Here is a 56,643-nt window from a genome sequence, read left to right on the forward strand (position 1 = left end):
TCGATGATCCGCGGGTCCTCACCATCAGCCTGCACGAGAGCCCTCGCACGCTCTTCCCCGGCACGGGTTTCCCGCACGAGACCGGCGCCGAGGGCACTGCGGTCAATGTGGCACTCCCGCCGGGCACGGGCGACGGCGGCTGGCTGAGGGCCTTCCACGCGGTCGTGCCGCCGCTGCTGCGGGCCTTCGAGCCCGAGATCCTGGTCACCCAGCACGGCTGCGACAGCCATGCGCTGGACCCGCTCGCCCACCTGTCCCTGACCGTCGACGGCCAGCGCATGGCCTACGAGGCGCTGCACGGCCTGGCGCACGAGGTCGCCGGCGGGCGATGGGTGCTCACCGGCGGCGGCGGATACGAGCTCGTCCACGTGGTGCCGCGGGCGTGGACGCACCTGCTCGCCGAGGCCGCAGGCCGGCCGATCGACCCGGCCACTCCGACACCGGACTCCTGGCGCGAGTTCGTACGGCGGCGCACGGGTCAGACCGCGCCCCGGCGGATGACCGACCGGCCCGCCGGTGAGGAGGCGACGGAGACGGAGATCAAGACCTGGGCCGACGGCTACGACCCCGCGAGCCCGCTCGACCAGGCCGTCCTGGCCACCAGGCGCGCCGTCTTCCCCGAACACGGCCTGGACCCCCTGACCGCACCCTAGATCCCCCGAATTCCCAAGATCGTCAGTGTCCGACCGTGAGGTCCGCCCAGGCGAATCCGGATGCACCTAACCGATGAGATATCTGCGAAGGGCGCCACGCTGTCTGGACTGAGGAGCGAGCGAGCGCGAGGAACGAGCGCTCGTGAGCGACGAGGGAAGACAGCGTGTCAAAGCGCCCTGAGCCGCCGAGCGGAGCGAGGCCATGAAAAGAGCACAACTACGGGATCATCTGGTCCGCACGATGATCGCGGGCGAGGTGGCGACGCCCCGGCAGAACAACCTTTCGCACTACCGCAAGATGAGCGATCGCAACCCCTACTACCTGTTCGGGCTGGAGCTCGAGAAGCCGTGGAGCTTCGACGAGGTGCTCGCGATGATGGCCGAGAGGTGCGGGGTCAACCCAGATCCCGCGCACTTCTACGGCGACGACACCATCGATCCGGAACTGACGATCGACGCGCTCGACAGGATGGCGGCGCGCTTCCGGCTGGCCGCCGAGCGCCGGGAGCGGGTCCTGCTGGCCACCGGTCATCCGACCGGCGTGCTGCCGATCTATCTCGCGGTGGGCCGCGCGCTGAGGGCCCATGGCTGTGAGGTCCTCACGCCCGCCGCAGGCTGGTCGTACGAGATCGACACGCCCGACGGGCGGCGGTCGCGGCATATCCGGTACGTCGAGGACGTGGCGATGCTGAGCAGCGCCGGAGCTCTCCATCACACCCACGACGCCGCGCCGATGGAGGCGATGTTGGCCGAGCTCGCAGCCGAATCGACGGATTGGCCGGATCTGGCCATGGCCGACCACGGGTGGGCCGGAGCGGCCGGACAGGCCGGGATCGACACCGTTGGATTCGCGGACTGTAACGATCCGGCCCTGTTCGCAGGGGAGGCGGAAGGGAAAATTGCCGTCGTTGTGCCCCTGGACGACAACGTGCCGCCCCAGCACTACAGCGTGCTGTCTGCTTACCTTCTGGCCCGCTCTGAACTGATTGCCTGAACTCCCCTCTTGCGACTCGCGATACACGATTTACGCTGGAGGAAGTACACGTGCGTGATCAAAGTCACCCAAGAGCTGGTGTGCAGCACGTGTGGAAGAGGGCGTCCGATGAGCTCAGGCGAGCGACCTCTCAGTGAGGTCAGGTTCCTGACTGTGGCCGAAGTGGCGGCGGTGATGCGGGTGTCCAAGATGACCGTTTACCGCCTGGTGCACTCTGGTGAGCTGCCCGCCATCCGTGTGGGTCGCTCATTCCGGGTCCCCGAACAGGCTGTCCACGACTACCTGCGCGACGCGTACATCGAAGCCGGATAACCGGGCGTCGCCGGGATCGCTGTGGTCGGTTCGACCACGGGCGGTCGACGACGTGCTCGGTCGCCGGCCGCGCAGCCGGCGGCAGGGGGCTGACAAGGCCGGCGGCCTACGGGCCGCCGGTCCAGCGGTACTCTTGGTCTTTGAGCTGCCCACCCACAGGGGTGAGGTCGGCCAATCCGGTACTTACCACCCCGTACGTCGAGTGAGGTTTCGTGGGTTCTGTCATCAAGAAGCGTCGCAAGCGGATGGCCAAGAAGAAGCACCGTAAGCTGCTGAAGAAGACGCGCGTGCAGCGTCGTAACAAGAAGTAAACGGATCGGCCAAGCAGTTGTAAGGGGTGGGGCGCACGATCTCTGCCATGGGCGCCTCCGACGCGGGGTCGGGGCGACACGTCTCCGGCTCGACGGCGCGTGTCGTCCTGGTGACTGGTGTGTCCCGGTTTCTGGGAGCCCGGGTCGCCAACGCGCTCCAGGCGGATCCCGCCATCGAGCGCGTGATCGGCGTGGACACGGTCCCACCCACGACGCCTCTTGGCCGCACCGAATTCGTACGCGTCGACATACGCACACCGAGCATCGCCAAAGTCATCTCCTCGGCCGATGTGGACACCGTCGTCCATCTCAACCTGGTGACCGCACCGGCCGGTCCGCGGCCGAAGATGAAGGAACTCAACGTCATCGGCACCATGCAGCTGCTGGCGGCATGCCAGCGGTCGCCGGACATGCGCAAGCTCGTGGTGCGCTCGTCGGCCGCGGTGTACGGCGCGTCGCCGCGCGATCATGCGGTCTTCACCGAGGCGGACGAACCGGTGGAGGCGCCGTCCTCCGGCTATGCCAAGGACGCGGTCGAGGTCGAGGGCTACGTGCGCGGCTTGCAGCGGCGCCGCTCGGACCTGACGGTCTCGGTGCTGCGCTTCGCCAACTTCCTCGGGCCGGGGGTCGACTCCCCGCTGACCCGGTATCTCCGCATGCCGGTCGTACCGACCGTGCTGGGCTTCGATCCGCGGCTGCAGTTCGTCCACGAGGACGACGGCATCGAGGTGCTGCGGCGGATGATCGTCGAGGACCACCCGGGCACGTACAACGTCGCCGGTGACGGCGTGCTCCTCCTCTCCCAGGCTCTCCGCCGGGCCGGCCGGACGAGCCTGCCGATGCCCGCGTCCACGCTCGCCGCACTCGGTGACGCGGGCCGGCGATTCGCCGGTCTTTCTGGATTCTCTCCCGAATTGCTCCGCTGGCTGACGTACGGCCGGGTGGTCGACACGGCCACGTTGGTCAGGGAACTCGCGTGGCGGCCGAAGTACGGTTCAGAGGCGGCGTTCGCAGAGTTCGCGCAGGCCAGGGGGCTTACCTCGCGGATTCCGCTCGAGCTGTTCGACCGGTTGACCGGTGGGCTGGGCTCGCGATGAGCGGCCGGGACGTCGTCGGCCCCGGCGGTCGCCGAACCCGCCGAGGAGCGACAGATACGGGAGGCACGATGAACGCGGAGGGTTCATTCGCTTCGGCAGACCTCGACAAGGGCGCGGACGTCATCCCCATCGGCGCGGGCCGGCACCTCGTGGAGCCCGAGCCCGAGCCTGATCCCGAGCCGGCGCCGGAGCCCAACGACCTGGAGCGCAAGATCGCCTCGGGGCTGGCCTTCCTGCGCCGCCGGCTGTCCGGCGAGTACGAGGTCGACGAGTTCGGCTTCGACCCCGAGTTCAACAGCGCCTTCGTGCTGCCGTTCGCCCGGGCGCTGTACGAGCACTGGTTCCGGGTGGAGGTGCACGGCCTCGAGAACGTGCCCGCCGACGGTGGCGCGCTCATCGTCGCCAACCACTCGGGCACGCTGCCTCTCGACGGCCTCATGCTCCAGGTGGGCGTGCACGACAAGGTCGGCCGCGATCTGCGGCTGCTGGGCGCGGACCTGATCTACCAGGTCCCGATGCTCGGCCACCTGTCCCGCAAGAGCGGCCACACCCTCGCCTGCCAGGCCGACGCCGCCAGGTTGCTGGACAAGGGCGAACTGGTCGGGGTCTTCCCCGAGGGCTTCAAGGGCGTCGGAAAACCCTTCAACGACCGCTACAAGCTCCAGCGCTTCGGCCGGGGCGGCTTCGTGGGCACCGCGCTGAGGACCAGGACCCCCGTCATCCCGTGTGCGATCGTGGGAGCCGAGGAGATCTATCCCAAGATCGCCGACCTGCGCCCGCTCGCCCGGCTCCTCGGCTTTCCGTACTTCCCGATCACGCCGACGTTCCCTCTGTTCGGCCTGTTCGGGCTCATCCCGCTGCCGTCGAAGTGGATCATCCAGTTCGGCGAGCCGGTCCCGATGGGCGACTACGACGCGGCCGCCGCCGACGACCCCATCACGCTGTTCGACCTCACCGACCACGTCCGCGAGGTCATCCAGCAGATGCTGTACGACGCCCTTCTCAAGCGGGGCCCCGCGTTCTTCTAGCCGGGTTGTCCTGCCTCGCTTCGCTCGGCCTCTCGCGGAGGCGGGTCAGAGGCCGCGGTAGTGCCTGCGCAGGGCGATGCCCGCGGCGACGCCGCCGGCGAGGGCACCCGCACCCGCGGCGGCCGGCAGCGCCACCATGGTGACCTTGCGGCCGGTGCGGAAGTCGTGGATCGGCCAGCCCTGAGTCTTGGCGTGATCGCGCAGGTCGGAGTCGGGGTTGACGGCTCGGGGCAGGCCCACGGCGGACAGCATGGGCAGATCGTTGATGGAGTCGCTGTAGGCCGCGCAGCGCAGCAGGTCGAGCCCCTCGCGCTCGGCGAGCGCCTGCACCGCCGCCGCCTTGGCCGGGCCGTGCAGCAGGTTGCCGACGAGGCGGCCGGTGTAGACGCCGTCCTCGGTCTCCGCCACCGTGCCGAGCGCCCCGGTGAGGCCGAGCCGGTGAGCGATGACCCGGGCGAGCTCGACCGGGGTGGCGGTGACGAGCCAGACCTGCTGGCCGGCGTCGAGGTGCTGCAGGGCGAGCGCGCGGGTGCCGTGCCAGACCCGGTCGGCGAGCATCTCGTCGTAGATCTCTTCGCAGAGCCGGGTGAGGTCGCTGACCTTCTGTCCGGCGACGAATGCCAGCGCGGCCTCGCGCGCGGTGCTGATGTGCTCGGCGTTCTCGGATCCGCGGATGCGGAAGGCGGCCTGCCCCCAGGCGAACATGGCGAGATCCCGCACCGTGAACAGTTTGCGGGACGCCAGACCCCGGGCGAAGTAGTAGATCGACGCGCCGCGCATCATCGTGTTGTCGACGTCGAAGAACGCGGCGGCGGCCGGATCGGCCACCGGGCGGATCTGGTCGGGTTCCGCCGCGGCCGCGGCGGCGGCGCCCGCTCGCACGGGATCCCCGTCGTCACGCCATCGCCAGATTCGCCGCATGGACATGAGCATGAGCAGAGCCTAATCACCCCCCGCCCCGGATCGGTCATCGGCTTGGAAATGTGACGGTACCCAGCCGGGCCGTGCTCGGCCAAGCAGCGGCGCGGCACGGCCGGGCACGGGTGCCCCGCGGTCGGGCACGGTGCCGGACGGCCGGGCCCGGCCACGCCTGGGCACGGCGCTAGCCGCGCAGGTCCTGAGGGAGCATCCTTGCGAGCGACCGCATGGCGCGGTGCTGCAGCGCCTTCACCGCACCGGACTTCTTTCGCATGATCTCCGCCGTCTCGGCGACCGACAGGCCGTACAGGAAGCGCAGGACGACGCACTGGCGCTGCTCGGTGCCGAGCAGGCGGATCGCGGCCAGCAGCGTGCGGCTGGTCATCTGATCCAGGATGACCCGTTCCGGGCTCTCCTCGTGCCCGCCGACGTCGGGCAGTTCGGCGGTGCAGATCTCGAAGCGGTAGCGGCTGGACTTGAAGTGGTCGGCGACCAGGTTGCGGGCGATCGTCACGAGCCACGCGCCGAAGTCGCGGCCCTGCCAGTTGAAGTCGCCGATCCGGCGCAGCGCGCGAAGGAAGGTGTCGCTGGTGAGGTCCTCGGCCAGCGCGTGGATGCCCACCCGGCCGTAGACGTACCGGTAGACCTGGCCGAAGTAGTGGTCGTACAGCGCTCCGAACGCCTCTGTCTCACCGTCGCGGGCGCGCAGCACGAGGTTCTTGATCTCTTCCGTGGCATGGCGTGGGGCGGCGCTGCGCGCGCCCCACGGTCGCATGAACGCGCCGACCCGCGGGCCCCGCCAGGCGATCAAAGAGACCTGGGAGTCGAGGGCCGGGCTGCCCATGCGGTCCTCCTCGGGTCTCCTCGGGACCGGCCACTGTGAGGGATGGGCGCGACCTCTGGCGTGGTACGCAATGCTAGATACCGGTGAGTAGTGTGGCAATGGCCTCGTCTTGGTAAATCTTCGTACGTACGCCCATCACCTTCGTACGTCTGCCGGTGAGTCGGAGGTCGTGGCCTCAATACCGGGCACGGTTACACGTACCCGGCATCTTTCGGGCACCATGGGGCGCGATGCTCAACGTCGTCTTCGCGCTCGTGGCAACCGTCGCCGCATTAATAGGCACCGGGTTGCTGGTTTCGCGCACCTACAATCAGCGGCTGCCGTACATGGTGGCCTGGTCCTTGACCCTGTTCGGACTCTGCGTCGCCCTCGGCGCGATGACGATCGGGTTCCTCGCCGGCTTCGGGCCCACGCTTCTGCGGGCGATCGAGCTGGGCGGTGCGCTCATCGCGCCGGTCTGGCTCGTGCTCGGCGTCGTCGAGCTGATCGCCTACCACGTGCAGGTGCGGTTCGCCGCGTGGCTGTTCGCGGTGTCGTACTCGATCGTGGCATCGGTCATCGTGCTGTTCGACCCGATCGAGGGGAAGTTCAGCAAGTCGCTGCCCAAGCCCGACGACTACTACGCCTGGCTGCCGCTCACGCTGATCAGCCTGGCCCACATGGTCGTGGTCATCGCGCTCGTCGCGTGCGCCCTGGTCACCGCCATGCGGGCGACCCGCAAGGCCGACCCGGAGGCGTACGCCGTACTGGTGCCGGTCGCGCTGGTCACGCTCGCGGGCGTGCTCGTCGTCAGCGGCACCCGGGGACTGCTCCCCGGGGTCCTGGCGGTGCTCGCGCTCGGAGGCGCGGCGGGATTGATCTGGTTCGGCGCCGTCCGCACCTTTCCAGCGAATGAGGAGGTGGACGACGTCGAGAACGAGATGTACACCGGTTACGCGGAGGAGCAGCCGCGCCACTCCGGGCGACGGGCCGATCGGGCCGACCGGATGGATCGGGTCGAGCGGCCGGTCATGGCCGCTCCGACCATGGCGCCCGCGGAGCCGATGAACATGCCGCACGGTGCGCCCACCGGCATGGGCTATCGCACCGCCGAAGCCATGCCGCCGCAGCCGCCGCCCCCGTTGTACGGGCAGATCACCGTCTACACGCTCCTGGACGGCAGGGAGGCGGCCTTCGACCGGCTCGCCGCCGACGCCGTACGCGCCGCGCGTGACGCCGAGCCGGACACGCTGATGTACATCTGCCACGAGGTGGTGAACTCGCCGACGCAGCGGATCTTCTATCAGTTGTTCCGCGACCACACGGCCTTCCAGGAGCACCAGCACCTGCCGCAGGTGAAGCGGTTCGCGGCCGAGAGCCGTACGCATGTGCTCGCCACGAACGTGGTGGAGCTCAAGCTCAACGGTGCCAAGGTGCTCCCGCTGCCGTCGCTGACCACTCCGGATCACCTCTGATGAGCCATCTGATCACCCTGCTCGGCAAGCCCGGGTGTCATCTGTGCGATGACGCCCGGGAGGTGATCGCCCGGGTCGCCGCGGACGTCGGGGCGGCCTGGGAGGAACGCGACATCACCCTGTCCGAGGAGGACACCCGGCTCTACTGGGACCAGATCCCGGTCACCCTCATCGACGGCGTCCAGCACGACTTCTGGCGGGTCGACGAGCGACGTCTGCGGGCCGCTCTCCAGGGCTGAATATGTATCGTGCGTCACACCGGGGCGTATTGCTTGCGCCTCCTCCCGTGTTCCCTTAAAGCGAGATTTCCCCGATGGCCTGGGGGATCGGCGGCCCGGCTCGGGGCTCGATGGCGCGGCGACCACGCTGGGCGACTTTGTGCGCGTGTTCACAAAGGCTTAACCTTGGAGAAAGTCCAAGAGCGGCCGGGCCGGTGGGCTTCCGATGTGCCGGTCCGCGTCGAGCCCCCCGAAGAAGCAGGCCGTGACCCCACGACAGATCCGTACCCGTGAACGCGCCGAGCGAGGCATCCCGGAGGCCACCGTGGCCCGGTTGCCCGTCTACTTGCGCGCCCTCCACAGCCTGCAGGACCGGGGCATCGCCACAGTCTCGTCGGAGGAGCTCGCCGCCGCCGCGGGTGTGAACTCCGCGAAGCTCCGCAAGGATCTCTCCCACCTCGGCTCGTACGGCACCAGGGGTGTCGGCTACGAGGTCGAGTACCTCGTCTACCAGATCTCCCGTGAACTGGGCCTCACCCAGGATTGGGTCGTCGCCATCATCGGAGTCGGTAACCTGGGCCGCGCGCTGGCCGGCTATGGCGGGTTCGCCTCCCGGGGTTTTCGGGTCGCGGGGCTGCTCGACGCCGACGCGGAGGTCGTCGGGGCCCACATCTGCGGGCTCACGGTCGAGCACATCGACGAACTGGAGACGGTGATCATGGACCGGGGTGTGTCCATCGCCGTGATCGCCACGCCGGCAGGCGCGGCTCAGGTGGTGTGCGACCGGGTGGTGGCGGCCGGAGTGACGAGCGTGCTCAACTTCGCACCCGTCGTTCTGTCGGTTCCAGACGGCGTCGATGTGCGTAAGGTCGACTTGTCCATTGAACTCCAGATTCTTGCGTTCCACGAGCAGCGGAAGGCCGGCGGGCCGATGGGTGAACATGCGCAGCCCGAGTACGAGGCGTTCAAGGGAGACGGACCTCCCGACGGCGCCCAGTACAAAGAGGCGGTAGACGCGTGAGCATGTTGGTGGTCGGGCTGAGCCACCGGAGCGCCCCGGTGGCCGTACTGGAACGTGCCGCGGTGACCGGCGACGATCTGGTCAAGCTGCTGCACGAGGTGCATCAGTCCGCGAACGTTGCCGAGGCGATGATCGTCTCGACGTGCAACCGCGTGGAGGTCTACGCCGAGGTCGACAAGTTCCACGGTGGTGTCTCCGCGGTCTCCGAGCTGCTCTCCCGCTACTCCGCGGTGCCGCTGGACGATCTTTCCCGGCACCTGTACGTGCATTACGAGGACCGGGCCGTCCAGCATGTGTTCGCGGTCGCCTGCGGGCTCGAGTCGATGGTCATCGGCGAGGGACAGATCCTCGGCCAGATCCGCCAGGCGTTCCGGCTCGCGCAGACCGAGGACACCGTCGGGCGCGTTCTGCATGAGGTGATCCAGCACGCCCTGCGGGTCGGCAAGCGGGCGCACACGCAGACCGGCATCGACAAGGCCGGGGCGTCGCTGGTGAGCGTGGGCCTCGACGACGCTGCCGAGCACCTCGGGCCGCTCGCGGGCAAGCGGGCGCTGGTCGTCGGCGCCGGCTCCATGAGCGCTCTCGCCGTCGCCACCCTCGGCCGCGCGGGCGTGGCCGAGATCGTGGTCGCCAACCGCACACAGGCGCGCGCGGCGCGGCTGGCCGAGGCCGCCGAGGTGCCCGCCCGGCCGATCGAGCTGACCGCCCTCGCCGACGCGCTGGCGGACGCCGACCTGATCGTCTCTTGTACGGGGGCCACCGGGCTGGTGATCACCGCCGACGTGCTCGAGGGGCGGCCCGCGGCGGGGCGCAGGTTCTTCCTCGATCTCGCGCTGCCGCACGACGTCGATCCGGCCGTACGCGAACTGCCCGGCGTGGCCCTGGCCGGCCTGGACGAGCTGCGCAGGTCCGCCGAGGCCCGTGGGGCGATCGGCCCCGAGGCCGTCGAGGCGGTGCGCCGGATCGTGGCCGACGAGGTCGCGGCCTTCCTCGGCGCCGCCAGGGCCGCCGCGGTCGCGCCCACCGTGGTCGCGCTCCGCAGCAAGGCCGCCCAGGTCGTCGAGGCCGAGATGGCCAGGCTGACCGGCCGGCTGCCCGAACTCGACGACAAGGTCCACGGCGAGATCGCCCAGACCGTGCGGCGAGTGGTGGACAAGCTCCTGCACGCGCCGACCGTACGGGTCAAGGAGTTCGCGGCCGCGGCCGGCGGTGATGCCTACGCCACCGCGCTCCGGGAACTCTTCGATCTCGACCCGAAGGCGCCGGAGGCCGTGACCCGCCCGGACCTCGACGCGTCCGCCGACCAGAGTGAGGTGAGCCGGCCATGAGCGCTCCGTTGCGGCTCGGGACGCGCAAGAGCCTCATGGCGATGACGCAGTCGCAGCAGGTCGCGGACATGCTGACCCGGCGTACCGGGCATGCGGTCGAACTCGCCGGGGTAACGACCGAAGGTGACGTCTCCAAGGCGCTGCTCGCGCAGATCGGCGGCACCGGGGTCTTCGTCAGCGGTTTGCGAGACCGGCTCCTTTCCGGCGAGGTGGACTTCGCGGTGCATTCGCTGAAGGACCTCCCCACGGCCCCGCCCGAGGGCATCGCGCTCGCCGCGATCCCGCCGCGCGACGACCCGCGAGACTGCCTCTGCGGGGTGCCCGGCTTCACGGCCAAGCTCGCCGATCTGCCGAAGGCGGCCCGGATCGGCACCGGTTCGCCGCGCCGCATGGCCCAGCTCCGGGCGCTGCGCGGCGATCTCGACGTGGTGGCGATCCGCGGCAACGCCGACACCCGGCTGCGCAAGGTCGAGGACGGCGAACTCGACGCCGTGGTGCTGGCCTACGCGGGCCTGGGCCGGATCGGCCGGATCGAGTCCGTGGCCGAGGTCCTGGACCCCGACCGGATGCTGCCGGCCCCCGGCCAGGGAGCCCTGGCGATCGAATGCAGGGCCGACCGGGAGGATCTCGTCGCCCTGCTCGGCACGCTCGACGATCTTGAGACCCGCGCCGCCGTCACCGCCGAGCGCGCCGTGCTGGCGGCACTCGAGGCGGGTTGCTCAGCGCCCGTGGGCGCATACGCTGCAGAGACAGATGAAAAGCTCTATCTGACCGCCGCCGTCATCGGGTTCGACGGCAGCCGCCAGGTAAGGCTGTCCGCAAGCGGCCACCCATCCGAGGCAGAGCGATTGGGCCGCGATCTCGCGGCTCGCCTGTTCGCCGAGGGGGCCGACCAGTTGATGGGGGAGCACGCACATTGAGCCCCGCTCGCAAGAATCCCGCAGGGACCGTCGCCTTCATCGGCACCGGGCCGGGAGACCCCGGTCTGCTGACCCTGCGGGCCGCAACGCTGCTCGGCCGCGCCGACACCGTTGTCGCGAACCTCACGGGCCTGGACGAGGAGTTCCTCTCGCACTGCCGGGCCGACGCCGAGATCCTCGACACCGCCGACGCGGACCCGATCAAGCTCGTGGTCAAGGCCGCGACCGCCGGCCGGGACGTCGTCCGGCTGTTCCAGGGTGATCCCGGCACGGCCTGCAACCTCGCCAAGGAGGGCGCCTCGTGCGCCGGGGCGGGTATCGCCTTCGAGGTCGTCCCGGGCATCTCGGCCGTCACGGCCGTCCCCGGATACGCCGGGATCCCGCTGACCGACCACAAGGTCCGCGAAGTCCGGATCATCGACGCCGCCGGCGGCGGAGTCGACTGGGAGTCGTTCGCGGCGCCCGACGTGACGCTGGTGATCCTCGGTGCCGAAGGGGCGGTCAGCGACGTCGCCAAGGGCCTGATCGCCGCCGGCCGTCCCGAGACCACGCCGGCCGCGATGACCAGCCTGGGCACCACGACCGAGCAGGAGACCGTGGTGTCGACCCTGCAGCGGCTCGCGCCCGACACCAAGGGCATGGAGTCGCCCGCGCTGATCATCGTCGGCGACGTCGTGAGCTGGCGGGACAAGCTCTCCTGGTTCGAGACCAAGGCGCTGTTCGGCTGGCGGATCCTGGTGCCCCGCACCAAGGAGCAGGCCGCGACCCTGTCCGACCAGCTGCGGTCCTACGGCGCCGTGCCCGAGGAGGTCCCCACCATCTCGGTGGAGCCGCCGCGCACCCCGCAGCAACTCGACCGTGCGATCAAGGGCCTGGTCACCGGGCGGTACGAGTGGGTGGTGTTCACCTCCACCAACGCGGTTCGCGCGGTACGGGAGAAGTTCACCGAGTACGGCCTCGACGCGCGCGCCTTCGCCGGGCTCAAGGTCGCGGCGGTCGGCGAGCAGACCGCGGCGGCGCTGGTGGAGTTCGGCGTCCATCCGGACCTGCTGCCCGCCGAGCAGCAGTCCGGTGACGGCCTGCTGGAGGTGTGGCCGCCCTACGATCCGGACCTGGATCCGATCAACCGGGTGCTGCTGCCGCGCGCCGACATCGCCACCGACGCGCTCATCGCCGGGCTCACCGAGCTGGGCTGGGAGTGCGACGACGTGACGGCCTACCGCACCGTACGGGCTGCGCCGCCGCCCGCGCCGATCCGCGAGGCGATCAAGGGCGGTGGCTTCGACGCGGTGATCTTCACGTCGAGCTCGACGGTCCGCAACCTCATCGGCATCGCGGGCAAGCCGCACAACGTCACCGTCATCGCCGTGATCGGCCCGCAGACCGCCAAGACCGCGGAGGAGTACGGCCTGAGGGTCGACGTCATGGCCGACAAACCGTCCGTACCGGCCCTCGCCGAGGCGCTGGCGGAGTACGGTGCCAGGCGGAGGGCCGCCCAGGTCGAGGCCGGTGAGCCGCTCCGCAAGCCGAGCCAGATGCGCCGCGGCGCCCGTCGTCGCAAATAGGTCGTCGCAAATAACCTGACGTAGTACCAGAATCCGTCGAGAAGGGTCCAGCACGATGTCTGCGCAGTTCCCCGTTGCGCGGCCGCGACGGCTGCGCCGTACGCCCGCCATGCGCCGGCTGGTGGCCGAGACGCGGCTCCATCCGGCCGATCTGGTGCTCCCCATGTTCGTCAAGGAGGGCATCACCGAGCCGCAGCCGATCACGTCGATGCCGGGCGTCGTGCAGCACACCCGCGACAGCCTGCGCAAGGCCGCGCACGAGGCGGTCGAGGCCGGCGTCGGCGGGCTCATCCTGTTCGGCATCCCGGCCGTCAAGGACGGCCGTGGTTCCGGTGCCGACGACCCGGCCGGCATCGTGCAGAAGGCGCTGCGCGACCTCTCCGGCGACCTCGGCGACAGCACCGTGATCATGTCGGACCTCTGCCTGGACGAGTTCACCGACCACGGGCACTGCGGCATCCTCACCCCCTCGGGCGAGGTGGACAACGACGCGACGCTGGAGCGTTACGCCTCCATCGCGGTGGCCCAGGCCGCCGCCGGAGCCGGCGTGGTGGCGCCCAGCGGCATGATGGACGGCCAGGTGCGGGCCATCCGCACCGCGCTCGACGACGCGGGGTACGGCGAGGTGGCGATCATGGCGTACGCCGTGAAGTACGCCTCGGCGTTCTACGGCCCGTTCCGCGAGGCCGCCGAGTGCGCCCCGCAGTTCGGGGACCGCTCCGCCTACCAGCAGGATCCGCCGAACGCCGACGAGTCGCTGCGCGAGGTGTTCCTCGACCTCGACGAGGGTGCGGACATGGTGATGGTCAAGCCCGCGCTGCCCTACCTCGACATCGTGCGCAGGGTCCGCGACGCCGTCGACGTGCCGGTCGCGGCCTACCACGTGAGCGGTGAGTACGCCATGGTCGAGGCCGCCGCCGCCAACGGCTGGGTGGACCGGGAGCGCACCATCATGGAGGCGCTGACCGGCGTCCGGCGGGCCGGCGCCGACATCGTGCTCACCTACTGGGCGGCGGAGGTCGCGGCCCGCCTCGCCTGATCCCGTTCGCATTGATCAAGGACGGCCAGGGTTTCCGTCCGGAGTTGGTCATGTCCCCGGTGTCGCTACGTCCGCGTGCGGCCCGGCACTACCGAGAATTCGAAGTGCCGGCACGCGCGTGGGGCGATACGGGAGGGACCCGCTGTGAGGCTCAGGTCGTATTTCGGTGCCATCGGCGCGCTCGTCATCGCGGCGGGCTGCTCATCGCACAGCACGCCGGGCAGCGGGCAGCCGGTGCTCTCGAGCACTCCGACGCCCACGGCCTACGGCATGGTCGGGTCCCCGCTGGAGCCGTACATGCTGAGCAACGAGCAGGAGCAGACGCTGCTCAAGGCCCAGGATCTGCTCGCCCGCGAGTGCCTGCGCCGTTTCGGGGTCTCGACCACGCGGCCGGTGCTCCCGCTCGTGGGCATGAACGGCGCGATCCGTGAGCGCAACAAGCGCACCTTCGTGGAGCTCGAGGACGCGCGGCGGTTCGGTTACCACCGGTCCGCGGCGTTCCCGCAGGCCGGCAGGCTGCCGGAGCAGGCCAGGCGCAGGCCCGAGCTGCCGGCCGGCGCCGAAATCCTGATCAACGGCTGGCGCCAGCAGAACGGATCCACGGCGCAGACCTTTCAGGGCAGGCAGGTCCCGGAGTACGGCTGCCGGGGCGAGGCGAAGGCCAAGCTGACCCACGGGCTGTCGCTGCCCGAACAGGTGAAGACGGCCGACTCGGCGGGTGTGCGCGGCTCGCAGAGCCTGGTCGCGGGTCTGCGCAGACAGGCGATCGACCAGTTGCTTAAAGACGATCGCTACCACGACGTCATCAAGCGCTGGAGCGCCTGCATGAAGCAGTCGGGGCACGCCTACGCCAATCCCGGCGCCGCGATGCGCGACAAGCGGTGGAAGACCCCCGAGCCCACCAGGGCCGAGATCGACACCGCGGTGGCCGACACCACCTGCCGGCTGAAGCTGAACTATCTCGGGATCATCGGCGCGCTGCGGACCGCCTACGAGCAGCGGCAGGTGGATCGCAACCGGCCGGTGCTGCAGAGCGTCCGGACCTATCTCGACCGGGTGCTCGGCAACGCGGACAAGGCGCTCCACGGCCAGTTGCCGGAGTGAGGGGCGGGTCCGCCACTTCCGTGGCCGAGGTGATTTTCTCACCGGAAGTCATGGACACCTAGTCACTTAGAACCGTATACGGGGGTTGGTGCGTCTCGCTCTGACGCCGCAGGTCATTATCGGTAAGAGGTGGCAGATGATGGTGGGTGTCGCCTGACAGGTGTCTTCGATGCATACGGCGACGCGCCGGGGGAACGCACGGACACCGTGGTCGCTCGGCGCCCGCCGGTGGGGGAGAGCGATGATGCTGGCAGTCTCGGGAAGCAGGCGGCAGCGGGCCCGTAACCGCATGGTTGCGGCCGTGCGCGGCTACGCCGCGTTGGGCTGGGCCTGTACTCCCGGAGCACATCCGGTGACGGGGGGCGACCGGGCGTGCTCGTGCGACCGGGTCGGCTGCCCCGATCCCGGCGCGCACCCGGTATCGGCCACCTGGGGACTTCAGACCGGGGCCGACCCGGACGCGCTCGCACGCCGATGGAGCGAGTGGCCCCAGGCCAACATCATCCTGCCGACCGGCCGGGTCTTCGACGTCTTCGACATCCCCGCCGCCGCCGGCGTCATCGCGCTCGACCGGATCGACCGTGAGGACGTGCCGATCGGCCCGGTGGCCGACTCGGGCGGTCAGCGCCACCTGTTCTTCGTCGCCACCAGGGGCGCGCCCGACGATGAGCAGGAGTGGTGGTCCTGTCACCTCGACTGCTCCCCGGAGAACGTGGCCGAGACCCCGGGGATGCGGTGGCACTGCCGCGACAGCTACGTCGTCGCACCGCCCTCGGTGCTGCCGTACGGCCGTGAGGTCAGCTGGATCCGCCCGCCCGTCGGAGCCGCCCTGCCCGACCCCCTGCGGCTGCTCGAAGTTCTCGCCGACAGCTGCGAACAGATCTGAGGCGCCGCCCCGCCTCTCACTGCCGCCAGAGCACCGTCCGAGCGCTATCTCGGCGCGTTGATCGAGACTTTGCGGCCCCAGTTCGAATAGTTCGTACGGAAGACCTGAACGCGGGCCCGGCCGCCGAGGCGCGGGGTGACCGTCACCTGCAGACTGCGGGGCAGGAGGTCGGCGCCGACCCGCACCGTGAAGGCGACCCGGGCGCCCCCGGCCGACCCGGCGAACGGCGCGTACAGCCGGCCGACGGAGCCGTCGCGGACCAGGGTTGCCAGCGGCGCGGTGCCGGTGTACGACAGCCCCGACCGCTTGATCGCCCCGCTCGACCTGAGCAGCGCGAGGATGTTCTGCACGGACGCGCTCCAGCGGGCCTGAGCGGCCATGGAGGCGTACGCGTGGGTGGCATCGGACCGGGCGGCGTGCCGTACAGCGGGCAGCGGATGCCAGCCGCGGAGGGCGACGTAGGCGGTGTCGCCGACCAGCACGGTGCGGACCCTGCGGGCGTGGGGATCGCGCCGGACCGGTGACCAGACCGTCATGTCCGAGGCCGTGGGCCCGCCGGAGGTCAGCGACAGGGCCCCGAGGGCGGCGATGGCGTTGCCGCAGCAGGCGTCCCGGCGGTGGGCGAAGGAGGCCGCCCGCTTCTCCGCCGCCGCGTTGCCGATCGCGTCGGCCAGCGCGGCCGGAGTCTGGGGGAGCGGTGTGCCCTCCGGCGATGGCATGCCCGACGCGGCCGGCGCCCGTGACGGCACCGGGACACTGCTCCGCACCGGCGTCGCCCGGTCGTCGGAGCGCATGCGCAGGCCCACCACGGAGGCGATGGCGACGATGAGCACGGCGGCCAGCGCGACCGCGCCGAGCACCGGCCAGCGCCGGCGCGTAGTGCGGGGACGCGCGGCCGAACCGCTGCTGCGGGCCGGCGGCGCCGGGTTGTACGGCGCCGCGGCGGCGTCGGCCGCCAGCTTGGACAGCCGGTCGCGGCCCTGGGCCTCCCAGGCCGGCCCGTACGCCGCGACGGCGGCCTCGTCCAGGGTGGTGAGCAGGTCGGCCGCCGACCTGGGACGGTCGCCGGGCGCCTTGGCCAGCCCGGCGGCCACCAGGCCGCGCAGGGGCTCGGGCAACGCCTGTACGGGCACCTGGTCGCCGCGGTGCGCCTTCGCCAGCGCCCCGAGGTTCTTCGTGGCGAAGGGCGGCAGGCCGGTGAGGCACTCGACGAACACGGCGGTCGCGGCATAGAGGTCGCCGGCCGCCCCGGGCGGTGCGCCGTCCCAGAGCTCGGGGGCGCGGTAGGCGGCCCCCCTGGCGTCGGAGCCGTCGCCCGCGGTGACGGCGACATCGGTGAGCTTGGCGGCCCCGGATCGGTCGATGAGGACGTTCGAGGGGCTGTAGGCGCCGTGTGCGATCCCCGCCTCGTGCAGCGCCGCGAGGGCCATCAGCGATCCGCCGAAGATCACCAGCGCGGCCAGCGGACCGGTCGGCCCCTGGGTGTCCAGCAGCCGGGCGAGGCTGACCCCGTCGACCATCTCCATGATCACCGCGGCGCCCTGCGGGGACTCCACGTACTCATAGACCTGGACCAGTCCTGGGTCCTCCAGCCGCGAGAGCAGCCTGGCTTCGCTGCTGAAACCGCGCTGGAACCGCTCGTCCCGGCGCAGCCGTTCATCGAGGTACTTCACCGCCACGGGTGTCTGGGTGAGGTCGTCCACCGCCTGGACGACCCGGCCCGAGTGGCCGGCGCCCAGCTCCCGCACATGCGTGAAGCCCGGAACCGTCCAGTTCTCAGTCACGTTGTACCCCTCCGAGTCAATAGCCCCTTTGGTGGGATATCGGCTGGTGGACGGCGCGGTCAAGGGGCTTGACCGGATCGGAATCCAGGGCTGAGAGACTGGCGCCGTGACTTCGAGCAACCGATCTCAGCAACTGTTCGAACGGGCCACCGCCGTCGTGCCCGGCGGCGTGAACTCGCCGGTGCGGGCCTTCCGTGCAGTGGGGGGCACGCCCCCCTTCATGGTGTCGGGGCACGGCCCCTATCTGACCGACGCCGACGGCAACGAATACGTCGATCTGATCTGCTCATGGGGGCCGATGATACTTGGTCACGCCCACCCCGCCGTCGTCTCGGCGGTACAGGGGGCGGCGGCGCGCGGCACGTCCTACGGCGCGCCCACACCGGGCGAGGTGGAACTCGCCGAGGAGATCGTCGCGCGGACCCCGGTGGACAAGGTCCGCCTGGTCAACTCGGGCACCGAGGCGACCATGTCGGCGATCCGGCTGGCCCGCGGATTCACCGGCCGGTCCAAGGTCGTGAAGTTCGCCGGGTGCTACCACGGCCATGTCGACTCGCTGCTGGCGGCCGCGGGAAGCGGCGTGGCGACGCTCGCGCTGCCCGACACGCCCGGAGTGACCGGGGCCACGACGGCCGACACGATCGTGCTGCCCTACAACAGCGTGACCGCCGTCGAGGCGGCGTTCGACGAGTTCGGGCACGAGATCGCCTGTGTCATCAGCGAGGCGTGCCCGGCGAACATGGGCGTTGTGCCACCTCTCGAGGACTTCAATGCGCTTCTGAAGTCGCTGTGCGAACGCCAGGGCGCACTGCTGATCATGGACGAGGTGCTCACGGGCTTCCGGGTGTCCGCCTCGGGCTGGTACGGCAGGGAGGGCGTCGCCGGTGATCTCATGACCTTCGGCAAGGTCATGGGCGGCGGGCTCCCCGCGGCGGCGTTCGGCGGCCGCGCCGACGTCATGGACCAACTCGCCCCCTCGGGCCCCGTCTACCAGGCGGGCACGCTGTCGGGGAACCCGCTCGCCACCGCCGCGGGCCTCGCCACGCTCCGCAACGCCACCGACGAGGTCTACGCCAAGCTCGACCGGGCGGCCTCGCTCGTGGCCGCCTGGGCCACGGAGGCGCTGGCCGAGGAGGGCGTGCCGCACCGGCTGCAGACCGCGGGCAACCTGTTTTCGATCTTCTTCGGCGACGGTGAGGTGCGCGACTTCGAGGCGGCGCGCAAGCAGAGCACCGAGGCCTACGCCGCCTTCTTCCACGCCGCCCTCGCACGCGGGGTCTACCTGCCGCCGTCGTCGTTCGAGGCGTGGTTCCTGTCCGCTGCCCACGACGACGCCGCGCTGGACCGCATCGCCGAGGCACTCCCGCACGCCGCACGCGCCGCGGCCGCGGCATAGGGACGTTCCGTCAATGGTGTGTTCGGTGGCCCTCATCGGGGCCACCGAACACACCCGTGACGTTCGTGAGGCGCTCTCTCGCCGGCGTCGGCGGTCTTCTGGCGCGGAGGCCGCCCACCGCCACCCCGCCGAGGATGAGGACGGCCGCGAGCAGCCGCGGTGCGCTGAAGCGCTCGTCGAGCAGGAGCGCCGCGGAGGCGAGGCCGAACGGGGGTACGAGCAGCGAGTACATGGCCACGACTCCGGCGTCGTAGCGCCGCATCAGCCGGCCCCACAGCCCGAAGCCGACCAGCGTGGACATGTAGGCGATGTAGGCCAGCGCGCCCAGGCCCATGAGAGAGAGCCCGCTGAGCGCCTCCAGACCCGCACGAGGCCCTTCGAACACCAGTGAGAGGGCCAGCAGCGGCAGCGGTGGCACGAGCGACATCCAGACCATGAAGGCGAACGCGTCGGGCTTCGGGTCGTGGGACTGGTTCATGCGTCGCATGCCGATGTTGGCGAGGCCCCACATCGCCGCGCCCGCGACGCACAGCGCGAAGGCCGCCGGCGGGCTCGACTGCTCCAGGTCGGCGCCGATGAGAGCCACGCCACCGAAGGCGACGATCATGCCGGACGCCTGCATCGGGTGCAGTCGCTCACCGAGCAGTACCCCCGCGAACAGGACGGTGAACAGCGCCTGGGTCTGCAGCACCAGTGAGGACAGACCCGCCGGCATGCCGAGGTGCATGGCGACGAACAGCAGGCCGAACTGCCCGACCCCGAGCGGCAGGCCGATCAGCGCGAACCATCGCCATGGCAGGTCCGGACGGCGTACGACGAGCACGGCAGGGAAGGCGGCTGCCATAAACCGCAGCGCCGCGAAGAGCAGCGGCGGAAAACTGTCCAGGCCGACCTGGATCACGACGAAGTTGAAGCCCCAGACGGCAGCGATGAAGACGGCGAGCGAGATGTGGCGGGGGGTCATGGGTGGATCATCACCGAGTTCCACACTTAAGAACAAGGTAGTATTTCTCCGGAGATGGGTTTAGTATCGCTTCATGCTGGACTTGGATCGGCTCCGTGCCCTCCACGCGATCGCCTCTCACGGCTCGGTCAGCGCCGCCGCCGACGTACTGCACGTCACCACCTCGGCCGTCTCGCAGCAGGTCGCCAAGCTGGAACGGGAGACCGGCCAGAAGCTGCTCGAACGCAACGGCCGAGGGGTACGGCTGACCGACGCCGCCGAACTGCTCGTGGGGCACGCCGACCGCATCCTGTCCCTCGTGGAGGTCGCGCAGGCCGACCTCGAGGCGCACCGCGGCGCCGTCGTGGGCGAACTGGCCCTCGGCGCCTTCCCCACCTCCGCACGCGGGCTCGTGCCACCGGCGATCATCCGGCTCCGGTCAGAGCACCCCCAGCTGCGGGTGCTGCTGCAGGAGTACGACCCGCTGGAAAGCGTCGCCATGGTCACCCGCGGCGACCTGGATCTCGCGGTCGTACAGGACTGGAGCAACCAGCCGCTCGTCATCCCCGAGGGGCTCCGCAAGGGCGCGATCTGCGACGACATCGCCGATGTGGCACTGCCCGCCGACCACCCGCTGGCCGACCGGGAGTCGATCGAGCTGAAAGAGCTCGCCGGCGACCCGTGGATCAGTTCCACGGCCGGGACGGTCTGCTCGGGCTGGCTGACCCACACGCTCCGGGCCATCGACAGCGAGCCGCGCATCGAGCACATGGCCTACGAGTACGCCACCCAGCTCGCGCTCGTCGGAGCCGGGCTGGGCGCCTCGATGCTGCCCCGGATGGGCCGCTGCGACGTACCTCCCGGCGTACGGGTGCTGTCCCTGCGGCCCCTGCTCACCCGCCGCGTCTACGCGATCTGGCGCGAGGAGGCGGCCCGCCGCCCCGGCATCCGCGCCGTCATCGACGCCCTGCGCGCCGTGGCCCCGCCCCCGCCCCCGGAGCTCACCGCCGAGGACTGAGGCCCGGCGCCATGCGGGGCCCGCGGGTCAGCGGCCGTGCCGGGCGAGGGCGCGGGTAGTCTTGTCGCGCCATGAGTGAGAAGACCATCGTCCACCTGCTGCGTCACGGTGAGGTGCACAATCCCGAGGGCGTCCTCTACGGGCGGTTGCCCGGCTACCACCTCAGCGAGGACGGCGTGCTCATGGCGAAGGCCGCCGCCAAGTGGTTCGCCGGGCGCGACGTGGCGGCGCTGTTCTCCTCACCGATGGAGCGGGCCCGCGAGACCAGCGAGCCGCTCGCCGAGACCTTCGGCTTGCGGGTGACCACCGACGATCGGCTGATCGAGGCGGCCAACCGCTTCGAGGGCATGACCTTCGGGGTCGGTGACGGATCTCTGCGCCGTCCGGCCAACTGGCCGTCCCTGTACAACCCCTTCCGCCCCTCGTGGGGGGAACCGTACGACGAGATCGCCTCGCGCATGCTCGAGGCCGCCGCCGACGCGCGGGACGCGGCGCCGGGTCGCGAGGCCATCTGCGTGAGCCACCAGTTGCCGATCTGGATCGCCCGGCGCCGGGCCGAGCGGCGAAAGCTGTGGCACCACCCGACCCGGCGGCAGTGCCAGCTGGCCAGCGTCACGAGCTTCGTGTACGAGGGCGGCCGCCTCGTGTCGGTCTCGTACGCGGAACCGGCCGCCGCGCTGATTCGTCGACCCAGTGTGCCGGGTGCCTGACAGGGCCTGCACAATAGAGCCGAAGTACTACGTCTCGTAGTGGAGAGTGCGTTGGACGCCCGACCCCTGCCCACCCATGCCCTGGCCGGCATCCTCGCGGCCGTCGCGCTGCTCTCGGGCTGCACCGCCACCCAGGCGTCCGGGCCGGCCGGCAGCGACTCCCGCTACGTGGCCGGTAACGGTGACTCGCAGGTGATCAAGCCCGCCGCCCGCAAGGCGGGGCCACGGGCCGAGGGCGCCACGCTCGACGACAAGCCGTTCAAGCTCGCCGACCTCGAGGGCAAGGTCGTCGTGATCAACTTCTGGGCCTCCTGGTGCGCGCCCTGCCGGGCCGAGGCGCCCGCGCTCGAGAAGGTCTACACCGACAACAAGGCCCGCGGCGTCGAGTTCGTCGGCGTCGACATCAAGGACGGCAAGACGCCGGCCAAGGCGTTCATCCGGAGCTTCAAGGTCGGCTATCCGAGCGTCTTCGATCCGGACGGCCGGTTCACGCTGGCCTTCCGCGACATCCCGCCCAACGCCGTGCCGAGCACGCTGGTGCTCGACCGCCGAGGCCGGGTGGCCGTGCGGATCGTGGGCTCCACGACCTACTCCAAGCTGACCCCCCTGGTGACCCAGGTCGCCGCGGAGAAGTAGTGCCGATGCGAGGGAAGCCACCGCCTCCAGGGCGCCCCGAGCCGCCGAGCGGAGCGAGGCCATGAGCGCGGCCATGGGGGTCGCGGACACCGTCACCAGCGGATCGCTGCTGGTGGCGCTGCCGGTCGCCGTGCTCGCCGGGCTCGTGTCGTTCGTCTCCCCCTGCGTGCTCCCGCTGGTGCCGGGCTATCTCTCGTACGTCACCGGCATGTCCGGCGCCGACCTGGCCCGGCAGCGGCGCGGCCGCCTGCTCGCCGGTTCGGTGCTGTTCATCGCCGGCTTCACGGTGGTCTTCGTGAGCGCGGGGCTGGCCTTCGGCGGTCTGGGCCGCTGGCTGCTGGCGTACGCCGACCCGATCACCCGGGTGCTCGGCGTGATCACCATCCTGTTCGGGCTGGCGTTCATGGGCTTCGTCCCCGGGCTCCAGCGGACGTTCAAGTCGAGCCGGCTGCCCACTGCGGGCCTGGTCGGGGCGCCACTGCTCGGAGTGCTGTTCGGCCTCGGCTGGACGCCCTGCATCGGGCCGACGCTGGCCGCGGTGCAGTCACTGGCGTTCACCGAGGCGAGTGCCGGGCGCGGCGCGGTGCTGTCACTGGCCTATTCGCTCGGGCTCGGGCTGCCGTTCGTCGCCACGGCAGTGGCCTATCGCAGGGCGCTCGGCGCCTTCGGCGTGATCAAGCGGAACTACCAGGTCGTCATGCGCGTGGGCGGTGGGATGCTCGTCGCGATCGGCCTGCTCCTGGTCACCGGTCTGTGGGGCGAGGTGATGATCTCGCTCAAGGGCTGGATCGGCGGATTCGAGACGGTGATCTGATGGGATTCCTCGGCTGGCTGCGCTGGGGCTGGCGCCAGCTCACGTCCATGCGCACCGCGCTCATCCTGCTGTTCCTGATCGCGGTGGCGGCCGTCCCGGGTTCGGTGCTGCCGCAGCGCGGCGTGCATCCCGAGAACGTCGCCCTGTACTTCCAGGACCACAAGACCCTCGCGCCCTGGCTCGACCGGTTCTCGATGTTCGACGTCTTCGCCGCGCCGTGGTTCGCCGCGATCTACATCCTGCTCTTCGTCTCGCTCTCCGGGTGCGTGATCCCGCGGCTGTGGAGGCACTACCGGGCCATGCGGGCCCGGCCGCCGAAGGCGCCGCGCAATCTCGCCCGGCTGCCGCAGTCGGCGACGTACGAGACCGACGCCGCCCCGGCCGAGGTCCTCGACCAGGCCCGCGAACTGCTGCGCGCGCGCCGGTTCCGGGTCGACTCCGGTGACGGGTCGGTCGCGGCCGAGAAGGGCTTTCTCGGTGAGACCGGCAACCTGATCTTCCACCTGGCCCTGCTCGTCCTGCTGTTCGCGATCGGGATGGGCTCGGCCTTCGGCTACCGCGGCAACGTCCTGCTCACCGAGGGCACCGGCTTCTCCAACACGCTCACAAGCTACGACGCGTTCAAGCCGGGCAGCCGGTTCAGCCCCTCGCGGCTCGCGCCGTTCTCCATGTCGCTGGACGACTTCCAGGCCAGCTACGTCGCCCAGGGCTCCCAGCGCGGCCAGGCCGTCGAGTTCCTCGGCAAGGTGCGCTACAAGGCCACCCCATCGTCGCCGGAGCGGCCCTACGACCTGCGGGTCAACCACCCGCTCGACGTCGGCGGCGCCAAGATCTACCTGCTGGGCCACGGTTATTCGCCGACGTTCACGGTGCGGGACGGCAAGGGCCAGATCGCCTTCGAGGGAGCGGTGCCGTTCCTGGCGATGGAGCAGCGGACGCTCACGTCCGAGGGCGTCATCAAGGTGCCCGACGCGCGGCCCGCGCAGCTCGGCTTCATCGGGGTCTTCTGGCCGACGGCGGTGGCCGACGCGCAGGGCAAGGCGGTGTCGGCCTTCCCTGGCGCGGCCAACCCGATGGTCGCGCTCCAGGCCTTCGCCGGAGACCTCGGCCTCGACTCAGGCACGCCGCAGTCGGTCTACAAGCTCGAAGGCATCCCCGACCGGCTCAAGCCGGTCAAGACGGCGGTGAAGCCGCTCAGGGTCGGAGAGACGCTGACCCTGCCGGACGGCGCCGGCGCGGTGACCTTCACCGGCTACAAGGAATGGATCAGCCTCGCCATCAACGACGACCCGGGGCGGCTGCCCGCGCTCGGCGCGGCCGCGATCGCGATCCTCGGTATCGCCACCTCCTTCCTGGTCCGGCGCCGCAGGGTATGGGTCCGTGCGCGCACCGCGGACGGTGGGCATACGGTGGTCGAGGTCGGTGGCCTGACACTCGGGAACCCGACGGCCGAGTTCGAGGAGATCGTCGAGCGGCTCCGTGAGGACGAGGCCGCCCGGTCACGATCCTCGGGCGGGGAGGCCGTCCCCGCAGGCACGGCCCCAGACAAGACAGAGGAGTGACGAGCGTGGTCGACACTGAACTCGCGAACCTGAGCAACCAGCTCATGCTGGGCACCGTGCTCATGTACGTCGTCGCAATGTTCGGTTATGCGGCCGACCTCGCCTTCGGGCACCGCCGGAAGGCCGCCGAAGAGGCGGTGGCCGAGGAGAAGGTCCTCGTCGGCGCGGGCGGCCCCGAGACCGGTACGGCGACGCCCGCCGGCGCCACGGCGACGGAGATCACCGACGGAGATGACGCCGACGAGGACGACACCCCCTACAAGCGCGAGGTCGACTGGGGCCGGTTCGCCGTCCTGTTCAGCGTCCTCGGCTGGGGCCTGCACCTCGGCGCGCTCGTCGCCCGTGGGATGGCGGTGGAGCGCTGGCCCTGGGGCAACATGTACGAGTTCGTGGGGGCCATCACGTTCGCCGCCGTGACCGCGTTCCTCGTGCTGCTCGTCCGGCAGCAGGTCAGGTTCCTCGGCGCCTTCGTGATGCTCTTCGCCGTCGTCGCGCTCGGCATCGCGACGCTCTGGCTCTACACCGACGCCGGCCCGCTGGTGCCCGCGCTGAAGTCGTACTGGATCGCCATCCACGTGACCGCCGCGATCACCGCGACCGGAGCCTTCACCGTCGCGGGACTCTCCACCGTGCTCTATCTCGCCGCCTCACGCGGCATGGCCGGAACCGGCCGCCTGCCCGGGCCCGAGGCACTGGACCGCCTCGCCTACCGCGTCACCATGTTCGCGTTCCCGATCTGGACGTTCGCCATCATCGCCGGCGCGATCTGGGCCGACGCGGCATGGGGCCGCTACTGGGGCTGGGACCCCAAGGAGATCTGGTCGTTCGTCACCTGGGTCGTCTACGCGGGCTACCTGCACGCACGCGCCACCGCCGGCTGGAAGGGACGCAAGGCCGCGATCGTCTCGCTCGTCGCCTACGGCTGCCTGCTGTTCAACTTCTTCGGCGTCAACTACATGTTCTCGGGCCTGCATTCGTACGCGTAGCTGTGTTCATGGCCGCGCTGTGTTCATGGCCGCGCCTCCGGCGCGGCGGCGAGTAGGCGCTTTGACGCGGCGTCTTCCCTCGTCGCTTAGTCGCTCGTTCCTCGCTCCTGCGCTCCTCAGTCCAGACGCCGCGCGCCTGCTCGCAGAGCAACCTCTTCGGCACCGCCGACCCGGAGGGCCTCACTTACGCGCATTGACTGGAGGGTCTGCTCGGGGCGCGGCGCTGTCTGGACTGAGGAGCGAGCGAGTGCGAGGAACGAGCGCTCGTGAGCGACGAGGGAAGACAGCGCCTCAAAGCGCCCCGAGCCGCCGCGCCGGAGGCGCGGCCGACTACTCGTCGCCGCGGATGCGGCGCTCCAGGTTGCGGAGGAACTCGGGGTCGTCGTCCGGGCCGCGGGGGAGCTCCCGCTGCTCGGGGTCGGGGGAGGTGGTGCCGGACCAGACCTGGGCGGCCGGCTGCCGGGGACGTCCGAAGCCCATCCAGACAAGGGCGCCGATCCAGAACCCGAGCAGAACGATCAAGAACCAACCGAACTTGGGCAGGTACCGCACGGCCGCCTCATCCGTGGTCAGCACGTCGAACAGGCAGAAGAGCCAGACACCGAGTGCGATCAGGGCGAGGAGGACATAGAACATGCCCGCAGCGTAACCCGTTCTACGTGGGGATGACGTCAAGTCAGGTTCGGCCTTACCCTGCCAGAAGCGACAGCGAGGACAGGCCCGGCGAGTCCTGTCCGGGTTGCCGCGGAGACCCGGTGAGGGGAGCGCGATGCGATATTGGGGCACACACCGCAAGTCCCGAGATGCACGAGATGCGGCATATGCCTCGTCACCCACCGATCACAAGCCCGAGCACAAGGCCACGAGGCCACGGCGCACCCAGCCCCGCGACGCGCTCGGCCGCTTTCGGAAAGCGGGCCGCGATGACAGGTACGCGGTCGAGACGGTGGAGCGCCGCCCGACCTGGCGCGACTTCGAACTGCGCGACGAGCCGCCGCGCACCCGCTCGCATCCGCCCGACGCCCCGATCCGGCCGGACGGTCGTCGGCACTGTGGCTCGCTGGAGAGCATCATCTATCGGCAGTGGGACGCACGGGAGGGCCTGCCGCCGCCCGACGTGGTCAGGGCCATCGACAGCCTGGCGTCACTGCCCGAGCCGCTGAAGGAGAAGCTGGCCGAGGGGGTCGACGGGATCTACATCGGTCCGGGCGGGGTGCCCGATCTCGACGACATGTCCCATCTCAAGGGGCGGCCGTTGCCGTCCGGAAAGGCGACCTGGGACATCTGCGCCGGGGCTTACGGCGATCGCAAGATCATCGTGGGTGATCAGCCGTCACCGACCCCGGACGTCATGATGCACGAGGTGGGGCACGCTCTCGACGACATCGACGGGGGCGACGGCGGCTGGCAGTCGGACACTCCCGAGTTCCGTGCCCTGTACGCCGAATGCCTCCCGCATCTGGCGAGTGACTTCCACCTTCAGCCGAACGATCTTGGCCGCCGGGAGTTCTTCGCGGACGCCTTCGCGGCGATCGGCGCGCGGCAGCGCCCGGCTCTGGTGGACATGCTGGGCGGCAACATCCGGACGGCGCTCAACGTGATGCTCTTCTTCAATCGCCGGTACGGAATGTAGGTGACCGAAGATGTACGTGATAAGACTCACCAACGGGAACCTGCGGGTGCCCCATAGCGCCGTTCTGGAACGCGGGGCGGGTGAGGAGGGCGGCCAGGTCATCGGCCAGGCGTACGTGGAAATCGGTCCTGAGGACCCGGACTACGAACGACTCGCCGGGCAGGCGCTCACTCTGGAGGAACTGGAGCGGAAACGGCGTCAGTGGCAGGATGGCGACGAGGCACTGCTCCGACAGTTCGAGGAGTGGAAGGCCCAGCAGAATGACGACTGATGTCGTCTGGTCCGTGAGTGCTACGCAAGGGGGGTTCTGCGCGACACGGACCCAGACGACTCAGCGACTGACGTGCTCCGCGACGGGCTCTTCGCCGCGCAGTAGTGCATGCACTTCGGATTCCCGAAAACGCCGGTGTCCGCCCGGAGTCCGGATGCTGCTGATCCGGCCTGCGGCGGCCCATCGGGTCACGGTCTTAGGGTCGACCCGGAAGAGCGCAGCCACCTCTCCGGGGGTCAGCAGGCGCTCGCTCGTGCTTTCCACGTTTCTCTCCCCCTTTGTCCCGCTCTCGGTGCGGGTGGACTGTTTCTAAGTGTGCCGGGTCAAGACCGATTTCTCCCTTGTTTTCGGAAAACATCACGGTGTGTAGTTGCGTGACCAGGAGAAATAACTCGAAGTAAATATGATATATCGCTCAGCCGTCACGATGATCTTTGTATACCCGCCGTGTAACCCTTAGGACAACCAGTTACCGGCGAGTTGTGGACAACCGCTTAGGCTTCGACCCATGTCTGAGCTAGTGACCGTAGCGGAGATTGCGCAAGCGGCACGCCGATTGCGCGGGCTCGCTGAGCGAGCACCGCTCGCCGCGTCGAACTCCGGCCGTTCCCCGGGGCGGGTGCCGTCTCGGTCCGCGCCCGGCATAACCTGAAGGTGCCATGCGATCCGTACTCGCCTATTCCGCCGCCCGGGTGCTGCTGTTCTTCTCGACCGCCGGGGTGCTCTTCCTGCTGGGCGCCCGCGGCCTGCTCCTGCTGGCGCTCGCCGTGCTGATCAGCGGGCTGATCAGCTTCGTGCTGCTGGCCCGGCAGCGCGACGCCATGTCGGCGGTCGTGTCCGAGAACGTCCGCGACAAGCGCCGCAGATTCGAAGCGGCGAGGTCGCGTGAGGACGGGCCTGATGATCCTGGGACGTCGCCGCCCGCCTAGGCTGGCGCCATGACCCGCGCTTCCCTCGACAAGCAACCGGCCGACGTCGCGGCGATGTTCGACCGCACCGCCGAGCGCTATGACCTGCTCAACGGCCTCATGACGGTCGGGCAGGACCGCCGGTGGCGGGGGCTGGTCCGCAAGGCCGTCGACGCCCGTCCGGGCGAGCTCATCCTCGACCTGGCCGGCGGCACCGGCACCTCCTCGGTGCCCTTCGTGGCAGCGGGCGCACGCTGCGTCACCTGTGACTTCTCGCTCGGCATGCTGCGGGTCGGAGCACGCAGGAACAGCGCCGCCAGGTCCACCGGCCGGCTCGGCTTCGTCGCCGGCGACGCGCTGCGCCTTCCATTCGGCGACGGCGCCTTCGACGCCGTGACGATCTCTTTCGGGCTGCGCAACGTCGCCGACACCGGCCAGGCCCTGCGCGAGATGCTGCGGGTGACCCGCCCCGGAGGGCGGCTGGTGGTCTGCGAGGTCAGCCGTCCGCCGAACGCGGTCCTGGCGTTCGGCCACCGGCTGCACCTGAAGTACGGGCTTCCGCTACTGGCGAAGGCCAGTTCCAACCCCGACTCCTACACCTACCTGGCCGAGTCGACGCTGGCCTGGCCGGACCAGGCCGCGCTGGCCGCCAGGCTGGGGGACGCGGGCTGGGAGTCGGTGCGCTGGCGCAACCTCTCGCTCGGCGTCGTCGCACTGCATCATGGTCGGAAGCCGGCGTGATCGCCGCATCGCTGTGATGGTCTCGCAGCGGCCGGACAGGGTCGGGCCGGGACGGTCACGACAGGGTGATCGCATAGTAAGGACTCCCGTACCCCTCATACCCCAACCAGGAGTAGGCTCCATAACGAAGCATTTGTGAAGCCCTTCACAAGCGAACGAGCGGAACAAGAGGACGAAAGTGACGGACTCCGCCCGAGAAGCCGATGTCATCGTCGTGGGGGCCGGCCCTGCAGGGTCGACGACGGCCTATTACCTCGCCCAGGCGGGCCTGGACGTGCTGTTGCTCGAGAAGACCGAGTTCCCGCGGGAGAAGGTCTGCGGCGACGGTCTGACTCCGCGCGCCGTCAAAAGCCTCGTCGGTATGGGCGTCGACCTCGACGCGCCCGGCTGGGTGCGTAACAAGGGCCTGCGCATCTACGGCGGCGGGGTCCGCCTCGAGTTGCCGTGGCCGGAGCTCGCGAACTACCCCGACTTCGGGCTGGTGCGCACCCGTCTCGACTTCGACGAGATCCTCGCCGACCGGGCGGTCAAGGCCGGGGCCCGGCTGCACCAGCGCACCAACGTCACCGAGCCGATCGTCGACGAGCGCACCGGGCGGATCACCGGAGTGATCGCCAAGCAGAACGGCGAAGAGATCACGTTCTCCGCGCCGCTGGTGGTGGCCGCCGACGGCAACTCCTCCCGGCTCTCGCTCGCCATGGGCCTGCGCAAGCGCGAGGACCGCCCGATCGGCGTCGCGGTGCGCCGCTACTACGAGAGCCCGCGGCACGACGACGACTACCTCGAGTCCTGGCTGGAGCTGTGGGACCGGGACGAGAAGGGCGAGGCCCGGCTGCTACCCGGCTACGGCTGGGTCTTCGGCGTCGGCGACGGCACCTCGAACGTCGGCCTGGGCCTGTTGAACACCAGCAAGGGCTTCGGCAACACCGACTACCGGGCGATGCTCAAGCGCTGGGTCGCGAACATGCCCGAGGAGTGGGGCTTCGTCGAGGACAACGCCACCGGGCCGATCCGCGGGGCGGCGCTGCCGATGGGCTTCAACCGGCAGCCGCACTACACCAGAGGCCTGCTGCTGGTCGGCGACTCCGGCGGCATGATCAACCCGTTCAACGGCGAGGGCATCGCCTACGCCATGGAGTCCGGGGAGTACGCGGCGGACGTGATCGTCCAGGCGCTGGCACGACCCACCCCGGCGCAGCGAGAGCGCGCCCTGTACGACTATCCGAGGGTGCTCAAGGAGGCGTACGGCGGTTACTACACCGTCGGACGGGTGTTCGTGAAGGCCATCGGCGACCCGCGAGTGATGAAGTTCGCGACCACGCACGGCCTGCCGCACCCGACCCTGATGCGGTTCACTCTGAAGCTGCTCGCCAATCTGACGGATCCGCGAGGCGGCGACGCGATGGACCGGATCATCAACGCCATGTCCAAGCTCGCTCCGGCGGCATGACCCCCCGAGGAACGAAGGAATGATCAGCCTGCCTAGGATGGGAATCCCGGCCGTGACCTCGGACATGTCCTGGGCCGAGGCCGGTCGTCCATGCGTGGTGCACAGGGCCGTGCGTACCGAGAAGGGGGTGTAGGAACCCGTGGATCTCTATGTGCCGATCGTCGTGCTCGGTGTGCTCGCGTTCGGCTTCGCCGCCGTCTCGGTGGTCATGGGCTCGTTCACCGGTCCGAAGCGCTGGAACCGGGCCAAGCTCGACGCCTACGAGTGCGGCATCGAGCCGACGCCGCAGCCGGCGGGCGGCGGCCGGTTCCCGGTGAAGTACTACCTCACGGCGATGCTGTTCATCGTCTTCGACATCGAGATCATCTTCCTGTACCCGTGGGCGGTCGCCTTCGACAGTCTCGGAATGTTCGGTCTCGTGGAAATGGTGCTGTTCATTCTCACCGTCCTGGTCGCGTACGCCTATGTCTGGCGGCGTGGCGGTCTGGAGTGGGACTGATGGGTCACTGCGTGGAGGGAGGCCCGCAATGGGCCTAGAAGAGAAGCTCCCCAGCGGTTTCATGCTGAGCACGGTCGAGCAGGTCGTCGGGTGGGCGCGTAAGAGCTCGGTGTGGCCGGCGACCTTCGGGCTCGCCTGCTGTGCCATCGAGATGATGGCCACCGGCGACCCCCGGCACGACTTCTCCCGGTGGGGAATGGAACGTGCCTCCGGTTCGCCCCGGCAGGCCGACCTGATGATCGTCGCGGGCCGGGTCAGCCAGAAGATGGCCCCGGTGCTCCGGCAGATCTACGACCAGATGGCCGAGCCCAAGTGGGTCATCGCGATGGGCGTCTGCGCCTCCAGCGGAGGCATGTTCAACAACTACGCCATCGTCCAGGGCGTCGACCACATCGTTCCGGTCGACATCTACCTGCCGGGCTGCCCGCCGCGGCCGGAGATGCTGCTCGACGCGATCCTCAAGCTGCACGACAAGATCCAGAACACCAAGCTCGGCGCGCACCGCCGCGAAGAGATCAAGGTGCTGGAGGAGTCGCGGCTGAAGTCCCTCCCGCTGCTCGGCCAGTCGGGAGTGGGGGCGGTATGAGCGACGAGAACAAGCCCCAGGACCCGGCGCCCCAGGACAAGCAGATGCTGGGCAAGGCGGCGCAGGACAAGCAGGCGCAGGACAAGCTGCCCCAGGACAAGCCGGCCCAGGACAAGCCGGCGCAGGACAAGGCGCCCCAGGACAAGCCGGCGCAGGACAAGGCGCCCCAGGACAAGCCGGTGGAGGGCAAGGCGGTGCAGCAGCCTCCGGCGCAGATGGCCGACCAGGCCGCCGACCAGCTGCCCGCGCAGAAGCCGGCCGACCGCCGCGAGCAGCCGGTGGCGCGTACCGGCATGTTCGGGGCCCAGACCACTGGCGACACCTCCGGGTATGGCCGGCTGGTCATCCGGCAGAGCCCGAAGGTCTCCAGCCCGCGGCCGTTCGGCGGCTACTTCGACGAGGTGGCGGGCGAGCTGGAGCGCCAGTTCCCCGGTTTCGCCGACGCGATCGAGCGGATCGTGGTCGACCGCGGCGAGATGACGCTGTACGTCAGGCGCGCGCATCTGCTCGAGGTCGCCCGTACCCTCCGCGACAGCCCGGAGCTCCGCTTCGAGCTCTGCACCGGGGTGTCGGGAGTGCACTACCCGAAGGACACCGGCGCCGAGCTGCACGCGGTCTACCACCTGCTGTCGATGACGCACAACCGGCGTATCCGGCTCGAGGTGACCTGCCCCGACGAGGACCCGCACGTCCCCTCGGTCGTCTCGATCTACCCGACCAACGACTGGCACGAGCGCGAGACCTACGACTTCTTCGGGATCATCTTCGACGGGCACCCGGCCCTCACCCGGATCGAGATGCCCGACGACTGGGTGGGACACCCGCAGCGCAAGGACTACCCGCTCGGCGGCATCCCGGTCGAGTACCGAGGTGCCGAGATCCCTCCCCCCGATGAGCGGAGGTCGTACGTATGACGACGACGGGACACGACACGGGCACCGCGCGCGGACGCGCGGCCGCACGAGGACCGCAGGTGCGGCCGAGGAACGAGGCCGCGCCGAGGATCCGAGAACGGGCCGCATCCCGGCGTCCGCGAGCGGCGAGCGGAGCGAGCGAATGAGCACGGAGACCACCGAGGGCAAGGTCTTCAACGTCGCCGGCCAGGACTGGGACGACGTCGTCGAAGGCGTTGCCGACGGTGACGACGAGCGCCTCGTCATCAACATGGGGCCGCAGCACCCGTCGACGCACGGCGTGCTCCGGCTGGTGCTGACGCTCGACGGTGAGACGGTGAACGAGGCCCGGGTGGGCATCGGCTACCTGCACACCGGCATCGAGAAGAACATGGAGTTCCGGACGTGGACGCAGGGCACCACGTTCTGCACCCGGATGGACTACCTCGCGCCGATCTTCAATGAGACGGCGTACTGCCTCGGCGTCGAGAAGCTGCTCGGCATCACCGACCAGATTCCGGAGCGGGCCCAGATCATCCGGGTGATGATGATGGAGCTCAACCGGATCTCCTCGCACCTGGTGGCCATCGCCACCTTCGGCCTGGAGCTCGGTGCCACCACCGTCATGCTCAACGGGTTCATCGAGCGCGAGTACACCCTCGACATCTTCGAGCTGGTGACCGGTCTGCGGATGAACATGGCGTACGTCCGGCCGGGCGGCGTCGCGCAGGACCTGCCCCCTGGCGCGCTCGAGAAGATCCGCGAGTACCTGGAGCGGATGCCGAAGCGGATCAAGCAGATGCGCAAGCTGCTCGATGCCAACCCGGTCTATCTCGCCCGCACCAAGGACATCGCCTATCTGGACCTGACCGGGTGCATGGCGCTCGGCATCACGGGTCCGGTGCTGCGCGCCTCGGGCCTGCCCTGGGACCTGCGCAAGTCGCAGCCCTACTGCGGCTACGAGAGCTACGAGTTCGACGTCCCCACGCAGGACACCTGCGACGTGTACGGCCGCTATCTCGTGCGCATGCAGGAGATGGAGGAGTCGCTGAAGATCATCGAGCAGTGCGTGGACCGGCTCGGCTCGGTCAAGGGCCCGGTGATGGTCGAGGACAAGAAGGTCGGCTGGCCCGCCCAGCTGGCCATCGGGGCCGACGGCATGGGGAACTCGCCGGCGCACATCGCCCATATCATGGGCACCTCGATGGAGGCCCTGATCCACCACTTCAAGCTGGTGACCGAGGGCTTCCGGGTCCCGGCCGGCCAGGCCTACGCCGCGGTCGAGTCACCGCGCGGAGAGCTGGGCGTCCATGTGGTGAGCGACGGCGGCACCCGGCCGTACCGCGCGCACTTCCGCGATCCGTCCTTCACCAACCTGCAGGCGACCGCCGCGATGAGTGAGGGCGGCATGGTGGCGGACGTCATCGCGGCCGTGGCCAGCCTCGACCCGGTGATGGGGGGAGTGGACAGGTGACTGGGGAATCCACCGGCTGGGAGCCGGAGACACGCGAGGGCCTCGAACGCGACGCCAAGGCGATCATGGCGCGTTACCCGAAGCCCCGTTCGGCCCTGCTACCGATGCTGCACCTCGTGCAGTCGGTGGACGGCCACGTGTCCCAGGCCGGCATCGAGTTCTGCGCCGAGATGCTGGGCATCACGCCCGCCGAGGTCACCGGTGTCGCGACGTTCTACACCCAGTACCGGCGCGAACCCGCCGGTGAGTACCACGTCGGCGTGTGCATCAACACGCTGTGCGCGGTGATGGGCGGCGACGAGATCTGGAACACGCTGAGCGAGCATGTCGGGGTCGGCCACGACAAGGCCACCGAGGACGGCACGATCAGCATCGAGCGGATCGAGTGCAACGCCGCCTGCGACTTCGCCCCTGTGGTGATGGTCAACTGGGAGTTCTTCGACAACATGACCCCCGAGAAGGCCAAGGGGCTCGTCGACGACCTTCGCGCGGGCAAGGAGGTCGCGCCGACCCGGGGTGCCCACAGCGTGTGCGGCTTCAAGCAGATGTCTCGGGTGCTCGCGGGCTTCCCGGACGGGCGCGGCGGCGAGGGGGTGCAGGCCGGGCCCGAGTCCCTGCGCGGCCTCGAACTCGCCAAGAAGAAGGGCTGGAAGGCCGCCGAGGGGGAGACACAGTGACGACGACGCTGACGCCGGTTCTGACCAGAGGCTGGGACGAGGCCGACTCCTTCACCCTGGCCGGCTACCAGCGGGGCGGCGGCTACCGGGCGCTGCGCAAGGCTCTGGCCATGCCGCCGGACGACCTGGTGCAGATGGGCAAGGACTCGGGGCTGCGCGGACGCGGCGGCGCCGGATTCCCGGCCGGCATGAAGTGGGCCTTCATCCCGCAGGGCGACGGCAAGCCGCACTACCTGGTGGTCAACGCCGACGAGTCCGAGCCGGGCACGTGCAAGGACGTGCCGCTGATGATGGCCAACCCGCACGTGCTCATCGAGGGCATCGTCATCAGCTCGTACGCCATCCGCGCCAACCACGCGTTCATCTACGTGCGCGGCGAGGTGCTGCACGTGGTCCGCCGCCTGCAGGACGCGGTGCGCGAGGCCTACGAGGCCGGCTTCCTCGGCAGCGACATCCTCGGGTCCGGCTTCGACATGGAGCTGACCGTGCACGCCGGCGCGGGAGCGTACATCTGCGGCGAAGAGACCGCGCTGCTCGACTCGCTCGAGGGCTATCGGGGCCAACCTCGGCTCAAGCCTCCCTTCCCGGCCGTCGCGGGCCTTTACGCCTGTCCCACCGTTGTGAACAACGTAGAGACCATCGCCTCCGTTCCCGGGATCATCGACCGCGGCGCCGACTGGTTCGCCGACATGGGCACCGAGAAGTCCAAGGGACACGGGATCTTCTCGCTGTCCGGGCACGTGACGCGCCCCGGGCAGTACGAGGCGCCGCTCGGCATCACGCTGCGCGAACTGCTCGAGATGGCGGGCGGCGTGCGCAAGGGCCACCGGCTGAAGTTCTGGACGCCGGGCGGCTCTTCCACGCCGATCCTCACCGACGAGCACCTCGACGTGCCGCTCGACTACGAGAGCGTGGGCGCGGCCGGGTCGATGCTCGGCACCCGAGCGCTCCAGATCTTCGACGAGACCACCTGCGTCGTGCGGGCGGTGCTGCGCTGGAGCGAGTTCTACGCCCACGAGTCCTGCGGCAAGTGCACGCCGTGCCGCGAGGGCACGTTCTGGCTGAAGCAGATCGTCGCGCGACTGGAGAAGGGCGACGGCACCGAGGAGGACATCGAGCGGATCGTCGAGATCTCCAAGAACATGTTCGGCCGCTCGTTCTGCGCCCTCGGAGACTCGCTGATCAGCCCGATCGGCTCGTCGGTCAAGTACTTCCGTGACGAGTACATCCAGCACTTCGAACACGGCGGTTGTCCCTTCGATCCCGCCGCGTCCACCCTTTGGGCAGGTCAAGAGTGAGCATCGTCGCTGACAACACCCAGGTCGAGCAGCAGGAGAAGCTGGTCACCGTCACCATCGACGGCTTCGAGATCTCCGTCCCCGAGGGCACGCTGATCATCCGGGCGGCCGAGCTGCTCGGCATCCAGATCCCGCGCTTCTGCGACCACCCGCTGCTCGACCCGGTGGGAGCCTGCCGCCAGTGCCTGGTGGAGGTCCCCGACATGGGCAACGGGCGGGGCATGCCGAAGCCGCCGGCGTCCTGCACCACCACCGTGATGCCCGGCATGGTGATCAAGACGCAGCTCACCTCGCCGGTGGCCGACCAGGCCCAGCGGGGCATCATGGAGTTCCTGCTGATCAACCACCCGCTGGACTGCCCGATCTGCGACAAGGGCGGCGAGTGCCCGCTGCAGAACCAGGCGATGTCCAACGGCCAGGGTGAGACCAGGTTCCTCGAGCGCAAGCGGACCTTCCCCAAGCCGATCTCGCTGTCGTCGGAGGTCCTGCTCGACCGGGAGCGGTGCATCCAGTGCGCCCGCTGCACCCGGTTCTCCGACCAGATCGCCGGTGACGCCTTCATCGACCTGTTCGAGCGGGGGGCCAAGGAGCAGGTCGGCATCGCCGACGGCAAGCCGTTCCAGTCGTACTTCTCCGGCAACACGGTGCAGATCTGCCCGGTGGGCGCGCTCACCGGTGCGGCCTACCGCTTCCGCTCCCGCCCGTTCGACCTGGTCTCCAAGCCGAGCGTCTGCGAGCACTGCTCGGCCGGGTGCGCGCAGCGGACCGACTACCGCAGGGGCAAGGTCACCCGCCGCCTCGCCGGCGACGACCCGCAGGTCAACGAGGAGTGGAACTGCGACAAGGGCCGGTGGGCGTTCACCTACGCCACCGAGCCCGACCGGCTGACCACGCCTCTCGTCCGGAACGAGGACGGAGTGCTCGAGCCGGCCTCCTGGCCCGAGGCGCTCACCGCCGCCGCGCGCGGCCTCTCCGCCGCGAAGGGGCGAGCGGGCGTGCTGACCGGGGGCCGCCTCACCCTCGAGGACGCCTACGCGTACGCCAAGTTCGCGCGGATCGCGCTCGGCACCAACGACATCGACTTCCGCGCCCGTGCGCTCTCGGCGGAAGAGGCCGACTTCCTCGCCGCGGCCGTGGCCGGCGGCTCCATCGAGGTGTCCTACTCCGACCTGGAGAAGGCCCCGGCGGTCCTGCTCGCCGGCTTCGAGCCCGAGGAGGAGTCGCCGATCGTCTTCCTGCGGCTCCGCAAGGCCGCCCGCAAGGGCCTCAAGGCCTTCTCGATCGCCCCGTACGCCACCCGCGGCCTGGACAAGATCAGCGGCACGCTGATCAAGACCGTGCCCGGTGAGGAGTCGGCGGCGCTCGGAGCACTGATCACCGAGGCGTCGGAGACCACCGAGGCGCTCAAGGCCGAGGGCGCGGTCATCCTGGTCGGCGAGCGGCTCGCCACCAGCCCCGGCGCGCTCTCCAGCGCGATCCGGCTGGCCGAGGTCACCGGCGCGCGGCTCGGCTGGGTGCCCCGCAGGGCCGGTGAACGCGGCGCCGTCGAGGCGGGCGCGCTGCCCGGCCTGCTGCCCGTCGGCCGCCCGGTCACCGATCCCGAGGCTCGCGCCGAGGTCGCCCGCGCGTGGGCGGTGTCGGACCTGCCGGCCGCAACGGGCCGGGACACCAGCGAGATCCTGGCCGCCGCGGCGGACGAGCGGATCGACGCCCTCGTCATCGGCGGCGTGGACCCCTATGACCTCACCGACCCGCAGGCCGCGCTCGCGGCGATCGAGTCGACGCCGTTCGTGGTCAGCCTCGAGCAGCGGGTCAGCGCGGTCACCGACCGGGCCGACGTCGTGCTGCCGGTCGCCGCGGTCGCGGAGAAGTCCGGCACCTTCGTCAACTGGGAGGGCCGCGGCCGCCCGTTCGACACCGCGCTCTCGGTGCCCGGCGTCATGTCCGACCTCAAGGTGCTGAACGCGCTGGCCGGCGAGATGGACGTCCACCTCGCACTGCCCTCGCCCGAGGCGGCCCGCACCGAACTGCAGAGGCTCGGCGGCTTCCACGGCGCCCGGCCCGCGGCGCCCGGCGTGGCCGCCCGCGGGCACCTCGAGCCGCGTCCCGGCGAGGCGGTGCTCGCCACCTGGCGCCTGCTGCTCGACCGCGGCCGGTTGCAGGACGGCGAGCCGTACCTCGCGGGCACCGCCAAGACCGCCGTGGCGCGGCTGTCGGCGGCGACCGCCGCCGAGCTGGCCGGCGGCACCGGCGTGGCGGAGCAGGTCACCGTGTCGACCGGACGCGGCGAGATCACTCTGCCGGTCGAGATCACCGACATGCCCGACCGGGTGGTGTGGCTGCCGACGAACTCCACGGGCAGCGTGGTGCACCGCGACCTCGGGGTGGGCGCCGGGGCCGTCGTGCGGATCGCCGCCGCCGGTGCGAGCGGGACCGATGAGACTGGAGGTAACCCGTGAGCGGCCTGTCCGCCTTCGGGCACGATCCTTGGTGGCTGATCCTGGGCAAGGCCCTGGTGGTCTTCGTCTTCCTGCTGCTGAGCGTGCTCTTCAACGTGTGGCTGGAACGCCGGGTCATCGCGCGCATGCAGCTGCGGCCCGGCCCCAACCGCGCGGGCCCGTTCGGGCTGCTGCAGCCCCTGGCGGACGGCATCAAGGGTGCGCTGAAGGAGGACATCGTCCCGCGCACCGTCGACAAGGTGGTGTTCTTCATCGCCCCGATCCTCGCCGCCACGCCCGCGCTGCTGACCTTCGCGGTCATCCCGCTGGGCCCGGAGGTGTCGATCTTCGGCCACCGCACGCCGCTGCAGCTGACCGACCTGCCGGTCTCGGTGCTGATGACGCTGGCCGCCTCGTCGGTCGGCGTGTACGGCGTCGTGCTCGCCGGCTGGGCGTCGAGGTCGCCGTACGCGCTGCTCGGCGGGCTGCGCTCCAGCGCCCAGGTCATCTCCTACGAGATCGCGATGGGCCTGTCGTTCGTGGCGGTCTTCCTGTTCGCGGGCTCGATGTCGACCTCGCACGTCGTGGCGGCCCAGCAGGACAAGTGGTTCGCGGTGCTGCTGCTGCCCTCGTTCCTGATCTACGTGGTCACGATGATGGGCGAGTCCGGCCGGATCCCGTTCGACCTGCCCGAGGGCGAGGGCGAACTGGTCGCGGGCTACCACACCGAGTACTCGTCGCTGAAGTTCCTGCTGTTCTACCTGGCCGAGTACGTCAACATGGTGACGCTGTCGGCGATGGCGACGACCCTGTTCCTCGGCGGCTGGCGGGCCCCCGCACCGATCTCCACGGTGTGGCCCGGCGCCAACGAGGGCTGGTGGCCGATGCTGTGGTTCTTCGCCAAGCTCTTCCTGTTCATCTTCGGCTTCATCTGGGTGCGCGGCTCGCTGCCGCGAGTGCGCTACGACCAGCTGATGAAGCTCGGGTGGAAGATCCTCATGCCGTTCTCGCTCGGCTGGATCCTGCTCGTGGCGACCATCCGCGCGCTGCGCAACGAGGGCCACGACATGCCGGAACTCCTGCTGTACGGCGGGATCGCGATCGCGGTGGTCCTGGCGCTGTCGCTCGTGTGGGACACCCTCGGCCGGGGCGCGGACGAGGACGTCACCTCGGACTCGGGTGAGGCGCCCGATCCGGCGGCGGGCGGGTTCCCGGTGCCGCCGCTCGACGCGCCCCACTACCACGGCGTGACTGGAACGAACAAGGAGGTCTCCAGTGGGATTCACTGACTTCCTGAACCCGGTCAAGGGGTTCGGTGTCGCCTTCCACCAGATGTTCCAGAAGGTCGAGACCGTCCAGTACCCGGAGGTCAAGAAGCCGACGGCGCCGCGGTTCCACGGCCGGCACCAGCTGAACCGCTGGCCCGACGGGCTGGAGAAGTGCATCGGCTGCGAGCTGTGCGCGTGGGCGTGCCCCGCGGACGCGATCTACGTCGAGGGCGGCGACAACACCGAGGAGGAGCGTTACTCCCCGGGCGAGCGCTACGGCCGCGTCTACCAGATCAACTATCTGCGGTGCATTCTCTGCGGGCTCTGCATCGAGGCGTGCCCGACGCGGGCGCTGACGATGACCAACGAGTACGAGCTGGCCGACGACAGCCGAGAGAGCCTGATCTACACCAAGGAGATGCTGCTCGCGCCGCTGCGCGAGGGCATGGAGACGCCGCCGCACGCTATGCGACTCGGCGAGACCGAGGAGGACTACTACCGCCTCGGCCTCAAGGACGGTGACAACGAATGATTTTCTGGGTGCTCGCCGTCGTCTCGGTGTGCGCGGCCCTCGGCGTGGTCTTCACGCGCAAGGCCGTGTACTCCGCGATGATGCTGGCCGTCGTGATGCTGTCGCTCGCGGTGCTGTACGCCGTGCAGGACGCGCCGTTCCTGGCCTTCGTCCAGGTGATCGTCTACACGGGCGCCGTGCTGATGCTCTTCCTGTTCGTGATCATGCTCGTCGGCGTGAGCTCGACCGACTCGCTGGTCGAGACGATCCGCGCGCAGCGGCTCTGGGCGGGGATCGCCGCGGTCGGCTTCGTCGTGCTGTTGCTGGTGGGCTTCGGCAACGCCGCCCTCCCGGCCGTACGGGGGCTCAAGGCGGCCAACGCGAGCGGCAACGTCGAGGGCCTGGCCGAGCTGATCTTCTCCCGCTACGTCTTCGCCTTCGAGGTGACGAGCGCGCTGCTGATCACCGCCGCGCTCGGGGCGATGGTGCTGGCGCACCGGGAGCGCATCATCCCCAAGCCGACCCAGAAGCAGCTGTCCAAGCAGCGCTTCCTGGTGGGCGAGCACCCGACGCCGCTGCCCGGCCCGGGCACGTACGCGCGGCACAACGCGGTGGACATGCCGGCGCTCCTGCCCGACGGCACCATGTCGGACCTGTCGGTCAACCCGGTCATCGCCCGCCGCGGGCACGTCAAGCCCGAGTTCCACGCCGACCTGCACGGCGACACCGGCGAGCAGGCGGCGGAGAAGGACCTCGCCGCCGTCAAGGCCGCGACCAAGGAGAAGAACCAATGAGCGAGGCGCAGATCTTCGACCGCGCCGAAGCCGAGCGGGTGGCGAGATGAGCCCGGCGCACTACCTGGTGCTCGCGACGATCCTGTTCACGATCGGTGCCGTGGGCGTGCTGGTCCGGCGCAACGCGATCGTGGTCTTCATGTGCATCGAGCTCATGCTCAACGCCACGAACCTGGCGTTCGTCACGTTCTCGCGGATGCACGGCGAGCTCGACGGTCAGGTCATCGCGTTCTTCGTGATGGTCGTGGCCGCCGCCGAGGTCGTCGTGGGCCTCGCGATCATCATGACGATCTTCCGTAGCCGCAGGTCGTCGTCGGTCGACGACGCGAACCTGCTGAAGTACTGAGGGGCCTGACGAATGACAGCCGTGTTGACCGCCGAGGGGGTTCAGTCCCTGGCTTGGCTTCTCATCGCCTTCCCGCTCGCGGGAGCGGCGGTGCTGCTGCTGGGCGGACGCCGTACGGACAAGTGGGGTCACCTGCTCGGGTGCGCGATGTCCCTCGCGTCGTTCGCGGTCGGCGTGGCGATGTTCTTGCAGATGCTGGGCTACGGGGAGGAGGAGCGCCGACGCTCGGTGCACCTCTTCCAGTACTTCGCGGTCGGTGACTTCAAGGTCGACATGGGCCTGCTGGTCGACCCGTTGTCCATCAGCTTCGTCCTGCTGATCACCGGTGTGGGCTCGTTGATCCACATCTACTCGGTCGGCTACATGGAGCACGACACCGACCGCCGCCGGTTCTTCGCCTACCTGAACCTCTTCATCGCGGCGATGCTGCTGCTGGTGCTGGCCGACAACTACGTGGGCCTGTACATCGGGTGGGAGGGCGTCGGCCTGGCGTCGTACCTGCTCATCGGGTTCTGGCAGTTCAAGCCGACGGCGGCGACCGCGGCCAAGAAGGCCTTCGTGGTCAACCGGGTCGGCGACCTCGGGCTGTCGATCGCGATCATGCTGATGTTCGCGACATTCGGCACGGTCTCGTTCTCCGGGGTGTTCCAGAACGCGGGGGCCGCCGAGAAGGGCGTCGTCACCGCGGTCGGCCTGCTGCTCCTGCTCGGCGCCTGCGGCAAGTCCGCCCAGCTGCCGCTGCAGTCCTGGCTGCTCGACGCGATGGAGGGCCCGACGCCGGTGTCGGCCCTCATCCACGCCGCCACGATGGTCACCGCCGGGGTCTACCTGATCGTACGGTCCAACCCGATCTTCGAGCTGGCACCGACCGCGCAACTGGCGGTGACGGTCGTCGGCGCGGCCACGCTGCTGGCCGGTGCGATCATCGGTTGCGGCAAGGACGACATCAAGAAGGCACTGGCCGGCTCCACCATGTCGCAGATCGGCTACATGCACCTCGCCGCCGGCCTCGGCAAGGCCGGTTACGTCTTCGCGATCGCGCACCTCATCGCGCACGGCTTCTTCAAGGCCGGGATGTTCCTCGGCGCCGGCTCGGTGATGCACGGCATGAAGGACGCGGTGAACATGCGCCGGTACGGTGCGCTGCGCGCCGTCATGGTGACCACTTGGGCGACGTTCGGCCTCGGCTATCTGGCGATCATCGGATTCCCCGGGCTGTCCGGCTGGTTCACCAAGGACGGCATCATCGAGGCCGCCTTCGAGAAGGGCGGCACGAGCGGGGCGATACTGGGCGGCTGTGCGATCCTGGGCGCCGGCATCACCGCGTACTACATGTCGCGCGTGATGTTCATGACCTTCTACGGCGGCAAGCGATGGGACGAGGACGTCCATCCGCACGAGTCGCCGAAGGTGATGACGATCCCGTTGATGCTGCTCGCCGTCGGATCGGTGCTCATGGGCGGCTTCCTGGTGCTCGGCGGATTCTCCGAGTTCCTCGCGCCGTCCCTGCCCGCCGGGGCCGAGGAGCACCACTTCCACGCGGTCACACCCGTGGGGATCGCGACGTTCGTACTCATGATCGTCGGCGTCGGCATCGCGTGGCGGCAGTACGCCGCCCGCCCGGTGCCGCGCGAGGCGCCACGGGGGAGCCTCGTCACGGTGGCCGCCCGCAAGGACCTGTACGGCGACGCGCTCAACGAGTCGCTCGTCATGCGTCCCGGCCAGTGGCTGACCCGCCTGGCCGTCTTCTTCGACAACAAGGGCGTCGACGGAGTGGTCAACGGCCTCGCCGCCGGTATCGGCGGCACGTCGGGGCGGGTCCGCCGGCTGCAGACCGGCTTCGTCCGCTCGTACGCCCTTTCCATGTTCATCGGCGCCGCCCTGGTGGTCGGCGCCCTGCTGCTGGTGAGGATCTAGCCGTGGGCGATGTTCGCGACGCGATGATCATCAACGAGTCCGCCGGAGGGCGGCCTGAACTGGAGATGCCGTGCTGACTCTGCTCATCGCGCTGCCGGCCCTCGGGGCGCTCGGCATCACCTTGCTGCCGAGGGACCGCGACGAGCTCGCCAAGCAGGTGGCGCTCGGCGTCTCGGTCGTCGTGGCCGTGCTGACCATCGCCATGGCGCTGCGGTTCGATCCCGATGGCCCGCGCTTCCAGTTCGCCCAGAAGTACTCATGGATCAAGCAGTTCGGGGTGCACTGGGCGGTCGGCGTCGACGGCGTCGCGCTCGTGCTGATCGCGCTGTCGGTGATCCTTGTGCCGCTGGTCATCCTGGCCTCCTGGACCGACGCGGATCGGTTCGGCGGAGCGGAACTGCCGAAGACCGACCTCGACAAGTACGCGCGGCCGAGGCGTTCGGTGAAGACCTACTTCGCCCTCCTGCTCTCGCTCGAGGCGATGATGATCGGTGTCTTCGCGGCGACCGACGTCTTCCTGTTCTACGTGTTCTTCGAGGCGATGCTGATCCCGATGTACTTCATCATCGGGTCCTACGGCGGTCCGCAGCGTTCGTACGCCGCGGTGAAGTTCCTGTTGTACTCGCTGTTCGGCGGGCTGCTCATGCTCGTCGCGGTCATCGCGCTCTACGCGCAGGGGCCGGGCACGTTCATGTTCACCGAACTGGCCAAGCTGAATCTCGATCCGACCACCGCCAAGTGGCTGTTCCTCGGGTTCTTCATCGCCTTCGCGATCAAGGCGCCGCTGGTGCCCTTCCACACCTGGCTGCCCGACGCGGCGGGGCAGGCGCCGACCGGCGCGGCCGTGCTGCTCGTCGGCGTGCTCGACAAGGTGGGGACCTACGGCATGCTCCGGTTCTGCCTGGAGCTGTTCCCGTCGGCGGCCAAGTGGTTCGCCCCGGTCGTGATCACCCTCGCGGTGATCGGGATCATCTACGGCGCAGTGCTGGCGATCGGCCAGGTCGACCTCAAACGGCTCATCGCCTACACCTCGATCTCGCACTTCGGGTTCATCGCGCTGGGCATCTTCGCGATGACCTCGCAGGGGCAGTCGGGCGCCACGCTGTACATGGTGAACCACGGCTTCTCGACCGCCGCGCTGTTCCTGATCGTCGGCTTCCTGATCGTACGGCGAGGCTCCGCGCGGATCGACGCCTACGGCGGCGTGCAGAAGGTGGCGCCGATACTGGCCGGGACCTTCCTGGTGGCCGGCCTGTCCGGACTGTCGCTGCCGGGCCTGAGCTCGTTCGTCTCAGAGTTCCTGGTGCTGGTCGGCACGTTCTCGCGCTACCGCGTGCCCGCCGTGATCGCCACAGTGGGGATCATCCTCGCCGCCGTCTACATCCTGTGGATGTACCAGCGGACGATGAACGGCCCGACCGCCGAGCCGGTCAAGGGCATGAAGGATCTGTCCCACCGGGAGCTCGCGGCGCTGGCCCCCATCATCGCGATCATCGTGGCCCTCGGCTTCTACCCCAAGCCGGTCCTCGATGTGATCAACCCATCGGTGAAGCACACGATGAGCCGGGTCCAGATGCACGACCCCACGCCCAGCGTGGCTGAGAAGGGAGCACGCCCGTGAACGGGTCCGCTCTAGTGACCGCCGCTCCGGAGTTCTCGGCGCCGCACATCGAGTACGGGCAGCTCGCCCCGATGCTGCTGGTGTTCGGCGTGGCCGTCCTCGGAGTGCTGGTCGAGGCGTTCGTCGGACGCGACTGGCGGCGCGCGATCCAGGTTCCGCTCTCGTTCATCGGCCTCGGCGGAGCCCTGGCATGGACGATCTACCTCGGCGTCGACCGTGCCGCGATCGAAGGCCATGTCTTCTGGCAGCACGCCCGGAACTTCAAGGCGGCGGCCATGGGATCGGTGGCGGTCGACCCCGCCACGTACTTCCTGCAGGGCACCATCCTGGTGTTCGCGCTGGTGAGCCTGCTGCTCATCGCCGAGCGCGGCCATGACGCCTTCACGGCGCAGGCGGCCGCGGTGCCGGGCAGCGACGCCGAGCAGGAGAGCATGGCGGCGGGATCGACCCACACCGAGGTCTTCCCGCTGATGATGTTCGCGGTCGGCGGGATGCTGCTGTTCCCCGCCTCCAACGACCTGCTCACGATGTTCGTGGCCCTTGAGGTCCTGTCCCTGCCGCTGTACCTGCTCTGCGGTCTCGCCCGCCGGCGCCGTCTGCTCTCGCAAGAGGCGGCGGTGAAGTACTTCCTGCTCGGGGCGTTCTCGTCGGCGTTCTTCCTCTACGGGGTCGCGCTGCTGTACGGCTTCGCGGGCTCGGTACGGCTGTCGGACATCGCCGACGAGATCGGCAAGAACAACGGCAGCGAGCCCCTGCTGCTCGCCGGGGTGGCGCTGCTCTCGGTCGGCCTGCTGTTCAAGCTGGGCGCCGTGCCGTTCCACTCGTGGAAGCCGGACGTCTACCAGGGCGCTCCCACACCCATCACGGCGCTCATGGCCTCGTGCACGATGGTGTCGGCCTTCGGCGCGATCCTGCGGGTGTACTACGTCGGCCTGGAGAACCTGCGCTGGGACTGGCGGCCCATGATGTGGGCCGTCGCGATCATCACGATGCTCGCCGGTGCGGTCATCGCGATCACCCAGACCGATGTGAAGCGGCTGCTCGCCTACTCGTCGATCGCGCACGCCGGCTTCCTGCTGCTGGGCGTCATCGCGACCTCCAAGGCAGGCCTGTCGGCCACGTTGTTCTACCTCGCGGCGTACGGCTTCACGACGATCGGCGCGTTCGCCATCATCACCATGGTGCGTGACGCGGGCGGCGAGGCCGGGCACCTCAGCCGCTGGGCCGGGCTCGGCAAGCGGTCGCCGGCCATCGCCGGGATATTCGCGGTCTTCCTGCTGGCCTTCGCGGGCATCCCGCTGACGAGCGGCTTCACCGGCAAGTTCGCGGTGTTCCAGGCCGCCGTCCAGGGCGGCGCGACTCCGCTGGTGATCGTCGGTGTGCTGTCGTCGGCGATCGCGGCGTTCTTCTACGTCCGGGTCATCGTCGTCATGTTCTTCAGTGACCCGGAGCCCGACGCGCCCGCGGTGGTGGTCGGCCCGACCGCCGCGACAGCGGTGGCGCTCGGGTTGGCGGCTACTGTGGTACTCGGTGTGCTGCCGCAGCCGATGCTCGATTTGGCCGGGCAGGCGGCGACGCAGCTGTTCGTCCGGTAGGGGGATTTGTGAGTACTGCCGTTCCGTTCGGGCTGCCCGTCGACGATGAGCTGGCAGCGGACGTGCTGGAGCGGCTCGCCGCCGTGGAAGAGCAGTTGCTCGAGACCGCTCGCGATCAGGACCGGCTCCTGAGCGAGGCGTCGCGGCATCTGGTCGCGGCCGGCGGGAAGCGGTTCCGGCCGATGCTCGTGCTGCTGGCCTCGCACTTCGGGGATCCGGCGGCGCGCGGTGTGGTGTCGGCCGCGGTCGTCGTGGAGCTGACCCATCTGGCCACGCTCTACCACGACGACGTCATGGACGAGGCGCCGATGCGGCGCGGTCAGGTCTCGGCCAACCTGCGGTGGACCAACACCGTCGCGATCCTCACGGGCGACTACCTGTTCGCCCGTGCCTCGGACCTGCTCGCCGACCTCGGCCCGGAGGCCGTCCGGGTGCAGGCCCGGGCCTTCGCCCGGCTGGTGCGCGGCCAGATCCAGGAGACGATCGGGCCGACGCCCGACACCGACCCGCTCAAGCACTACCTCCAGGTGATGGCGGACAAGACCGCCTCGCTCATCGCGGTGTCAGGGCACTTCGGCGCGATGCTGGCCGGAGCGTCACCGCAGGTGGTCGCGACGATCACCTCGGCCTGCGAGAAGATCGGCATCGCGTTCCAGCTCTCCGACGACATCCTCGACATCGCCTCGGAGTCCGACCAGTCGGGCAAGACGCCCGGCACCGACCTGCGCGAGGGGATCCGCACCCTCCCGGTCCTGCATGTGCTGGCATCGCAGGACCCCGCCGACGAGCGGCTGCGTACGCTGCTGTCCTCGGACCTGACCGACGACCAGGCTCATGCGGAGGCCCTCGGGCTGCTGCGTGCCCACCCGGCCATGGACCAGGCCCGCGCCGACCTGCGGCAGTGGGCCGAGGACGCCCGCGCCGAGCTCCTCACACTGCCCGACGTCCCCGTCCGGGCCGCCTTCGAGGGCCTCTGCGACTTCGTGGTCTCCCGCACCGGCTGACCCATCGCCGGCCACGTCCGGCGGTGCGAAGGACGTCGGCCCGGGACCTAGACCCGGCCCCTGTCAAGAGAGCGTCAGAGGCCGCCTGAGCCGCGTAGTTATGGCGTATTTAAGCCCCTCATTTCCTATTTTTGACCCTAGCGTGAAGAGAGTCAGCCGCCTGGTGCGGCCGGGGACAGGAAATGAGGGACTCAGATCATGGAAGCATCTGCGGAGGATGTTCTCGTCGTGCCGGTACGTTCCGCCTCTGGCGGCACGCTGGCGGTGCGCACGGCACGGCTCGCGGGCGAGGGGCGGGTGGGAATCGCCTTCACGTCGGTATCGCAGCTGCGGCTGGTCCTCGGCGGCGACCAGGAATGGGTTCGCCTGCACGAGACCGCTCTGCGCCTCCTGCTGAAGCCGCTCGGAGTAGCCAAGATCCAGGTCGACCCGGCCCTGATGCTGCCGCGGATCCCGGCCGATCCGGCGGGCGTCGTACCGCCGCAGGCATGGCGTACCAAGGTGAGCGCGCCGGACCGTCGGGCCGAGCACGACGCCGGATCGCGCGACGCCTCGATGGTGGGCGTGGCCGTGGGTGCTTCGGCCGCACGCCATGGATGACCAAGGGCGCGGCGGCGAACGCTTCATCGCCCCGGAGATCACCGGGGTGCTGTGGGTCCTGGCGGCGGCCGTGCTCATCACGGTGCTCCTGACGGTCCTCTGATGTATCTCGGCGTACAGGTGCGGGCGGAGGCCCGCACCCGCAGGGGGAAATGACATGCTTCTCAGTTCACAGCGGCAGAACCTCGATCACGCGATCTGGCCCGCCACGGCCCATGACATCGACGGCGACGACATCTCGGTCGGCGGGATCCCGCTCGCCAAGGTGGCCGACCGCTACGGCACCCCCGTGCACGTCATCGACGAGGCCGACGTGCGCCAGCGCTGCCGTGCCTTCAAGGCGGCGTTCGCGGGTGGCGAGGTCGTCTACGCGGGCAAGGCCTTCCTGTGCCGGGCGATGGCGCGGTGGATCAACGAGGAGGGCCTGTCCCTCGACGTCTGCTCCGCCGGGGAACTCGCCGTGGCGCGGGCGGCCGGCTTCCCCGCCAAGCGGGTCCTGATGCACGGGAACGCCAAGACGCCGGAGGACCTCAGGGCGGCGATGGACTACGGCGTGGGCCGGATCGTGGTCGACTCCACGGCTGAGATCAGCCGGCTGGCCGCGCTCGGCCGTCCCGCCGCACCTCAGCGTTTGCTGATCCGGGTGATCCCGGGCGTGGACGGTGGTACCCACCCGGCCGTGACGACCGGGACGGAAGACCAGAAGTTCGGCTTCTCCATCGCCTCGGGAGCCGCCGCCGAGGCGGTACGGCGGGTGATCGAGCAGCGCGGGTTCGAGCCGGTGGGACTGCACTGCCACATCGGATCGCAGGTCACCAGTATCGACCTGTTCGAGCGGGCGGCCGTCCGGCTGATCGATCTCATGGCGACCATCCGTGACGAGCACGGCGTCACGCTTCCCGAACTCGACCTCGGCGGCGGCTTCGCGGTGCCGTACCTCTCCGGTGACGCGGAGATCTCACCCGCGGCGGTGGGCGAGCGGCTCATGGCGGCCGTTCGGTCCGCCTGCGAGTCGTACCGGCTGCCGGTGCCGCGCGTCACGGTGGAGCCGGGCCGCGCCATCAGCGCACGCGCCGGGGTCACGCTGTACCGGGTGATCGGCGTCAAGCGCGGCCTGTCCGGCCGGGTCTTCGTTACCGTCGACGGCGGCATGAGCGACAACCCCCGGCCGAGCCTGTACGGCGCCAACTACACCGTGCGGCTGGTCGGTCGCCGGGCCACGGTCGCCGACCGTGCGACGACCGTCGTCGGGCGGCACTGTGAGGCGGGCGACGTGATCGCCCGGGACGCGCAACTGCCGGCCGACATGCGCCCCGGAGACCTGCTGGCGGTGCCCTGCACGGGCGCCTACCACCACTCGATGTCTTCGAACTACAACCTGGTGCGGCGTCCGCCGGTCGTCAGCGTGGCCGGAGGCAACGGCCGGTTGCTGGTCCGCCGCGAGACCGAGAGCGACCTGCTCCGCCGCGACGTCGGCTGATCCGATCTGCGTGCGGCAACCCCCGCCCAGCCCCCTGGATCGCTTTGCCCGGGCGGGTCATGAGCGGGGGAGGGACGGGACGGGCGCCGGGATCAGCGCGGGCACCTGTGACCGGCGCTGCAGCCTGGACCGGCGCACACCGTCGAAGGTGAGGATCACCAGTGCGGCCCAGACGAGCAGGAAGCCGATCCAGCGGCTGGCCGGCATCCGTTCGTGCTGCACCAGCAGCCCGATGAGGAACTGCAGGGTGGGCGCGAGGTACTGCAACAGGCCGACCGTCGTCATGGGGAGCCGTACGGCGGAGGCGTTGAACATCATGAGCGGGACGGCAGTGATCACCCCTCCGCCGACCAGCAGCAGCGCCTGGGCCGCCCCCACGTTCCCGAAGGTCGCCTCGCCGTGTGCGTGCAGCGTCAGCGTGAACGCCAGGGCGGGCAACACCAGCACGGTGGTCTCGACCGTCAGGCTCTCGGCCGAGGGGGTGTTCGCGAACTTCTTGAGCAGGCCGTACGAGCCGAAGGAGCACGCCAGGGTGAGCGCGATCCACGGCAGCCGGCCGTAGTCGACCGTCAGCACGATCACCGCTGCCGTGCCCAGCGCGATGGCCGACCACTGCAGGCGTCGAAGCCGCTCCTGGAAGATGAGGACGCCGAGCACCACGCTGATGAGCGGATTGATGAAGTAGCCCAGCGAGGTCTCGATCGTGTGCCCGGAGTTGACGCCGTAGATGTACATCCCCCAGTTGACGGAGATGACCACGGCGGCGAGGGCCAGCAACCCGACCTGCTTGAGTGTCAGCGAGCGAACCCACGACCAGTGCCGGCGTACGGCCAGGATCGCGACCACGGCGACGAGCGACCACAGGATGCGATGCGCGAGGATCTCGGCGGCCTCGGCCGGTTTCAGCAATGGCCAGTACAGCGGGAACAATCCCCAGATGGCATAGGCGGCGATTCCGAAGATCATTCCCTTGCGCAGCTCCGTCACCAGCGGATCATATCAGCGCGTAATTAGTCATAATGCTTAACGGTAATGTCAAGCGACGCTTCAGGAAATGGCGGCAGACCGAGTGGTCTTCGGTGTGGGCAAAAGCACGACCTCGCTCGCGGTGGTGCGTACGCCGACACCGAACGGACTTCGACACGCGTGCACCGGGTGCGTGCGTACCCATCGGCCAGGCGGACGGGTTAGCCTGGCAACGTGTTCGGATTCGCGAAGACGCAGATGGTCACTCCAGAGCAGGCTCTGCCGGGACGTGACGTACCCATGCCGGTACCGCCGCGCCACGAGGTCCTCGGCGGCCCCGTGGCGCCGCCCTACCCTGACGGGGCGGAGGTCGCGGAGTTCGCCATGGGCTGTTTCTGGGGGGCCGAGCGCATCTTCTGGCAGACCCCGGGGGTACTGTCCACGGCGGTCGGCTACGCGGGCGGTCACACCCCGAACCCGACGTACGAAGAGGTGTGCTCCGGCCGGACCGGCCACACCGAGATGGTGCGCGTCGTGTTCGATCCTGCCGAGGTCTCCTACGAGGAACTGCTGAAGGTCTTCTGGGAGGGGCACGACCCCACGCAGGGGATGCGGCAGGGCAATGACGTCGGCACGCAGTACCGCTCGGCGATCCATCACCGGTCGGCCGAGCAGCAGAAGGCCGCGGAGGCCTCCCGGGACGCCTACCAGCAGGTCCTGACCTCACACGGCCATGGACCCATCACCACCGAGATCGCCCCGGCCGGCGAGTTCTACTTCGCCGAGGAGTACCACCAGCAGTACCTGTCGGACGCCAAGAACCCGGGCGGCTACTGCGGCATCGGCGGTACGGGCCTGAGCTGCCCGATCGGCATCGCCCCGGCGGAGTGAGCTGGGCGGTCCGCGATGAGGTCTCGGTCCTGTGGGCGGAACATCGTGGGCTGACGTTCCCTGATGACCTCAGATGGTTGGAGATCCACGGGGAACCCGTTGCGCTGCTGGATGCCGGCTTGGCCGGGTGCATAAGCGGCTACCTGGACGGCCGGTTGGATGGCCATCACCTCGTCGTGGTGGATGAGTGCGCAGGTCACCTCCCTGACCTTCTTCTGCAACTTCGGCCTGGGGAAGGCCACGACTATGTCGTCCGGCTGATCCGGATAGCAGATCTCATCCTGAACGATCGATGAGATCGGAGGCCGGTACCGTCTGCACTGGCGGTGGAAGAGAGCAGGGATGCTGGCCTACTCGACGATCGCCGCTTCGCCGGCGGCGTGGTGTACCTGCGCTACCGGGCTCAGGGGTTAAGGCATCTCGGATACAAGTCACCAGGCGACAGGCATCGCGTGCGGTCCGAAGAAAGCGGCGTCGTAGGCGAAGGGCACCTCGTCGAGCCCTGCCGCCAGGTGGAGCGTCGGTATCCGGGTCAGCAGGGTGCCGTAGGCGATCTCCAGCTCGGCGCGGGCGAGGTTCTGGCCGATGCACTGATGCACCCCGTACCCGAAGGCGAGGTGGTGGTGCGCAGACCGGCGGATGTCGAACTCGTCGGGATTCTCGAACGTCCGCTCGTCCCGGTTGGCCGATGCGGCCAGCACCGTCAGGCGATCACCGGCGCGGACCCGCACACCGCCGATATCGAGGTCGTCCGCCGCCACCCGGTCGAAGCTGACCCAGTCCTGCACCGAATGGAAACGCAGCATTTCCTCGGCCGCACCCGGCAGCAGGCTCGAATCGGCGCGCAACGCGGCGAGCTGCGCCGGGTGCTCCAGCAGCGTCAGCACGCCCAGTGAGATCATGTTCGCCGGCGACTCGTAGCCTGCGAGCAGCAGCAGGAAACCGATGTTGATCAGAGCGTCGGTGGTCAGCTCCCCGGTGGGCAGGTGCCTGGCGGCCAGCCGTCCGATGAGGCCGTCGTGTGGCTCAGCCTCGGCGCGGCTGATGAGTTCGCGCAGGTAGCCGCGAAGGTCTCGGGAGGCCTGGGGGGCCCGCGGGTCGTTGCTCATCACGGTCAGCATCCGGAGCCGGGACTCGAAGAACCCGTGGTCGTCGGCCGGGACGCCGAGCAGCTCGCAGATGACTCGCGACGGGACCGGGCGCGCGAACGACTCGACGAGGTCGGTGGGCGACCCGGTCTCCAGCATCTTGTCGATCGCCGTGTCGACGATTCGTTGGATGCGCGGCCGCATCGCGGCCACCGGGCGGGCACCCAGCTCCGAGATCAGCAACCGTCGGTACCGACTGTGCTCCGGCGGGTCCGTCTCGATGAAGAAGCCCTCGTCGGGACGATCGTCGTCGGGCCCGCGAGGCCGTTCGGGTCGTCCGGTGCGCGAGCTGATCCGCGGGTCGCTGAGGATCTGCCGTGCCTCGGCGTGGCGGGTCACCGCCCAGACAGGCGTGCCGTTCGGCAGGTTGGCGCGGACGAGCGGCGCGCTGGCGCGCATCCGCTGATACTCGGCCGGCGGAGCGAACGGACAGGTCCGCTCCATCGGGAAGGTCGGTGGCGCGAGCATGTCGTGCTCGGATGTGCTCATCGCAGTTCCCCCTCAGCGCCCGCTCAGCATGCAACCGCAGCGTGGGGCGTGTCCAGAGGTCAGGGACGGATCTTCCACTTCTCGGTCATGTCCACACCAGTGAGTAGCGGCACCATGACGTGGAGGCGCAGCCGCCGTTCGGCAGAATGCGTTTCCGCGGAAACGCTCGAGGAGCGCGGCAGTAGGCGTTTCCGCGGAAACGTCGGGCCGGCCGGCCCGTGCGGTCGAGCGCCGAGGCTTCACGGGCGTGGACGGGCGGCCGGGGCGAACATGTCCGGATCGAGTGGCCTTGGTCCGCCGGTGCGCGGTAGCCGGTATCCGATCGGAAACCACCTGCTCGGTTACCGTCCCGGCAGCGGCCGGCGACAGGGACCGGCTCGGACGGTGAGGTGCACGCATGAGCAGGATCGTCGTTTTCGGTGCGGGTGGCAGGGCGGGGCGGGCCGCGGTAGCGGAGGCCCGGCGGCGGGGACACGAGGTCACCGCCGTGGTCCGTGATCCCGCCGCGCACCACGGCCTGGCGGCGGACGGCGTACGGCTGGTCGCCGGGAACGTCACGGATACCGAGAGCGTCGCAGAGGCGGCGCGGGGCCACGACGCCGCGATCAGCGCCGTCTACGAGGCCGGTGCGCAGCCCGACGTCTTCTTCTCGGCCGCCGCACGCGCGCTGCTCGACGGGCTGTCGCGGGCGGGGGTGGGCCGGCTGGTCTCGGTCGGCCTGGCGTCGATCCTGCCGACCGCGTCCGGGACGCTCCTCATGGACACCGCCGGCTACCCGCAGGAGTACCGCGCGTTCTATCTGGGCCATGCGGCCGGCAACGCGGTGCTGACCCGGGCCGTCACCTCGGTGGACTGGCTGGTCCTCAGCCCGGCCGGGGACTTCGACCACGGAGGCATGCGAACCGGCCGGTACCGCAGGACTCCGGGCGAGGCGAGCAGTCGCATCTCCTATGCCGACTTCGCGATCGCGGTGCTCGACGAGATCGAAACCCCCGGGCACCACCGCACGCATCTGGGCGTCGAGGCGTTCTGATGGACGAGGAGATCCACGACAGCCCGGACGAGAGGGTGGCCGGCCATATTCGCCGCTTCCTGGACACCGGCGGCCGGCCCAGACCGGGCATGAACGATCTGCTGCTCACCACCCGTGGGCGCAGAACGGGCAGGCTGCGCCGCACCGCCCTGGTGTACGCACGCGACGGGGACCGTTATGTCCTCGCCGCGTCGAACGCCGGTGCCGACGCGCATCCGGCGTGGTATCTCAACCTGGTGGACGACCCCGAGGTCATAGTGCAGATCGGCACCGAGACCTTCACCGCGAGCGCGCGCGGCGCCACTCCCGAGGAGCGGCCGCGGCTGTGGCGGCTCATGGTCACGGCCATGCCGTCCTACCGGCGCTACCAGGAGATGACCGGCAGGGACATACCCGTGGTGATCATCGAATTCGGAAAGTGACCGGATTTCTGTGCGACAGGCCCTCGGGGGCCCGGCGCCGAGAATCCGGGTCGAATCGGCTGGGTAGCTCTCCGGCAGAAACGACCCGCGAATGACGCGGGCGGATTCGGGGGATTCGAATGAGACGCCGCATTTTCTTGATGTCGGTCGCGATCACGGCATCAATGGGGATTTCCTCGGCCAGGGCCGGTGATGAACCGCCCGTCGAGCTCTGGCGCCAGCAGACGATCGGGCCCAATCTCTCCTTGCACACGCGCGACGTCGCAGGCAGGCTGCGCGACGTCACCTACGTGGACATCGACGGTCATGCCGTGACCGAGGGCGACATCTCGCTCGGCCGGATCGCCGATGTGGCCCGCGGCAGGCCGCACTTCCCGGGCGTGCTTCCCGGAGGGGAGCCCCCTCCGCCCGGGCCGCAGGGGGCGCCGCAGGACACCTGCACGCCAGGCGCCTCGGGGGCGGCCGTCAGTGACACGTCAGCGCTGTGGCCGAAGGGGAGGGTGCCGTACGTGTTCGATCCGGGTCTGCCGGCGGCCGTGCGCAAGACGGTCGAGGAGGCCGTCGCCGACTTCACCGCCGGGACGTGCGTCCGCTTCGTGCCGCGGACCGACGTGGGCGCCTTCGTCCGGATCTTCGCGGGCACCGGCTGCTATTCGATGCTGGGCATGAAAGGCGGGCGGCAGGACCTTTCGCTCGGCAGCGGTTGCAATTACATGGGCACGGTCGTGCACGAGTTGATGCATGTCATCGGTTTCCACCACGAGCACAACCGGTCGGACCGGGACGGTTCGGTCGACGTCCACCTCGAGAACGTGACACCGGCCTATCATTCCCAGTTCCAGCGGATGGAGGCTGCTCGGAACCGGCTGTTCGGCGACTTCGACCAGAACTCGGTGATGATCTACGGGAACAGGGCGTTCTCCGCCAACGGGCTCGACACCTTGGTCGCGAAGAACGGCCGGCCGCTGACCGATCCGTACGCCAAGACGGGATTCAGCGCGGCCGACCTGATCGCGATCCGCCAGATGTACGGCTGCTGACGACATCAGGGGCAGGCCGCACCGGGCCCGCCTCATGCTCATTCCGTCGTGCGGCCGAGATAGGTGACGGGGCCGGGGTCGGTGACCGGGATCTCGTGGAAGCCCACGCGGTCGTAGAAGGCCCGGGCGGCGGTGTTCGTCGGCACCATGCCGAGGTGGACGGCGGGCACCCCCGCTCGGCGCAGGGCGCCGAGAAAGGCGTCCATCAACGTACGGCCGTGGCCCTGGCGCTGGAAGTCGGGCAGCAGATCGATGTGGAGATGGGCCGGGTAGGCGGCGAGTTCCGGCACGACCATGCGCTCGGGGTTGTGCATGAGGGCGATCATCGCCTCGCTCGGTGTACGGGGCGGACCGGTGAGAGCGGGATAGCGCTCGACCAGGGTCGGCAGCCACGAGTCGCGGTACCTCTTGACGAAGGCGACGGTGTCGGCGGTGCCGAGGATGTACCCGACCGCCCGCTGTCCGTCGTCGAGAACGAAGGTCAGCTCCGGCTCGAGTTCGGCGTACGGTGCGGCGAAGATGCTCGGCATCAGATCCGGGTCGGGGTAGATGTGCCGGGAGTCCCCGCCTTCGTGCGCGGTGCGCACACAGATGTCGTACAGCGCCGCGCGGTCCTCCGGACGGTACGGCCGGACGATGGGATATGTGGTCACGTGCAAATCATGCCCGGGTTTGCGACCTCTCGGGCGGCCGGGCCATGAGGTCGGCCGAGCTCGCGGTCAGAGGGCCGGCGGGCTCAGGAAGAGCGCCGAGAGCCGGGGCAGCCGTTTACGCATCTGGTCGGCGTCGTCGAAGTCGAATTCCTCACCCATGTCGGGCTCCTCCTCCTCATCCTCCCGCCCGTCCTGGTAGCGGTCCCAGGCCTCCTCGTAGGCGTCCGCGCCTGCGCCCGTGAGCCGCTCGTACGCCACGTTGCCCGCGGCCCCGACCTCCTCGTAGAAGATGGCACTATCGCCGCGGGAGCCGGAGCCGGACCCCGATCCGGCCGCGGCCTCGATCACAGCCGGGTGGTCGGCGAGATCGTCCGGTGACCGCGCCGCCTTCTCGAACCAGTCACGGCCGAGCGCGACCAGGCCGGCCTGGAAGTCCATGAAACCGTCGTCGGAGCA

The 56,643-nt window shown here is 69.7% G+C and carries 57 protein-coding genes and 1 pseudogene (1 of these 58 only partly in view); 48 read left to right on the plus strand and 10 right to left on the minus strand.

Annotated elements, in window-relative coordinates; genetic code table 11:
• From HKK72_RS07085 to HKK72_RS07110, 6 genes and pseudogenes are all read left to right on the plus strand, one after another.
• Positions 1–653 (plus strand): annotated as a pseudogene (locus HKK72_RS07085) (acetoin utilization protein AcuC); the annotation flags it as partial.
• Positions 654–855: 202 nt separating this feature from the next.
• Positions 856–1,647: a phosphatase gene (locus HKK72_RS07090; protein WP_187233447.1), complete on the plus strand. Its 792-nt coding sequence runs from the start codon at positions 856–858 to the stop codon at positions 1,645–1,647.
• Positions 1,648–1,755: 108 nt separating this feature from the next.
• Positions 1,756–1,959, plus strand: a complete 204-nt coding sequence (locus HKK72_RS07095) for a helix-turn-helix domain-containing protein (RefSeq protein ID WP_187233448.1) — start codon at positions 1,756–1,758, stop codon at positions 1,957–1,959.
• Positions 1,960–2,171: 212 nt separating this feature from the next.
• Positions 2,172–2,270: a 30S ribosomal protein bS22 gene (locus HKK72_RS07100; protein ID WP_012854759.1), complete on the plus strand. Its 99-nt coding sequence runs from the start codon at positions 2,172–2,174 to the stop codon at positions 2,268–2,270.
• Positions 2,271–2,317: 47 nt separating this feature from the next.
• The gene (locus HKK72_RS07105) at positions 2,318–3,367 is read left to right on the plus strand and encodes an NAD-dependent epimerase/dehydratase family protein (RefSeq protein ID WP_187233449.1); all 1,050 of its coding nucleotides are present in this window, start codon (positions 2,318–2,320) and stop codon (positions 3,365–3,367) included.
• A 68-nt stretch (positions 3,368–3,435) separates the two neighbouring features.
• Positions 3,436–4,395 carry a lysophospholipid acyltransferase family protein gene (locus HKK72_RS07110; RefSeq protein ID WP_187233450.1) on the plus strand — a complete coding sequence of 320 codons (960 nt, stop codon included), beginning with the start codon at positions 3,436–3,438 and terminating at the stop codon, positions 4,393–4,395.
• Positions 4,396–4,440: 45 nt separating this feature from the next.
• On the opposite strand, the gene HKK72_RS07115 is transcribed toward HKK72_RS07110, so the two are convergent.
• Positions 4,441–5,316, minus strand: a complete 876-nt coding sequence (locus HKK72_RS07115; RefSeq protein ID WP_187233451.1) for an HAD family hydrolase — start codon at positions 5,314–5,316, stop codon at positions 4,441–4,443.
• Between the two features lie 181 nt (positions 5,317–5,497).
• Positions 5,498–6,157: a sigma-70 family RNA polymerase sigma factor gene (locus HKK72_RS07120; RefSeq protein WP_187233452.1), complete on the minus strand. Its 660-nt coding sequence runs from the start codon at positions 6,155–6,157 to the stop codon at positions 5,498–5,500.
• A gap of 230 nt (positions 6,158–6,387) precedes the next feature.
• On the opposite strand from HKK72_RS07120, the gene HKK72_RS07125 reads away from it, so the two are divergent.
• From HKK72_RS07125 to HKK72_RS07165, 9 genes are all read left to right on the plus strand, one after another.
• Positions 6,388–7,611, plus strand: a complete 1,224-nt coding sequence (locus tag HKK72_RS07125) for a putative quinol monooxygenase (RefSeq protein WP_187233453.1) — start codon at positions 6,388–6,390, stop codon at positions 7,609–7,611.
• Complete coding sequence (locus HKK72_RS07130) at positions 7,611–7,850, plus strand: glutaredoxin family protein (RefSeq protein WP_187233454.1); 240 nt, start codon at positions 7,611–7,613, stop codon at positions 7,848–7,850. The genes HKK72_RS07125 and HKK72_RS07130 overlap by 1 nt, the downstream gene beginning before the upstream one ends.
• 244 nt (positions 7,851–8,094) lie before the next feature.
• Positions 8,095–8,850, plus strand: coding sequence for a redox-sensing transcriptional repressor Rex (locus HKK72_RS07135; protein ID WP_315987123.1), 756 nt, complete (start codon positions 8,095–8,097; stop codon positions 8,848–8,850).
• Positions 8,847–10,178: a glutamyl-tRNA reductase gene (locus HKK72_RS07140; protein ID WP_187233456.1), complete on the plus strand. Its 1,332-nt coding sequence runs from the start codon at positions 8,847–8,849 to the stop codon at positions 10,176–10,178. The genes HKK72_RS07135 and HKK72_RS07140 overlap by 4 nt, the downstream gene beginning before the upstream one ends.
• The gene (gene hemC / locus HKK72_RS07145) at positions 10,175–11,098 is read left to right on the plus strand and encodes a hydroxymethylbilane synthase (RefSeq protein WP_187233457.1); all 924 of its coding nucleotides are present in this window, start codon (positions 10,175–10,177) and stop codon (positions 11,096–11,098) included. The genes HKK72_RS07140 and hemC overlap by 4 nt, the downstream gene beginning before the upstream one ends.
• Positions 11,095–12,663 carry a uroporphyrinogen-III synthase gene (locus HKK72_RS07150; RefSeq protein ID WP_222720443.1) on the plus strand — a complete coding sequence of 523 codons (1,569 nt, stop codon included), beginning with the start codon at positions 11,095–11,097 and terminating at the stop codon, positions 12,661–12,663. The genes hemC and HKK72_RS07150 overlap by 4 nt, the downstream gene beginning before the upstream one ends.
• A 55-nt stretch (positions 12,664–12,718) precedes the next feature.
• Complete coding sequence (gene hemB, locus HKK72_RS07155) at positions 12,719–13,702, plus strand: porphobilinogen synthase (protein WP_187233458.1); 984 nt, start codon at positions 12,719–12,721, stop codon at positions 13,700–13,702.
• A gap of 144 nt (positions 13,703–13,846) precedes the next feature.
• Positions 13,847–14,806, plus strand: a complete 960-nt coding sequence (locus tag HKK72_RS07160; protein WP_187233459.1) for a hypothetical protein — start codon at positions 13,847–13,849, stop codon at positions 14,804–14,806.
• Positions 14,807–15,050: 244 nt separating this feature from the next.
• A complete protein-coding gene (locus HKK72_RS07165) occupies positions 15,051–15,692 on the plus strand; it encodes a bifunctional DNA primase/polymerase (protein ID WP_187233523.1) in 642 nt (213 codons plus the stop codon).
• Between the two features lie 44 nt (positions 15,693–15,736).
• On the opposite strand, the gene HKK72_RS07170 is transcribed toward HKK72_RS07165, so the two are convergent.
• Positions 15,737–17,476: a protein kinase domain-containing protein gene (locus HKK72_RS07170; protein WP_187233460.1), complete on the minus strand. Its 1,740-nt coding sequence runs from the start codon at positions 17,474–17,476 to the stop codon at positions 15,737–15,739.
• A gap of 106 nt (positions 17,477–17,582) precedes the next feature.
• Here HKK72_RS07170 and hemL point away from each other — a divergent pair, with 106 nt between their 5' ends.
• On the plus strand, positions 17,583–18,872 hold the full coding sequence (gene hemL / locus HKK72_RS07175; RefSeq protein ID WP_187233461.1) for a glutamate-1-semialdehyde 2,1-aminomutase: 1,290 nt from the start codon (positions 17,583–17,585) through the stop codon (positions 18,870–18,872).
• Positions 18,873–18,882: 10 nt separating this feature from the next.
• Here the strand turns inward: hemL and HKK72_RS07180 are convergent, their stop codons facing one another.
• The gene (locus tag HKK72_RS07180; protein ID WP_187233462.1) at positions 18,883–19,836 is read right to left on the minus strand and encodes an EamA family transporter; all 954 of its coding nucleotides are present in this window, start codon (positions 19,834–19,836) and stop codon (positions 18,883–18,885) included.
• Between the two features lie 73 nt (positions 19,837–19,909).
• On the opposite strand from HKK72_RS07180, the gene HKK72_RS07185 reads away from it, so the two are divergent.
• The 6 genes from HKK72_RS07185 to ccsB all read left to right on the plus strand — a co-directional run bounded on the left by HKK72_RS07185 (position 19,910) and on the right by ccsB (position 25,541).
• On the plus strand, positions 19,910–20,833 hold the full coding sequence (locus HKK72_RS07185) for a LysR family transcriptional regulator (RefSeq protein ID WP_187233463.1): 924 nt from the start codon (positions 19,910–19,912) through the stop codon (positions 20,831–20,833).
• Between the two features lie 71 nt (positions 20,834–20,904).
• On the plus strand, positions 20,905–21,543 hold the full coding sequence (locus HKK72_RS07190; protein ID WP_187233464.1) for a histidine phosphatase family protein: 639 nt from the start codon (positions 20,905–20,907) through the stop codon (positions 21,541–21,543).
• 51 nt (positions 21,544–21,594) lie between these two features.
• Entirely contained in the window at positions 21,595–22,179 is a 585-nt protein-coding gene (locus HKK72_RS07195; RefSeq protein ID WP_261986618.1) for a TlpA family protein disulfide reductase, read from the plus strand.
• Positions 22,180–22,240: 61 nt separating this feature from the next.
• A complete protein-coding gene (locus tag HKK72_RS07200) occupies positions 22,241–22,993 on the plus strand; it encodes a cytochrome c biogenesis CcdA family protein (RefSeq protein WP_261986619.1) in 753 nt (250 codons plus the stop codon).
• Positions 22,993–24,555: a cytochrome c biogenesis protein ResB gene (locus tag HKK72_RS07205; protein ID WP_187233465.1), complete on the plus strand. Its 1,563-nt coding sequence runs from the start codon at positions 22,993–22,995 to the stop codon at positions 24,553–24,555. The genes HKK72_RS07200 and HKK72_RS07205 overlap by 1 nt, the downstream gene beginning before the upstream one ends.
• 5 nt (positions 24,556–24,560) lie before the next feature.
• Complete coding sequence (gene ccsB, locus HKK72_RS07210; RefSeq protein ID WP_315987124.1) at positions 24,561–25,541, plus strand: c-type cytochrome biogenesis protein CcsB; 981 nt, start codon at positions 24,561–24,563, stop codon at positions 25,539–25,541.
• 330 nt (positions 25,542–25,871) lie between these two features.
• Here the strand turns inward: ccsB and HKK72_RS07215 are convergent, their stop codons facing one another.
• Positions 25,872–26,177 (minus strand): PLDc N-terminal domain-containing protein, encoded by a 306-nt coding sequence (locus tag HKK72_RS07215; protein WP_187233466.1) that lies wholly within the window; start codon positions 26,175–26,177, stop codon positions 25,872–25,874.
• A gap of 310 nt (positions 26,178–26,487) precedes the next feature.
• Here HKK72_RS07215 and HKK72_RS07220 point away from each other — a divergent pair, with 310 nt between their 5' ends.
• Positions 26,488–27,174: a hypothetical protein gene (locus HKK72_RS07220; RefSeq protein ID WP_315987125.1), complete on the plus strand. Its 687-nt coding sequence runs from the start codon at positions 26,488–26,490 to the stop codon at positions 27,172–27,174.
• Between the two features lie 10 nt (positions 27,175–27,184).
• A complete protein-coding gene (locus tag HKK72_RS07225) occupies positions 27,185–27,445 on the plus strand; it encodes a hypothetical protein (protein WP_187233468.1) in 261 nt (86 codons plus the stop codon).
• A gap of 60 nt (positions 27,446–27,505) precedes the next feature.
• Here the strand turns inward: HKK72_RS07225 and HKK72_RS07230 are convergent, their stop codons facing one another.
• A complete protein-coding gene (locus tag HKK72_RS07230; protein WP_187233469.1) occupies positions 27,506–27,709 on the minus strand; it encodes a BldC family transcriptional regulator in 204 nt (67 codons plus the stop codon).
• Positions 27,710–28,104: 395 nt separating this feature from the next.
• Here HKK72_RS07230 and HKK72_RS07235 point away from each other — a divergent pair, with 395 nt between their 5' ends.
• The 20 genes from HKK72_RS07235 (at position 28,105) to lysA (ending at position 49,545) form a co-directional block, all read left to right on the plus strand.
• Positions 28,105–28,374 carry a DUF4229 domain-containing protein gene (locus tag HKK72_RS07235; protein WP_187233470.1) on the plus strand — a complete coding sequence of 90 codons (270 nt, stop codon included), beginning with the start codon at positions 28,105–28,107 and terminating at the stop codon, positions 28,372–28,374.
• A gap of 9 nt (positions 28,375–28,383) precedes the next feature.
• Entirely contained in the window at positions 28,384–29,094 is a 711-nt protein-coding gene (locus HKK72_RS07240) for a demethylmenaquinone methyltransferase (RefSeq protein ID WP_187233471.1), read from the plus strand.
• 178 nt (positions 29,095–29,272) lie between these two features.
• Positions 29,273–30,544: a geranylgeranyl reductase family protein gene (locus HKK72_RS07245; protein WP_187233472.1), complete on the plus strand. Its 1,272-nt coding sequence runs from the start codon at positions 29,273–29,275 to the stop codon at positions 30,542–30,544.
• A gap of 139 nt (positions 30,545–30,683) precedes the next feature.
• Positions 30,684–31,043: an NADH-quinone oxidoreductase subunit A gene (locus tag HKK72_RS07250; protein ID WP_187233473.1), complete on the plus strand. Its 360-nt coding sequence runs from the start codon at positions 30,684–30,686 to the stop codon at positions 31,041–31,043.
• A gap of 28 nt (positions 31,044–31,071) precedes the next feature.
• On the plus strand, positions 31,072–31,629 hold the full coding sequence (locus HKK72_RS07255) for a NuoB/complex I 20 kDa subunit family protein (protein ID WP_187233474.1): 558 nt from the start codon (positions 31,072–31,074) through the stop codon (positions 31,627–31,629).
• A gap of 215 nt (positions 31,630–31,844) precedes the next feature.
• A complete protein-coding gene (locus tag HKK72_RS07260; RefSeq protein ID WP_187233527.1) occupies positions 31,845–32,543 on the plus strand; it encodes an NADH-quinone oxidoreductase subunit C in 699 nt (232 codons plus the stop codon).
• Between the two features lie 142 nt (positions 32,544–32,685).
• Positions 32,686–33,996, plus strand: coding sequence for an NADH-quinone oxidoreductase subunit D (locus HKK72_RS07265; RefSeq protein WP_187233475.1), 1,311 nt, complete (start codon positions 32,686–32,688; stop codon positions 33,994–33,996).
• A 65-nt stretch (positions 33,997–34,061) separates the two neighbouring features.
• Complete coding sequence (nuoE, locus tag HKK72_RS07270) at positions 34,062–34,673, plus strand: NADH-quinone oxidoreductase subunit NuoE (protein ID WP_410050287.1); 612 nt, start codon at positions 34,062–34,064, stop codon at positions 34,671–34,673.
• Complete coding sequence (gene nuoF / locus HKK72_RS07275; protein ID WP_187233477.1) at positions 34,670–35,971, plus strand: NADH-quinone oxidoreductase subunit NuoF; 1,302 nt, start codon at positions 34,670–34,672, stop codon at positions 35,969–35,971. The genes nuoE and nuoF overlap by 4 nt, the downstream gene beginning before the upstream one ends.
• Positions 35,968–38,430: an NADH-quinone oxidoreductase subunit G gene (locus HKK72_RS07280; RefSeq protein ID WP_187233478.1), complete on the plus strand. Its 2,463-nt coding sequence runs from the start codon at positions 35,968–35,970 to the stop codon at positions 38,428–38,430. Before nuoF ends, HKK72_RS07280 begins: the two co-directional genes overlap by 4 nt.
• Complete coding sequence (gene nuoH / locus HKK72_RS07285; protein ID WP_187233479.1) at positions 38,427–39,698, plus strand: NADH-quinone oxidoreductase subunit NuoH; 1,272 nt, start codon at positions 38,427–38,429, stop codon at positions 39,696–39,698. Before HKK72_RS07280 ends, nuoH begins: the two co-directional genes overlap by 4 nt.
• Positions 39,685–40,209 (plus strand): NADH-quinone oxidoreductase subunit NuoI, encoded by a 525-nt coding sequence (gene nuoI, locus HKK72_RS07290; protein ID WP_187233480.1) that lies wholly within the window; start codon positions 39,685–39,687, stop codon positions 40,207–40,209. Before nuoH ends, nuoI begins: the two co-directional genes overlap by 14 nt.
• Complete coding sequence (locus HKK72_RS07295; RefSeq protein ID WP_187233481.1) at positions 40,206–40,982, plus strand: NADH-quinone oxidoreductase subunit J; 777 nt, start codon at positions 40,206–40,208, stop codon at positions 40,980–40,982. The genes nuoI and HKK72_RS07295 overlap by 4 nt, the downstream gene beginning before the upstream one ends.
• Positions 40,983–41,028: 46 nt before the next feature.
• Positions 41,029–41,328 (plus strand): NADH-quinone oxidoreductase subunit NuoK, encoded by a 300-nt coding sequence (gene nuoK / locus HKK72_RS07300; RefSeq protein WP_187233482.1) that lies wholly within the window; start codon positions 41,029–41,031, stop codon positions 41,326–41,328.
• A 12-nt stretch (positions 41,329–41,340) separates the two neighbouring features.
• Positions 41,341–43,245 (plus strand): NADH-quinone oxidoreductase subunit L, encoded by a 1,905-nt coding sequence (nuoL, locus tag HKK72_RS07305; RefSeq protein WP_187233483.1) that lies wholly within the window; start codon positions 41,341–41,343, stop codon positions 43,243–43,245.
• 70 nt (positions 43,246–43,315) lie between these two features.
• A complete protein-coding gene (locus HKK72_RS07310; protein WP_315987126.1) occupies positions 43,316–44,866 on the plus strand; it encodes an NADH-quinone oxidoreductase subunit M in 1,551 nt (516 codons plus the stop codon).
• On the plus strand, positions 44,863–46,461 hold the full coding sequence (gene nuoN, locus HKK72_RS07315) for an NADH-quinone oxidoreductase subunit NuoN (RefSeq protein WP_187233484.1): 1,599 nt from the start codon (positions 44,863–44,865) through the stop codon (positions 46,459–46,461). The genes HKK72_RS07310 and nuoN overlap by 4 nt, the downstream gene beginning before the upstream one ends.
• An 8-nt stretch (positions 46,462–46,469) precedes the next feature.
• Entirely contained in the window at positions 46,470–47,465 is a 996-nt protein-coding gene (locus HKK72_RS07320) for a polyprenyl synthetase family protein (protein ID WP_187233485.1), read from the plus strand.
• A gap of 198 nt (positions 47,466–47,663) precedes the next feature.
• Positions 47,664–48,065 (plus strand): SAV_915 family protein, encoded by a 402-nt coding sequence (locus tag HKK72_RS07325; RefSeq protein ID WP_187233486.1) that lies wholly within the window; start codon positions 47,664–47,666, stop codon positions 48,063–48,065.
• A 157-nt stretch (positions 48,066–48,222) separates the two neighbouring features.
• Positions 48,223–49,545, plus strand: coding sequence for a diaminopimelate decarboxylase (gene lysA / locus HKK72_RS07330; protein WP_187233487.1), 1,323 nt, complete (start codon positions 48,223–48,225; stop codon positions 49,543–49,545).
• 57 nt (positions 49,546–49,602) lie between these two features.
• Here lysA and rarD read toward each other — a convergent pair whose 3' ends face one another.
• Positions 49,603–50,532 carry an EamA family transporter RarD gene (rarD, locus tag HKK72_RS07335; RefSeq protein ID WP_315987128.1) on the minus strand — a complete coding sequence of 310 codons (930 nt, stop codon included), beginning with the start codon at positions 50,530–50,532 and terminating at the stop codon, positions 49,603–49,605.
• A gap of 213 nt (positions 50,533–50,745) precedes the next feature.
• Between rarD and msrA the strand changes: the two genes are divergently transcribed.
• Entirely contained in the window at positions 50,746–51,402 is a 657-nt protein-coding gene (msrA, locus tag HKK72_RS07340; RefSeq protein ID WP_187233488.1) for a peptide-methionine (S)-S-oxide reductase MsrA, read from the plus strand.
• A 431-nt stretch (positions 51,403–51,833) separates the two neighbouring features.
• On the opposite strand, the gene HKK72_RS07345 is transcribed toward msrA, so the two are convergent.
• On the minus strand, positions 51,834–53,039 hold the full coding sequence (locus HKK72_RS07345) for a cytochrome P450 (RefSeq protein WP_222720445.1): 1,206 nt from the start codon (positions 53,037–53,039) through the stop codon (positions 51,834–51,836).
• A 397-nt stretch (positions 53,040–53,436) separates the two neighbouring features.
• On the opposite strand from HKK72_RS07345, the gene HKK72_RS07350 reads away from it, so the two are divergent.
• From HKK72_RS07350 to HKK72_RS07360, 3 genes are all read left to right on the plus strand, one after another.
• Positions 53,437–54,072 (plus strand): NAD(P)-dependent oxidoreductase, encoded by a 636-nt coding sequence (locus tag HKK72_RS07350; protein WP_187233489.1) that lies wholly within the window; start codon positions 53,437–53,439, stop codon positions 54,070–54,072.
• Positions 54,072–54,494, plus strand: a complete 423-nt coding sequence (locus tag HKK72_RS07355; protein ID WP_187233490.1) for a nitroreductase/quinone reductase family protein — start codon at positions 54,072–54,074, stop codon at positions 54,492–54,494. Before HKK72_RS07350 ends, HKK72_RS07355 begins: the two co-directional genes overlap by 1 nt.
• A 164-nt stretch (positions 54,495–54,658) precedes the next feature.
• Positions 54,659–55,534 carry a M12 family metallopeptidase gene (locus tag HKK72_RS07360; RefSeq protein WP_187233491.1) on the plus strand — a complete coding sequence of 292 codons (876 nt, stop codon included), beginning with the start codon at positions 54,659–54,661 and terminating at the stop codon, positions 55,532–55,534.
• Between the two features lie 38 nt (positions 55,535–55,572).
• Here HKK72_RS07360 and HKK72_RS07365 read toward each other — a convergent pair whose 3' ends face one another.
• Positions 55,573–56,187, minus strand: a complete 615-nt coding sequence (locus HKK72_RS07365; protein ID WP_187233492.1) for a GNAT family N-acetyltransferase — start codon at positions 56,185–56,187, stop codon at positions 55,573–55,575.
• A gap of 66 nt (positions 56,188–56,253) precedes the next feature.
• A protein-coding gene (locus HKK72_RS07370; protein ID WP_187233493.1) for a DUF4240 domain-containing protein crosses the window boundary here: on the minus strand, positions 56,254–56,643 show its 3' portion. Its footprint extends 195 nt past the window's final position; the window shows 390 of its 585 coding nt (coding positions 196–585); its start codon lies off the right edge, out of view; its stop codon occupies positions 56,254–56,256.

The organism is Actinomadura sp. HBU206391 (genome assembly GCF_014323665.1).
Lineage (GTDB): Bacteria > Actinomycetota > Actinomycetes > Streptosporangiales > Streptosporangiaceae > Actinomadura_C.

What these genes read in the sequence shown, in the direction of transcription:
- HKK72_RS07090 (WP_187233447.1), top strand. Translation starts at nt 856, where the DNA reads ATGAAAAGAGCACAACTACGGGATCATCTGGTCCGCACGATGATCGCG.
- HKK72_RS07095 (WP_187233448.1), top strand. Translation starts at nt 1,756, where the DNA reads ATGAGCTCAGGCGAGCGACCTCTCAGTGAGGTCAGGTTCCTGACTGTG.
- HKK72_RS07105 (WP_187233449.1), top strand. Translation starts at nt 2,318, where the DNA reads ATGGGCGCCTCCGACGCGGGGTCGGGGCGACACGTCTCCGGCTCGACG.
- HKK72_RS07110 (WP_187233450.1), top strand. Translation starts at nt 3,436, where the DNA reads ATGAACGCGGAGGGTTCATTCGCTTCGGCAGACCTCGACAAGGGCGCG.
- HKK72_RS07115 (WP_187233451.1), bottom strand. Translation starts at nt 5,316, where the DNA reads ATGCGGCGAATCTGGCGATGGCGTGACGACGGGGATCCCGTGCGAGCG.
- HKK72_RS07120 (WP_187233452.1), bottom strand. Translation starts at nt 6,157, where the DNA reads ATGGGCAGCCCGGCCCTCGACTCCCAGGTCTCTTTGATCGCCTGGCGG.
- HKK72_RS07125 (WP_187233453.1), top strand. Translation starts at nt 6,388, where the DNA reads ATGCTCAACGTCGTCTTCGCGCTCGTGGCAACCGTCGCCGCATTAATA.
- HKK72_RS07130 (WP_187233454.1), top strand. Translation starts at nt 7,611, where the DNA reads ATGAGCCATCTGATCACCCTGCTCGGCAAGCCCGGGTGTCATCTGTGC.
- hemC (WP_187233457.1), top strand. Translation starts at nt 10,175, where the DNA reads ATGAGCGCTCCGTTGCGGCTCGGGACGCGCAAGAGCCTCATGGCGATG.
- hemB (WP_187233458.1), top strand. Translation starts at nt 12,719, where the DNA reads ATGTCTGCGCAGTTCCCCGTTGCGCGGCCGCGACGGCTGCGCCGTACG.
- HKK72_RS07165 (WP_187233523.1), top strand. Translation starts at nt 15,051, where the DNA reads ATGCTGGCAGTCTCGGGAAGCAGGCGGCAGCGGGCCCGTAACCGCATG.
- HKK72_RS07180 (WP_187233462.1), bottom strand. Translation starts at nt 19,836, where the DNA reads ATGACCCCCCGCCACATCTCGCTCGCCGTCTTCATCGCTGCCGTCTGG.
- HKK72_RS07185 (WP_187233463.1), top strand. Translation starts at nt 19,910, where the DNA reads ATGCTGGACTTGGATCGGCTCCGTGCCCTCCACGCGATCGCCTCTCAC.
- HKK72_RS07190 (WP_187233464.1), top strand. Translation starts at nt 20,905, where the DNA reads ATGAGTGAGAAGACCATCGTCCACCTGCTGCGTCACGGTGAGGTGCAC.
- HKK72_RS07200 (WP_261986619.1), top strand. Translation starts at nt 22,241, where the DNA reads ATGAGCGCGGCCATGGGGGTCGCGGACACCGTCACCAGCGGATCGCTG.
- HKK72_RS07205 (WP_187233465.1), top strand. Translation starts at nt 22,993, where the DNA reads ATGGGATTCCTCGGCTGGCTGCGCTGGGGCTGGCGCCAGCTCACGTCC.
- HKK72_RS07215 (WP_187233466.1), bottom strand. Translation starts at nt 26,177, where the DNA reads ATGTTCTATGTCCTCCTCGCCCTGATCGCACTCGGTGTCTGGCTCTTC.
- HKK72_RS07225 (WP_187233468.1), top strand. Translation starts at nt 27,185, where the DNA reads ATGTACGTGATAAGACTCACCAACGGGAACCTGCGGGTGCCCCATAGC.
- HKK72_RS07235 (WP_187233470.1), top strand. Translation starts at nt 28,105, where the DNA reads ATGCGATCCGTACTCGCCTATTCCGCCGCCCGGGTGCTGCTGTTCTTC.
- HKK72_RS07240 (WP_187233471.1), top strand. Translation starts at nt 28,384, where the DNA reads ATGACCCGCGCTTCCCTCGACAAGCAACCGGCCGACGTCGCGGCGATG.
- HKK72_RS07255 (WP_187233474.1), top strand. Translation starts at nt 31,072, where the DNA reads ATGGGCCTAGAAGAGAAGCTCCCCAGCGGTTTCATGCTGAGCACGGTC.
- HKK72_RS07260 (WP_187233527.1), top strand. Translation starts at nt 31,845, where the DNA reads ATGGCCGACCAGGCCGCCGACCAGCTGCCCGCGCAGAAGCCGGCCGAC.
- HKK72_RS07265 (WP_187233475.1), top strand. Translation starts at nt 32,686, where the DNA reads ATGAGCACGGAGACCACCGAGGGCAAGGTCTTCAACGTCGCCGGCCAG.
- nuoE (WP_410050287.1), top strand. Translation starts at nt 34,062, where the DNA reads ATGGCGCGTTACCCGAAGCCCCGTTCGGCCCTGCTACCGATGCTGCAC.
- HKK72_RS07295 (WP_187233481.1), top strand. Translation starts at nt 40,206, where the DNA reads ATGATTTTCTGGGTGCTCGCCGTCGTCTCGGTGTGCGCGGCCCTCGGC.
- nuoK (WP_187233482.1), top strand. Translation starts at nt 41,029, where the DNA reads ATGAGCCCGGCGCACTACCTGGTGCTCGCGACGATCCTGTTCACGATC.
- nuoL (WP_187233483.1), top strand. Translation starts at nt 41,341, where the DNA reads ATGACAGCCGTGTTGACCGCCGAGGGGGTTCAGTCCCTGGCTTGGCTT.
- HKK72_RS07325 (WP_187233486.1), top strand. Translation starts at nt 47,664, where the DNA reads ATGGAAGCATCTGCGGAGGATGTTCTCGTCGTGCCGGTACGTTCCGCC.
- lysA (WP_187233487.1), top strand. Translation starts at nt 48,223, where the DNA reads ATGCTTCTCAGTTCACAGCGGCAGAACCTCGATCACGCGATCTGGCCC.
- HKK72_RS07345 (WP_222720445.1), bottom strand. Translation starts at nt 53,039, where the DNA reads ATGAGCACATCCGAGCACGACATGCTCGCGCCACCGACCTTCCCGATG.
- HKK72_RS07350 (WP_187233489.1), top strand. Translation starts at nt 53,437, where the DNA reads ATGAGCAGGATCGTCGTTTTCGGTGCGGGTGGCAGGGCGGGGCGGGCC.
- HKK72_RS07355 (WP_187233490.1), top strand. Translation starts at nt 54,072, where the DNA reads ATGGACGAGGAGATCCACGACAGCCCGGACGAGAGGGTGGCCGGCCAT.
- HKK72_RS07360 (WP_187233491.1), top strand. Translation starts at nt 54,659, where the DNA reads ATGGGGATTTCCTCGGCCAGGGCCGGTGATGAACCGCCCGTCGAGCTC.